This window comes from Priestia sp. TRN 1309, from assembly GCF_050846875.1.
In the GTDB taxonomy this organism is placed as follows: Bacteria; Bacillota; Bacilli; order Bacillales; family Bacillaceae_H; genus Priestia; species Priestia zanthoxyli.
This window is the reverse complement of record NZ_JBOZGM010000005.1, coordinates 57,672-115,342: the sequence shown is the minus strand read 5'-3', so window position 1 is coordinate 115,342 and position 57,671 is coordinate 57,672. Positions and strand designations below refer to the sequence as shown.

At 38.1% G+C, this 57,671-nt stretch carries 53 protein-coding genes (2 of these 53 cut by a window edge); 24 read left to right on the top strand and 29 right to left on the bottom strand.

The annotated features are described in order from the left end of the window. The 4 genes from argS to speE all read right to left on the bottom strand — a co-directional run. Positions 1-595 carry the 5' end (the start) of an arginine--tRNA ligase gene (gene argS, locus ACRPLQ_RS20095; RefSeq protein ID WP_432236254.1) on the bottom strand. 1,076 nt of this gene lie to the left of the window's left edge, so only the first 595 of its 1,671 coding nucleotides appear in the window; the start codon lies at positions 593-595; its stop codon lies off the left edge, out of view. Beyond that, on the bottom strand, positions 592-1,032 hold the full coding sequence (locus tag ACRPLQ_RS20090; RefSeq protein WP_014457736.1) for a DUF1934 domain-containing protein: 441 nt from the start codon (positions 1,030-1,032) through the stop codon (positions 592-594). Before ACRPLQ_RS20090 ends, argS begins: the two co-directional genes overlap by 4 nt. Positions 1,033-1,221: 189 nt before the next feature. Continuing rightward, entirely contained in the window at positions 1,222-2,100 is an 879-nt protein-coding gene (gene speB / locus ACRPLQ_RS20085) for an agmatinase (protein ID WP_028411962.1), read from the bottom strand. 75 nt (positions 2,101-2,175) lie between these two features. Further along, positions 2,176-3,003, bottom strand: coding sequence for a spermidine synthase (speE, locus tag ACRPLQ_RS20080; protein ID WP_013059843.1), 828 nt, complete (start codon positions 3,001-3,003; stop codon positions 2,176-2,178). A 266-nt stretch (positions 3,004-3,269) separates the two neighbouring features. Here speE and ACRPLQ_RS20075 point away from each other — a divergent pair, with 266 nt between their 5' ends. Continuing rightward, entirely contained in the window at positions 3,270-5,336 is a 2,067-nt protein-coding gene (locus tag ACRPLQ_RS20075; protein WP_028411961.1) for a transglycosylase domain-containing protein, read from the top strand. 38 nt (positions 5,337-5,374) lie between these two features. Here ACRPLQ_RS20075 and ACRPLQ_RS20070 read toward each other — a convergent pair whose 3' ends face one another. Together ACRPLQ_RS20070 and ACRPLQ_RS20065 are read right to left on the bottom strand one after the other, a co-directional pair. Continuing rightward, positions 5,375-5,887: a YwhD family protein gene (locus ACRPLQ_RS20070; RefSeq protein ID WP_013085495.1), complete on the bottom strand. Its 513-nt coding sequence runs from the start codon at positions 5,885-5,887 to the stop codon at positions 5,375-5,377. A 16-nt stretch (positions 5,888-5,903) separates the two neighbouring features. Further along, a complete protein-coding gene (locus tag ACRPLQ_RS20065; protein ID WP_028411960.1) occupies positions 5,904-6,551 on the bottom strand; it encodes a site-2 protease family protein in 648 nt (215 codons plus the stop codon). Positions 6,552-6,824: 273 nt separating this feature from the next. On the opposite strand from ACRPLQ_RS20065, the gene ACRPLQ_RS20060 reads away from it, so the two are divergent. Further along, entirely contained in the window at positions 6,825-7,010 is a 186-nt protein-coding gene (locus ACRPLQ_RS20060; protein ID WP_013059847.1) for a 2-hydroxymuconate tautomerase, read from the top strand. A 43-nt stretch (positions 7,011-7,053) separates the two neighbouring features. On the opposite strand, the gene ACRPLQ_RS20055 is transcribed toward ACRPLQ_RS20060, so the two are convergent. From ACRPLQ_RS20055 to ACRPLQ_RS20045, 3 genes are all read right to left on the bottom strand, one after another. Beyond that, a complete protein-coding gene (locus ACRPLQ_RS20055) occupies positions 7,054-7,563 on the bottom strand; it encodes a YwgA family protein (RefSeq protein ID WP_042991804.1) in 510 nt (169 codons plus the stop codon). A 23-nt stretch (positions 7,564-7,586) separates the two neighbouring features. Beyond that, on the bottom strand, positions 7,587-8,894 hold the full coding sequence (locus ACRPLQ_RS20050) for an HD domain-containing protein (RefSeq protein WP_099000249.1): 1,308 nt from the start codon (positions 8,892-8,894) through the stop codon (positions 7,587-7,589). A 193-nt stretch (positions 8,895-9,087) separates the two neighbouring features. After that, positions 9,088-9,312 carry a DUF1450 domain-containing protein gene (locus tag ACRPLQ_RS20045; RefSeq protein WP_013059850.1) on the bottom strand — a complete coding sequence of 75 codons (225 nt, stop codon included), beginning with the start codon at positions 9,310-9,312 and terminating at the stop codon, positions 9,088-9,090. A gap of 201 nt (positions 9,313-9,513) precedes the next feature. Here ACRPLQ_RS20045 and ACRPLQ_RS20040 point away from each other — a divergent pair, with 201 nt between their 5' ends. Beyond that, positions 9,514-10,188 carry an RsfA family transcriptional regulator gene (locus ACRPLQ_RS20040; protein ID WP_033580385.1) on the top strand — a complete coding sequence of 225 codons (675 nt, stop codon included), beginning with the start codon at positions 9,514-9,516 and terminating at the stop codon, positions 10,186-10,188. 128 nt (positions 10,189-10,316) lie between these two features. Then, the gene (locus ACRPLQ_RS20035; RefSeq protein WP_028411958.1) at positions 10,317-11,168 is read left to right on the top strand and encodes a lipoate--protein ligase family protein; all 852 of its coding nucleotides are present in this window, start codon (positions 10,317-10,319) and stop codon (positions 11,166-11,168) included. A 31-nt stretch (positions 11,169-11,199) separates the two neighbouring features. On the opposite strand, the gene pta is transcribed toward ACRPLQ_RS20035, so the two are convergent. Continuing rightward, complete coding sequence (gene pta, locus ACRPLQ_RS20030; protein WP_013059853.1) at positions 11,200-12,171, bottom strand: phosphate acetyltransferase; 972 nt, start codon at positions 12,169-12,171, stop codon at positions 11,200-11,202. Positions 12,172-12,447: 276 nt separating this feature from the next. On the opposite strand from pta, the gene hemQ reads away from it, so the two are divergent. From hemQ to gerQ, 3 genes are all read left to right on the top strand, one after another. Beyond that, complete coding sequence (gene hemQ / locus ACRPLQ_RS20025; protein ID WP_311265266.1) at positions 12,448-13,191, top strand: hydrogen peroxide-dependent heme synthase; 744 nt, start codon at positions 12,448-12,450, stop codon at positions 13,189-13,191. A 156-nt stretch (positions 13,192-13,347) separates the two neighbouring features. After that, positions 13,348-13,770: a cell wall hydrolase gene (locus ACRPLQ_RS20020; RefSeq protein ID WP_016765947.1), complete on the top strand. Its 423-nt coding sequence runs from the start codon at positions 13,348-13,350 to the stop codon at positions 13,768-13,770. Positions 13,771-13,796: 26 nt separating this feature from the next. Beyond that, positions 13,797-14,279 carry a spore coat protein GerQ gene (gene gerQ / locus ACRPLQ_RS20015; RefSeq protein ID WP_028411957.1) on the top strand — a complete coding sequence of 161 codons (483 nt, stop codon included), beginning with the start codon at positions 13,797-13,799 and terminating at the stop codon, positions 14,277-14,279. Between the two features lie 24 nt (positions 14,280-14,303). Here the strand turns inward: gerQ and ACRPLQ_RS20010 are convergent, their stop codons facing one another. From ACRPLQ_RS20010 to ACRPLQ_RS20000, 3 genes are all read right to left on the bottom strand, one after another. Then, positions 14,304-14,675 (bottom strand): DUF423 domain-containing protein, encoded by a 372-nt coding sequence (locus tag ACRPLQ_RS20010; RefSeq protein ID WP_013059856.1) that lies wholly within the window; start codon positions 14,673-14,675, stop codon positions 14,304-14,306. A 15-nt stretch (positions 14,676-14,690) separates the two neighbouring features. Then, complete coding sequence (locus ACRPLQ_RS20005) at positions 14,691-15,008, bottom strand: YwdI family protein (RefSeq protein ID WP_028411956.1); 318 nt, start codon at positions 15,006-15,008, stop codon at positions 14,691-14,693. 103 nt (positions 15,009-15,111) lie between these two features. Next, positions 15,112-15,786 (bottom strand): uracil-DNA glycosylase, encoded by a 675-nt coding sequence (locus ACRPLQ_RS20000; RefSeq protein ID WP_028411955.1) that lies wholly within the window; start codon positions 15,784-15,786, stop codon positions 15,112-15,114. 177 nt (positions 15,787-15,963) lie between these two features. On the opposite strand from ACRPLQ_RS20000, the gene ACRPLQ_RS19995 reads away from it, so the two are divergent. Both ACRPLQ_RS19995 and zwf read left to right on the top strand, forming a co-directional pair. After that, positions 15,964-16,410, top strand: a complete 447-nt coding sequence (locus ACRPLQ_RS19995) for a staygreen family protein (protein ID WP_013085507.1) — start codon at positions 15,964-15,966, stop codon at positions 16,408-16,410. Positions 16,411-16,715: 305 nt separating this feature from the next. Beyond that, complete coding sequence (gene zwf / locus ACRPLQ_RS19990) at positions 16,716-18,218, top strand: glucose-6-phosphate dehydrogenase (protein ID WP_013085508.1); 1,503 nt, start codon at positions 16,716-16,718, stop codon at positions 18,216-18,218. A gap of 42 nt (positions 18,219-18,260) precedes the next feature. Here zwf and gndA read toward each other — a convergent pair whose 3' ends face one another. Continuing rightward, the gene (gene gndA / locus ACRPLQ_RS19985; protein ID WP_013059861.1) at positions 18,261-19,673 is read right to left on the bottom strand and encodes an NADP-dependent phosphogluconate dehydrogenase; all 1,413 of its coding nucleotides are present in this window, start codon (positions 19,671-19,673) and stop codon (positions 18,261-18,263) included. 396 nt (positions 19,674-20,069) lie between these two features. On the opposite strand from gndA, the gene ACRPLQ_RS19980 reads away from it, so the two are divergent. Further along, positions 20,070-21,305 (top strand): PucR family transcriptional regulator, encoded by a 1,236-nt coding sequence (locus ACRPLQ_RS19980; RefSeq protein ID WP_028411954.1) that lies wholly within the window; start codon positions 20,070-20,072, stop codon positions 21,303-21,305. 251 nt (positions 21,306-21,556) lie between these two features. After that, positions 21,557-22,690 (top strand): alanine dehydrogenase, encoded by a 1,134-nt coding sequence (gene ald / locus ACRPLQ_RS19975; protein WP_013059863.1) that lies wholly within the window; start codon positions 21,557-21,559, stop codon positions 22,688-22,690. Between the two features lie 62 nt (positions 22,691-22,752). Here ald and ACRPLQ_RS19970 read toward each other — a convergent pair whose 3' ends face one another. Next, positions 22,753-23,139: a hypothetical protein gene (locus tag ACRPLQ_RS19970; RefSeq protein ID WP_224980621.1), complete on the bottom strand. Its 387-nt coding sequence runs from the start codon at positions 23,137-23,139 to the stop codon at positions 22,753-22,755. A 793-nt stretch (positions 23,140-23,932) separates the two neighbouring features. Between ACRPLQ_RS19970 and pdxK the strand changes: the two genes are divergently transcribed. Further along, positions 23,933-24,757: a pyridoxine/pyridoxal/pyridoxamine kinase gene (gene pdxK, locus ACRPLQ_RS19965; protein WP_033580382.1), complete on the top strand. Its 825-nt coding sequence runs from the start codon at positions 23,933-23,935 to the stop codon at positions 24,755-24,757. 33 nt (positions 24,758-24,790) lie between these two features. On the opposite strand, the gene ACRPLQ_RS19960 is transcribed toward pdxK, so the two are convergent. Then, positions 24,791-25,660, bottom strand: coding sequence for a Cof-type HAD-IIB family hydrolase (locus tag ACRPLQ_RS19960; RefSeq protein WP_432236253.1), 870 nt, complete (start codon positions 25,658-25,660; stop codon positions 24,791-24,793). A gap of 88 nt (positions 25,661-25,748) precedes the next feature. Beyond that, positions 25,749-26,456: a beta-phosphoglucomutase gene (gene pgmB / locus ACRPLQ_RS19955; protein WP_328172964.1), complete on the bottom strand. Its 708-nt coding sequence runs from the start codon at positions 26,454-26,456 to the stop codon at positions 25,749-25,751. A gap of 275 nt (positions 26,457-26,731) precedes the next feature. Between pgmB and ACRPLQ_RS19950 the strand changes: the two genes are divergently transcribed. From ACRPLQ_RS19950 to ACRPLQ_RS19910, 9 genes are all read left to right on the top strand, one after another. Further along, positions 26,732-28,369 carry a PTS transporter subunit IIBC gene (locus tag ACRPLQ_RS19950; RefSeq protein WP_025752447.1) on the top strand — a complete coding sequence of 546 codons (1,638 nt, stop codon included), beginning with the start codon at positions 26,732-26,734 and terminating at the stop codon, positions 28,367-28,369. Between the two features lie 4 nt (positions 28,370-28,373). Continuing rightward, positions 28,374-29,159 carry an endonuclease/exonuclease/phosphatase family protein gene (locus ACRPLQ_RS19945; RefSeq protein ID WP_014457716.1) on the top strand — a complete coding sequence of 262 codons (786 nt, stop codon included), beginning with the start codon at positions 28,374-28,376 and terminating at the stop codon, positions 29,157-29,159. A gap of 290 nt (positions 29,160-29,449) precedes the next feature. Then, a complete protein-coding gene (locus tag ACRPLQ_RS19940; RefSeq protein WP_328172963.1) occupies positions 29,450-30,550 on the top strand; it encodes a glycosyltransferase family 4 protein in 1,101 nt (366 codons plus the stop codon). Next, a complete protein-coding gene (locus ACRPLQ_RS19935; protein ID WP_013059871.1) occupies positions 30,547-31,485 on the top strand; it encodes a glycosyltransferase family 2 protein in 939 nt (312 codons plus the stop codon). Before ACRPLQ_RS19940 ends, ACRPLQ_RS19935 begins: the two co-directional genes overlap by 4 nt. 2 nt (positions 31,486-31,487) lie before the next feature. Next, the gene (locus tag ACRPLQ_RS19930) at positions 31,488-33,206 is read left to right on the top strand and encodes a DUF6020 family protein (protein WP_116739825.1); all 1,719 of its coding nucleotides are present in this window, start codon (positions 31,488-31,490) and stop codon (positions 33,204-33,206) included. Further along, positions 33,206-33,541, top strand: a complete 336-nt coding sequence (locus ACRPLQ_RS19925) for an EamA family transporter (RefSeq protein WP_013059873.1) — start codon at positions 33,206-33,208, stop codon at positions 33,539-33,541. Before ACRPLQ_RS19930 ends, ACRPLQ_RS19925 begins: the two co-directional genes overlap by 1 nt. Continuing rightward, positions 33,534-33,866: an EamA family transporter gene (locus ACRPLQ_RS19920; RefSeq protein ID WP_014457712.1), complete on the top strand. Its 333-nt coding sequence runs from the start codon at positions 33,534-33,536 to the stop codon at positions 33,864-33,866. Before ACRPLQ_RS19925 ends, ACRPLQ_RS19920 begins: the two co-directional genes overlap by 8 nt. 30 nt (positions 33,867-33,896) lie before the next feature. Then, entirely contained in the window at positions 33,897-35,399 is a 1,503-nt protein-coding gene (gene murJ / locus ACRPLQ_RS19915) for a murein biosynthesis integral membrane protein MurJ (RefSeq protein WP_013059875.1), read from the top strand. Positions 35,400-35,424: 25 nt separating this feature from the next. After that, positions 35,425-36,801, top strand: coding sequence for an O-antigen ligase family protein (locus ACRPLQ_RS19910; protein ID WP_289578600.1), 1,377 nt, complete (start codon positions 35,425-35,427; stop codon positions 36,799-36,801). Positions 36,802-36,830: 29 nt separating this feature from the next. Here the strand turns inward: ACRPLQ_RS19910 and ACRPLQ_RS19905 are convergent, their stop codons facing one another. The 9 genes from ACRPLQ_RS19905 to ACRPLQ_RS19865 form a co-directional block, all read right to left on the bottom strand. After that, complete coding sequence (locus ACRPLQ_RS19905; protein ID WP_289578602.1) at positions 36,831-38,630, bottom strand: cation:proton antiporter; 1,800 nt, start codon at positions 38,628-38,630, stop codon at positions 36,831-36,833. Positions 38,631-38,855: 225 nt separating this feature from the next. Continuing rightward, a complete protein-coding gene (gene cydC, locus ACRPLQ_RS19900; RefSeq protein ID WP_223546275.1) occupies positions 38,856-40,601 on the bottom strand; it encodes a thiol reductant ABC exporter subunit CydC in 1,746 nt (581 codons plus the stop codon). Continuing rightward, positions 40,601-42,313 (bottom strand): thiol reductant ABC exporter subunit CydD, encoded by a 1,713-nt coding sequence (cydD, locus tag ACRPLQ_RS19895; protein WP_099000257.1) that lies wholly within the window; start codon positions 42,311-42,313, stop codon positions 40,601-40,603. The genes cydC and cydD overlap by 1 nt, the downstream gene beginning before the upstream one ends. Beyond that, positions 42,313-43,329 (bottom strand): cytochrome d ubiquinol oxidase subunit II, encoded by a 1,017-nt coding sequence (cydB, locus tag ACRPLQ_RS19890; protein ID WP_432236252.1) that lies wholly within the window; start codon positions 43,327-43,329, stop codon positions 42,313-42,315. The genes cydD and cydB overlap by 1 nt, the downstream gene beginning before the upstream one ends. Beyond that, positions 43,316-44,722, bottom strand: a complete 1,407-nt coding sequence (locus ACRPLQ_RS19885) for a cytochrome ubiquinol oxidase subunit I (protein WP_028411940.1) — start codon at positions 44,720-44,722, stop codon at positions 43,316-43,318. The genes cydB and ACRPLQ_RS19885 overlap by 14 nt, the downstream gene beginning before the upstream one ends. 300 nt (positions 44,723-45,022) lie before the next feature. After that, positions 45,023-45,478 (bottom strand): threonine/serine exporter family protein, encoded by a 456-nt coding sequence (locus tag ACRPLQ_RS19880; protein ID WP_013059882.1) that lies wholly within the window; start codon positions 45,476-45,478, stop codon positions 45,023-45,025. A gap of 14 nt (positions 45,479-45,492) precedes the next feature. Then, complete coding sequence (locus ACRPLQ_RS19875; protein ID WP_013085528.1) at positions 45,493-46,254, bottom strand: threonine/serine exporter family protein; 762 nt, start codon at positions 46,252-46,254, stop codon at positions 45,493-45,495. Between the two features lie 144 nt (positions 46,255-46,398). After that, a complete protein-coding gene (locus tag ACRPLQ_RS19870) occupies positions 46,399-47,409 on the bottom strand; it encodes a LacI family DNA-binding transcriptional regulator (RefSeq protein WP_099331352.1) in 1,011 nt (336 codons plus the stop codon). 95 nt (positions 47,410-47,504) lie between these two features. Then, the gene (locus tag ACRPLQ_RS19865; protein WP_099000259.1) at positions 47,505-48,281 is read right to left on the bottom strand and encodes an alpha/beta hydrolase; all 777 of its coding nucleotides are present in this window, start codon (positions 48,279-48,281) and stop codon (positions 47,505-47,507) included. 191 nt (positions 48,282-48,472) lie between these two features. Here ACRPLQ_RS19865 and ACRPLQ_RS19860 point away from each other — a divergent pair, with 191 nt between their 5' ends. Beyond that, on the top strand, positions 48,473-49,858 hold the full coding sequence (locus tag ACRPLQ_RS19860) for a sugar porter family MFS transporter (RefSeq protein ID WP_048021674.1): 1,386 nt from the start codon (positions 48,473-48,475) through the stop codon (positions 49,856-49,858). Between the two features lie 273 nt (positions 49,859-50,131). Here the strand turns inward: ACRPLQ_RS19860 and ACRPLQ_RS19855 are convergent, their stop codons facing one another. Further along, the gene (locus ACRPLQ_RS19855) at positions 50,132-51,376 is read right to left on the bottom strand and encodes a glutamate-5-semialdehyde dehydrogenase (protein ID WP_099331354.1); all 1,245 of its coding nucleotides are present in this window, start codon (positions 51,374-51,376) and stop codon (positions 50,132-50,134) included. After that, a complete protein-coding gene (proB, locus tag ACRPLQ_RS19850) occupies positions 51,373-52,197 on the bottom strand; it encodes a glutamate 5-kinase (protein WP_165635072.1) in 825 nt (274 codons plus the stop codon). Before proB ends, ACRPLQ_RS19855 begins: the two co-directional genes overlap by 4 nt. 253 nt (positions 52,198-52,450) lie before the next feature. Between proB and cstA the strand changes: the two genes are divergently transcribed. After that, a complete protein-coding gene (gene cstA / locus ACRPLQ_RS19845; protein ID WP_014457699.1) occupies positions 52,451-54,259 on the top strand; it encodes a carbon starvation protein CstA in 1,809 nt (602 codons plus the stop codon). Positions 54,260-54,535: 276 nt separating this feature from the next. Further along, positions 54,536-55,996 carry a catalase KatA gene (gene katA / locus ACRPLQ_RS19840; RefSeq protein ID WP_328172961.1) on the top strand — a complete coding sequence of 487 codons (1,461 nt, stop codon included), beginning with the start codon at positions 54,536-54,538 and terminating at the stop codon, positions 55,994-55,996. Positions 55,997-56,321: 325 nt separating this feature from the next. On the opposite strand, the gene ACRPLQ_RS19835 is transcribed toward katA, so the two are convergent. Next, positions 56,322-57,671 carry the 3' portion of a sensor histidine kinase gene (locus ACRPLQ_RS19835; protein ID WP_432236251.1) on the bottom strand. It continues 900 nt past the right edge of the window, so the window shows 1,350 of its 2,250 coding nt (coding positions 901-2,250); the start codon falls outside the window, past its right edge; the stop codon is at positions 56,322-56,324.

Sequence of the window (57,671 nt, the reverse complement as noted above, 5' to 3'; positions counted from 1 at the left end):
CAGGCATTTCTTTCTCTAAACCAAGAGCCTGCATGTAGCGTGCTTCTACTGAATAAGCCAGGTTATTAATTTGGTTACCAGCATCATTGATATAGTATTCACGTGACACATCGTAACCTGCTTTTTCAAGAACATTACATAATGAGTCTCCAACTGCAGCACCGCGGGCATGTCCTAAATGTAAATCTCCTGTCGGATTAGCTGAAACAAACTCAACCTGTACTTTTTGTCCGTTCCCTACGTTTGTCTCACCGTATGCTTCACCAGCTTTTATAATCGTTGGAATAAGCTCTGTTAAATAAGAGTTATTCATATAAAAGTTGATGAATCCAGGGCCTGCAATGTCAATTTTTTCGATAGATGCTTTTGATTTATCGAAGTTTGCTACAAGCTCTTCAGCGATAACACGCGGTGCTTTTTTGGCAATACGAGCTAGCTGCATAGCCATATTGGTAGAATAATCACCATGTGTTTTATCTTTTGGTGTTTCTAATAGAACTTCTGGAAGTTCTGCTTTTTCAGCAAGTCCTGCTTTGACCACAGCATCTTGAATTTCAGCTTTTAATTTTTGCTGCACTTGTTCGACGATGTTCATTTTTTCTCCTCCTTGAATGTAATGGTTAACGCATATTTCCCGGTAGGCTGACCCTGTACTTCTAGATCATACGTTAAAAATAACCGACCCTTTTGAGTCATTTGTTTATATTCAATGTTATGAGCGAATGTTAGTAAATCCATACGTCCATAAGGGCTTATATAAGTTCCTTCGATCTGTACCTTTTTACGAAACGATTGCTTCATTTGAACAGCACCAGTTCGGTTAATTGATACTTCGTCTTCGCTAATTTTTACCATTGTTCTAATATCTCCGATTTCCTCTTGGCGCTCTGTGTATGTAAGATAAATTTTCGATCCTTTTTCATAATACATACCTTTTGCATTTACCGATGTTGTCTCTTTTCGGTGACCATCACGGATATCCGTCACAATTTTAACTTCAATGGGTTTTTTGACTTCTGAAGCGTTACTCACAAAAGACACTTCCTTATTAAAATGAATACGTTATAACTTAAATAGTATAAACATTCTAAAGAAAGAATTCAATAATACTTCAAAGGAAATATGATAGATAAGCCGAGAATTCCTTTTTTCACTGTGTTTGACGTACTCACATATTTCAAACAAAAAAGGCGGCCGTAGGCGGCCGCCTTTTTACTTTATTTATTTCTTTTGAACCCAGCCTAAGATCATTTCGCGAATAAGCTTGCTTGCTGTATTAGCTGTTTGTTCAGACGGATCATAAATTGGAGCTACTTCGACTAAATCTCCTCCGACAATACGAAGATCTGATTTAGCAATTGCGTGAATAGAAGCTAAAAGCTCTTTTGATGTGATACCGCCTGCATCTACTGTTCCTGTACCAGGAGCGTGCGCTGGATCTAATACATCGATATCAATTGTTACATAAACAGGACGACCTGCAAGTGTTGGTAGAATCTCTTTTAACGGCTCTAGAACTTCAAATTTTGAAATATGCATACCGTTTTCTTTTGCCCATTGAAATTCTTCTTTCATTCCTGAACGAATACCAAATGAATAAACATTCTCCGGTCCGATTAGTTCAGCAACTTTACGAATTGGAGTGGAATGAGAAAGTGGTTCTCCTTCATACTCTTCACGAAGGTCTGTGTGAGCATCCATATGGATAATGGCTAAATCCGGGTATTTTTTATACATAGCTTTCATAACAGGCCAAGAAACCAAATGCTCTCCGCCCATGCCTAATGGGAACTTGTCCGCTGCTAAAAGCTGGTCGATATACTCTTCAATTATGTTCAAGCTGCGCTGAGGATTCCCAAATGGAAGTGGAATATCTCCTGCATCAAAATATTTCACTTCTTCTAGCTCCCGATCTAAATACGGGCTGTATTCTTCTAATCCAATTGATACTTCACGAATACGAGTTGGGCCAAATCGTGAACCTGGACGATAGCTAACTGTCCAGTCCATTGGCATTCCGTAAAGAACCGCTTCACTTTCTTCAAAAACAGGGTGACTGCCAATAAATACATTACCTGAATAAGCTTCATCAAAACGCATATTTTGTTCCTCCTTCATTACTCATAGAAAAGATGCCAGCCTTAAACCTCTGGCATCTCACTTGTATGTGATAACTTATTTAATAAGATCTTGCACAAATTTAGGTAAGGCAAATGCCGCTTTGTGCAATTCTTTTGTGTAATATTTTGTATCAATATCAAAGAAACGATCTTCGCTTACTTCCAATGGATCATGTTTCTTTGAGCCCATTGTAAATGTCCATAAACCGCTTGGGTACGTTGGAATATTTGCTACGTATAGACGTGTAATCGGGAAGATTTCTCTTACATCACGCTGAACATTTGAGATAAGTTCTGGCGTGAACCAAGGGTTGTCCGATTGAGCAACAAAGATACCATCTTCTTTAAGTGCTTTTGAGATACCTGCATAGAATCCTTTTGTAAATAAATTCACAGCTGGACCTACTGGCTCTGTTGAATCCACTAAAATGACATCGTATTCGTTCTCGCTTTTAGCGATGTGCATAAATCCGTCATCTACTTGTACATCAACACGAGGATCTTCTAGTTTACCCGCAATTGAAGGTAAGAATTTTTTTGAGTACTCAATAACTTTTCCATCGATATCAACTAACGTCGCTTTTTTTACGCTTGGGTGTTTTAAGATTTCACGGATTACGCCTCCGTCTCCTCCACCTACAACTAGTACGTTTTCTGGATTTGGATGCGTAAATAACGGTACATGTGCAACCATTTCATGATAAACGAACTCATCTTTTTCTGTTGTCATAACCATACCGTCAAGTAGGAGCATGTTACCAAACTCTTCTGTTTCAACCATGTCTAATTTTTGAAACTCCGTTTGCTCTGTATGTAAAGTGCGATTAATTTTAGCTGTAATACCAAAGTTCTTTGTTTGCTTTTCTGTGAACCATAATTCCATTTCAAAATCTTCCCTTCTATTTTGAGAATTAACCTATGCATAGATTACCCTAACATAATTTATACAAACATGAAAAAAGTATAGATGAATTCAGCAAAAAAGCAAGTAAAATTTTTAGCAATGGAGGTTTAAAACCTCCTTTTCTATTTCATACTGATGATAGATACAAGCTTTAGAATCTACTTGCACCGCTCTTTTAATAGAATTTTGTTGTGTTGAAAGCAACATGTATGGTGCATAGTGACACATATTGGTGGTGAATAGAAATGGAAACGGTATTAACCGAACATTTAAAAAAGGCAAGACGCATCTTCCGAATTCTTCTCGTCCTTGGTATATTAGCGGGGGCTTTATTGTTGTTTGCCTACATAAGCATCTTTCTCTACGCCAAAATCGCTGGCCCCCCTCCGCTAAACGTTTCTCAAACAGCTGTTTTCTACTCAGCAAACGGTAAAGTTCTTGATGAAGTTCACAATGGACAAAAGCGCTACTGGGTTTCACTTAATCAAATTTCACCTTACGTAAAAGATGCGACTTTAGCCGTTGAAGATAAGCGCTTCTATGAGCATCACGGCTTTGATATGCATCGAATCGCCGGAGCAATTGTAGCTGATATAAAAGCTATGGGAAAAGTACAGGGTGCGAGTACTATTACTCAGCAGTATGCACGAAACTTGTTTTTAGAGCACGACAAAACGTGGACTCGAAAACTTCAAGAAGCTCTGTATACGATTCGGTTAGAAATGAATTATAGCAAAGACCAAATTCTAGAAGGCTACATGAATACGATTTACTACGGCCATGGAGCTTATGGAATTGAAGCGGCAGCTAGGCTGTACTTTGATAAGCACGCCAAAAATTTGACGTTAAGTGAAGCGAGTATGTTAGCCGGTATTCCAAAAGGCCCTAGCTACTACTCTCCTCTTATTCATCAGGAAAATGCAAAAAAACGACAAAATATCATTTTATCTCTCATGAAAGAGGATGGAATTATTACGTCGAAGCAAGCAACAAAAGCGCTGGTAACTCCCCTAGCATTTTCAAAGCCTGCTGAAAAAGATCCTAACAAAGAAGACGCTTCTTACTTTATGGATGCAGCGCTAGCAGAATTAAAGCAAGATTTAGGCATTGATGAAACCATGATTTATACAAATGGACTTCGCGTTTATACAACGCTGGATGAAAAGATGCAGCGAACGGCAGAAGAAAAAATGAAAGATGTTATCAGCAGCTCTTCAGACGTACAAAGTGCATTTGTTGCGATGAATCCTAAAAATGGACAAGTGAAAGCTCTTATTGGTGGAAGAGATTATGAAAAGAGCCCGTTTAACCGCGCTACTCAAGCAGTAAGACAGCCTGGCTCAACGATGAAGCCATTTTTATACTATGCGGCATTAAAAGATGGTTTTACTGAATCCACTCCAATGAAAAGTGAAGAAACGACGTTCAAATTAGAAGATGGTGTTTCGACATACACGCCTAGTAACTATCACAATTATTATGCAGATGCGCCTATTACAATGGCTCAAGCCATCGCACTTTCAGACAATATTTATGCGGTCAAAACGCATTTGTTCATTGGGGAAAATCGCTTGATCGAAACCGCTAAAACACTTGGTATATCATCACCTTTAAAGAAAGTTCCATCTTTAGCTCTTGGAACTTCACCTGTCAAAGTCATTGATATGGTTAATGCGTACGGCATCTTTGCTAATGGCGGAAAAGAAATTCGTCCAACATTTATTAAACGAATTGAAACCCATGACGGAGAAGTTGTTTATCAAGCTCCTTCTGAACGGAAACAAGTCATTGATAGACGCTATGCTTTTCTTACTACCCATTTAATGACAGGCATGTTTAATCAAAAGCTAAATGGCTATACAACCGTCACAGGAAAGCCTATTTCTAAATATGTATCTCGTCCTTACGCGGGAAAATCCGGCACAACCTCTACGGATAGCTGGATGATTGGCTACTCTCCTCAGCTCGTTTCAGGCGTTTGGGTTGGATATGATCAAGGAAGGACAATGGATGATGTAGCTGAAAAAGGATACGCCAAAAAAATGTGGGCGCTATTTATGGAAGATGCTTTAAAAGGGAAGAAAAAAGAAAAGTTTAAAGCACCAAACGGATTAATGAGCGTCAACATTAATCCTCAAAATGGAAAGTTAGCATCCAAATCATGTCCTGTTCAATATAAAGCTTATTATTTAACTGGAACACAGCCTAAAACATATTGTACTGATCACATCGATCATGCAGCAAAAACGAAGAAAAAAGAGCGTGAAACAGAAGGTAAAAAATTTCACTGGTTCCCAAAATGGTTTGATTAAAAAAAGCTTAAGGCCTTGGCCTTAAGCTTTTTTTAGCATTACGATGTTTGAAGCGCTTCTTTTAAGTCATCATTAGATAACGTCCAGATTTCTTCATTATGAGACTTCAAAAACTCACGAAGCAAAGCCTTAGACTTGTTATCCATTTCTTCTACCATAATGCGTCGTTTTAAGGATTTATCCATTTTGTTTACATGTTCAGGAAGTGACTTATAGCCGCGGCGAATTTCACGATCAACGGTCATTTCACATGCTGTCATACCTGCGTAGTAAGGTCCTTCTTGCTTGCGATCAATCGTTACCCATACAAGCCAATATAACTTGCCGTTTGGCACCTCGTCTTTATTCGGTAAGAACTTAATTCCTTTTTCTACTACACTTCTGGCATGCATCGCACCAATATCGACAAATACTTCTTCATCGCTTGGGCAAACAAAAACCGGTGAAATGTTTTCTAAACTTAACGCTCCAACCCCGTAGCCGCCGTGGCCGTCGGTTGAATCGTCTTTTATGATATTAAATCCTATACTTTTCTTTTTTGGCTGAGTCATAGTAAGCCTCCTCTATTTAGTAAATCAGTGGTGCTAATATCTGCTGAAAGATATTCATCACAAACGTTGCTGCTCCGTTTAGAAGCGGCCAGATTACAATTCGATCCAGAGGTGTAATCACAAGAATCAAAAATACAAAAATACCCCAAGACTCATACTGCGTCATTTTGGCTCGCGTAGACGGCGGAACGAGATCTTCAATCACGCGGTAGCCGTCTAAAGGCGGAAAAGGCAACAAGTTAAATACACCTAGTGTTAGGTTTATTTGAATAAATAATGTAAAAAAACGATAAAGTGCATCGTTGTCCACTGCGGCATTGTTCATCAAATAGTAAATAAGCAAGCCGATAAATGCCAACAACAAGTTGCTAAACGGTCCCGCTATCGATACTAGAATACCAGCTAAACGAGGCTTTTTAAAGAAATAGCGATTAACAGGAACCGGCTTCGCCCACCCAAAACCTGCGATAATTAACAAAAGCGTTCCAAATGGATCTAAATGTGCCAGCGGAGAAAGCGTTAGCCTTCCTTGCTTTTTAGCCGTGTGGTCTCCAAATAAATAAGCTACATACGCATGTGCAAACTCATGCAGTGTGAATGCAACAATAAGGGTCATCACCACGTAAGGAAGGTCTTGCAATGAAAAAGCTAAAAAATGTTCCACTCTTTATCTCCTTTATTTTAAAATAATTTCTACACATCATATCTACTAAATAAACCGTTTGCTTACGAAGAAGGATACAAGACTTCTTGAATATGGCCTCAAAGGTCTCAAAAACCAGACATGGGCTCCCTATGGCCCCACCTGGTTTTTAGCATCGATGTTATGATAAAAAGTATACTACAGATTATGACCTGCATCACTACCTCATACTGTCATTTTATTCAGAAAACGGGTACACTAATCATATAATGACTAAAAAGGAGTGTATACATCATGCCAGTTGTAACTGTTAAGATGCTTGAGGGTCGCACAGATGATCAAAAAAGAGCCCTTGTTGAAAAAGTAACGGATGCTGTTGTAGAAACGACAGGTGCTGCACCTGAGAAAGTATCTATTATCATTGAAGAAATGTCTAAAAATCATTACGCTGTAGCGGGCAAGCGCATGAGCGATCAATAACACCTACATATAAAAATGCCATAGGTTGACCTATGGCATTTTTTTAATGAACAGACAGCGTTGCCTGAAGTTTTTCAATGTATTTGTATGCTTCTACAATATCTTCTTCTGTATAGTTTTGCTTACGCTTTAGCGTAAACACTTTTTCTTTTACTTCTTCTTTCGGTAAATTATCGAAATATAAAATCGTAGAGACGAGCTCCAAAAATTTAGAGCTTTGTTCATTCATATCCTTCATACATTCCTGCAAGTGAGGAAGCTCTAAGTCATAGTGACTTAAAAATTCTTCCCCTGCTTCTGTTAATCCGTAGCGATACTGCATATATCCGCCTTTTTTCTCTTTAATTTCACTTAAAAAGCCCAAGTTACACAGTTCTTCAATTCGAAGCGTTAATTCCTCAGAATAAGGTCCAAAAAAGTGAAAATTATACTTTTCATAAAAAGGAAACTTCAGTTTTTTTCCGATGAATATCATCTTTTGTAACTTTTTTCTGCCAACAACTTCTCCCGCCGCGGAAAATACTTTCACAATCTTTGCGTGATCGTTTAACACAGCCCCTTCAACTCCTATACTATTTAACTCTGATCTCCTTTTAGTAAGTTTATAATCTGATCTTTAACTTTTCGCTTAGACGACAATTGATCAATGAGATCTTGTGGAAAATATAATTTATGATCGGTTCTCTTTTTCCCTGAAATTGCTTCAACAATCTCCGACTGACGTGATAATTCACGCACTTCATTATTTGGCATCAACAGATGAATCGGCAAACGTTCTTCCTCTTCACCCGGTCGATAAAAATCGTATGGTAAGTCGCTTGAAGAATCGACGACTAAATAATAATCTGGATTAATGCCCGCTTTTTTAAATAATGTTGTAAGCTCCATCCACATTTTCATTTGTGAATTTGGATTAAACTCAATGTATTTAAAAAGCTGACGATTCATAAATCTTCGGCATAGATCAGATAAAATCTCATCCTCTTCTTCTTCCCATGCTTGAAAATAAAATAAAATAACGGATTCATCTAATTTCAAATACTCTTTTAGCGATATTTCTTCTTCAAAAATCGAATAAAAATGAGTTGGCTCCTGTTTGAACTCATAGTATTGATGATGGAGTTCTTTCGCACGATGTAAAATTTTTGTCAAGATAACTTCAGCACTTCTTGTAACGGGGTGGAAATACACTTGCCAATACATTTGATAGCGGCTCATAATATAATCTTCAACCGCATGCATACCGCTGTGTTTAATTACGGCTTGGTCTTCTCGTGGACGCATGACACGAAGGATTCTTTCCATATCAAAGTGACCGTAGCTCACTCCTGTGTAATAGGCATCACGCTGCAAATAATCCATGCGATCTGCATCAATTTGGCTGGAAATTAAACTAACGACAAGCTTATTTTCATATGTTTTTGCAATTACTTCAGCCACTTTTTTAGGAAAATCCTTTCCTACTTTCGTCAACACTTGATTTACCTCTGTGTCACCTACAATAATGGCTTGCGTAAATTCTTCGTGGTCTAAGTGAAAGACCTTCTCAAACGAATGAGAAAATGGACCGTGGCCTAAATCATGTAGTAAAGCAGCACAAAGACAAAGGAGACGCTCGTCTTCATTCCATTCAGGGCGTCCTTGAAAACCGTCATCAATAATACGGCGAACAATTTCATAAACACCTAAAGAATGACTAAAACGGCTGTGCTCAGCCCCATGAAACGTTAAGTATGTCGTTCCTAGCTGTCTAATACGACGCAGCCTTTGAAATTCGGCCGTACCAATTAGCTCCCAAATAACACGATCTCTTACATGGATGTAGCGGTGAACAGGATCTTTAAATACTTTTTCTTCACTGAGTTTTTCATTAGGATATGTCATTTACATACCTCTCTATCTTCACTTTGTTGTTGCTATAATTTTTCGACACTCACTTCCTATTTTCCTATTCAGAATAAAAAATCACCTTGTCAAGCAACCAAGGTGATTTACCTAACAAACAAGGCGATTCTGTTTGTAAGAAGCTCGTTCGACAAATAAGTAGCAGAAAAGCAGCTATTTATTGTTTCACTATCTATTTTTTTACTTTTTTTTCAATCTTCTCGATTAATTCGTCCTCTGTTGGCGCTGCTACAGGACGGTTATTTACAAATGCAAATGACTTTTTACGTCCGGGCCCACAGTAAGACTGGCAACCGATTTGTACTTCAGCTTGTTCATCTATTTTTTTAAGTCGAGGTAACAACGTTTTGACGTTTGTTGCCTGACAATCATCACAAATTCTAAATTCATTTGCCATGTTGACACAATCCTTTCAAAATTGGTTCATCATTTTGTCTAAGGGGTATTTTACCCCTATTTGAAGTCCGATGCAAGTTAAAGAAGGAAGCAAAATCTATCATACTCCTAGAAGAAATGGTATAAAGTATGGATTTTTTGTACATGATGATACTACAAAACATGATTACTATGAGTCATGGAAAATAGAGGAGTGAACAAAGTGAAAGATAGACAAGATGCTTGGACAGAAGAAAACGACTTATTATTAGCTGAAACAGTATTGCGCCATGTCCGCGAAGGAAGTACGCAGTTGAATGCGTTTGAAGAAGTTGGAGATGAATTAAATCGAACTTCAGCAGCATGTGGATTCAGATGGAATGCTGTTGTACGCCATCAGTATGAAAAAGCACTGCAGCTAGCTAAAAAACAGCGAAAACAGCGTATGCGTGCACTTGGACAAGAGCAAGGCAAAAAGAAATTATTATATACGCCACCAGCATCTGTAGAGCATGTGGAACAAATGATGTCTGCGCCTACAGCAACATATAGCTTACCTGAAACACACGTAGAAAGAAGCAGCAGTGAGGAGCTTTCAATGGCTGATGTTATTCGCTTCTTGCAAACAATGCCAAATCAAGCGAGCAATTTACAAGCATTGCAAAGCGAAAACAAACGCTTGATGCAAGAAAATGCAGAGTTAGCTAAGAAAAACACAGAGTTGGAAAAACAAATTAAACATCTCGAAGCTAATGCTACTACTATTCAAGAAGACTATGAAACATTAATGCAAATCATGAACCGTGCGCGAAAGTTAGCTCTATTTGATGAAGAAGAGCGTTCTTCTACTACGTTTAAAATGGATCGTAACGGAAATCTTGAGAAAATGGCTGAATAAGCTACACGAACGAAGAAAGAGGGATGTCAAACTTGGCTCTGCTTTCTTCTTTTTCTATTTTACAGACAATGACCTGACGCCTTTATGCTATAATATGTTCGTTTACTGTTTATAAAGGGGTTTGAGATATGCAGCAGAATAGTTTGAAACTTTTAGCACAGCCCGCTTGGCGTATTATTGATCAATCCAGTCTAGGTCCTCATTTTGATGCCCGTCATTCTTTTGCCATCGATGACACGCTTTGTACAACCGTCGGAAGAGGTGAATCTCCAGCTGTCATGCGCTCATGGGTGCATCACGATACGATTGTATTAGGCATTCAAGATACAAAGCTCCCTCACCTGGCTGAAGGTGCAGCTTATTTACATGAACAAGGGTATAAAACAATCGTCCGCAATTCAGGCGGCCTCGCTGTCGTACTTGATCAAGATGTTCTAAACATTTCTTTAATTTTTCCAGATGCAGAAAAAGGAATTGATATTGATCGTGGCTATGAAGCCATGTTTGATTTGATTAAGGCCATGTTTGCATCTTACGGTACCGCAATTGAAGCGAAGGAAATCGTAGGATCCTATTGTCCCGGCAGCTTTGATTTGAGCATTCGCAATCAAAAATTTGCAGGCATTTCACAGCGACGCGTTCGCGGCGGTGTGGCCGTACAAATTTACTTATGCGTTAACGGAAGCGGCTCTAAACGCGCTTCTCTCATTCAAGAGTTTTACAAAAAAGGGCTCCAAAACACAGAAACTAAATTTTCATACCCAGATATCGAGCCTCATACAATGGCTTCTCTATCTGAACTATTACAGATTGATTTAACCGTTTCTGATGTCATGCTGCTTTTATTGCAAACACTGAATAGCATGAGCTCTTCTCTTGTAAATATGCCTTTAAATGCTACCGAACAAATGCTGTTTGAGACGCAGCTGCAGCGCATGTATGACCGCAATGAAAAAGCGTTGGGTTCATTAGCCGAATAAAAAAACTCCGCCCTAGGACGGAGTTTTTTTATTAAAGTGCTTGAGCAGCTGTGATTAAAGCAAGCTTGTACACATCTTCTTCGTTACAACCGCGAGATAGATCGTTTACCGGTTTGTTTAGACCTTGTAAGATTGGACCTACTGCTTCGAAGTTTCCTAAGCGCTGTGCAATTTTGTAACCAATGTTACCTGCTTCAAGGCTTGGGAATACAAATACGTTTGCATCTCCTTTGATCACTGAACCTGGTGCTTTCTTTTCAGCTACAGAGGGAACAAATGCTGCGTCGAATTGGAATTCGCCGTCTAATGTTACGCTTGGTGCTAATTCTTTTGCAATTTCTACTGCGTTTGCTACCTTTTCTGTTTCCGGAGATTTTGCTGATCCTTTTGTTGAGAAGCTTAGCATAGCAACACGAGGATCGATATCGAACATTTCAGCTGTACGAGCACTTTCGATAGCAATTTCAGCTAAATCTTGGCTGTCAGGTGAAATATTAATTGCACAGTCAGCAAATACGTATTTTTGATCGCCGCGAACCATGATAAATACGCCAGATGTTTTCTTAACACCTTGTCTTGTTTTGATAATTTGTAGAGCAGGTCGCACCGTGTCTGCTGTAGAATGAGCAGCTCCGCTTACAAGACCGTCAGCTTTGTTCATATGAACAAGCATTGTGCCAAAATAATTTTCATCTAATAAAATTTTGCGAGCATCTTCTTCTGTTGCTTTGCCTTTACGACGCTCAACAAATGCTGCCACCATTTCATCAAATTCAGAGTAGCTTTGAGGATCTAAAACCTCAACACCGTCTAATTTTACGTTTAATTCTGCTGCTTTTGATGCTACCGCGTCTTTATTTCCAACAACGATAGGCTTTAAGATATTGTCGGCAGCTAAACGAGAAACAGCACCTAATACGCGCTCATCTAATCCCTCTGGGAATACGATTGATACATCGCTAGCTGATACTTTTTGTTTTAAACCTGTAAATAAATCACTCAAAGTAAATCCTCCTCGATATGTAAAAAACTTTTCTCATAATAGGATACTCCACTTTTTTTAAAAATCAAAGGCATGTCCTTCAAGAATCCATGATTACGAAAAAGTCTTTTAATTCTTAATTTTCCGCTAACACTCAAAATAAAACCTGTTTTTACTTTGCAACAATTGTTTAAAGTTTAGTCACAAAATCACAGGTTTTTCATTCCAGTTCTTCGGACAAACTATGATATAGTAGAATTGGAATTTATCATAATCGGACAATAGGAGTGAAACGCAATGGCAGAAGCAGCACAAACATTAGACGGTTGGTATGCACTTCATGATTTCCGTTCAATCGATTGGGGCGCTTGGAAGCAGTTATCAAGCGACGATCGCCAAGCGGCCATCCATGAATTTTTAGGTTTGATTGAGAAATGGAAAGGAACTGAAGCTGAAAAGCAAGGCAGTCATGCTTTATATACCATTGTCGGCCAAAAAGCAGATTTTATGCTAATGCTTGTTCGTCCTACTATGGAAGAACTAAATAAAATTGAAACAGAATTTAACAAAACAAAGCTTGCTGAGTTTACCATTCCTACTTATTCATATGTATCAGTAGTTGAATTAAGCAACTACTTACCTGCTGGGGAGGATCCTTATGAAAATCCTCAAATCCAAGCTAGACTATATCCAACTTTACCAAAAGCTAGTCACGTTTGCTTTTATCCAATGGATAAACGTCGTCAAGGAAATGACAATTGGTACATGCTTCCTATGGAAGAACGACGCAGCTTAATGCGCAGCCACGGAATGATTGGACGTCAATACGCTGGAAAAGTAAAGCAAATCATTACGGGTTCTGTTGGGTTTGATGATTATGAGTGGGGCGTTACTCTTTTTGCAGATGACGTTCTTCAATTTAAAAAATTAGTATACGAAATGCGTTTTGACGAAGTAAGTGCTCGCTACGGGGAATTTGGCAGCTTCTTTGTCGGAAATTTATTAAAAGAAGAAGCTATTGCACGCTTTTTACACGTTTAAACTAAGCTGCAAAAGCGTTCATCTCTTTTATAAAATTTAGTATATAAAAAACCTGTTTCCACTTGGAAACAGGTTTTTTTATTTTCTACCCATGGCATATTCGCATCTACAGGACCATATATATACAACAGTGTCACAAGTAAGCGAGGTGGGATAATGGCAGTCGTTGCACACAACGAAGAAGATGTTAAGCTCCTAGCCAGACTCATTCGAGCTGAAGCTGAAAGTGAAGGAAAACAAGGGATGTTACTGGTAGGAAATGTAGGCGTGAACCGCGCTAAAGCTCCCTGTTTGGATTTTAGAAATATAAGAACCATTCGTCAGATGGTATTTCAAAACCCAGGCGGATTTGAAGCAACTCAAAAAGGCTACTTTTATCAGCGTGCCCGCCAGTCTGAAATTACACTTGCACGACGTGTATTAAGAGGGGAACGTTTTAACCCCGCGGAAAACTCACTGTGGTTTTTCAAGCCCAGCGGCGACTGTCCTGCTCAATGGTATAACCAAAATAACACAGGACGATTTAAATCTCACTGTTTCTTTGCACCAACTCAAGCTGATTGTCCAGGAGTTTACTAATTTCTTTTTGTTTGAAGGAGGTTCCTATGAAAAAACCAAAGTCTAATCAACCGCAACAGCAATATATGCAAAATCCTTATATGAGTCCAAACTACCCTTATTATATGCCTCAGCCGCAGCAGCCCCAGCCAGGCGGCCAGCCGCAGGTTCAAGGGCAAAGCCAAGGAGGGCCACCCCCTACCTCTTCTGGAGGCAGTGGTGCCCCGCAAGACCCAAATCAACTGCCTATTGAAGAATCATATATTGAAAATATTTTACGTTTAAATCGAGGAAAAATAGCGACTGTATATATGACGTTTGAAAATAATACGCAGTGGAACGCGAAGGTCTTTAGAGGTATTATTGAAGCGGCCGGACGCGATCATATCATTTTAAGCGATCCACAGACTGGAACGCGCTATGTACTGCTTATGGTTTATCTTGATTACATTACCTTCGATGAAGAAATTAAATACAATTATCCATTTGGCGGTGGAGGCCAACAGTTGAGCAATTATTCTCCGCGTTAAAAAAACCCCTTTTCAGGGGTTTTTTTATAGCCATTTTACAGCTGCAACAACAATTAAAATCCAGGCTACAATAAAAGCAACTCCACCTAGGGGAGTAATCGCGCCAAGAACTTTAATACCGGACGTACTTAATACATAGAGACTGCCTGAAAACAGCACAATCCCTGCAAACATAATCCAGCCCGAAGCTGTTAACAAAGAAGACTGAGGAAATTTGCTTAATAAAAACGCAATAACGAACAGCCCCATTGCATGGAACATTTGGTACTGCACTCCTGTTTTCCATACCTCTAAATACTTCTCTGAGATTTTCCCTTCTAACCCGTGTGCTCCAAAGGCACCAAGAGCAACCGCTAACATCGCATTGATTGCACCGATTATTAAAAATAGTTTCATGTTTTTCTCCTCACTTTAGAAATCAAACAAACTATCGCCGTTTGCATCATCTGATTTCAATTTCGTTCCTTCAAAATTAGGTTTGGATGACTGAATAATCTGTTGCTGCATAATCTCAGGCGATTGCATAATTTCCGGTGAAGACATGACAACAGGTTTTGAAACCGAGACAGGTTTCGATGCTGAAACCTCTTCATTTTGATCTAATGCAAGCTCACACAGTGCTTTGATAGCAACCAATTGATCTCGAACGTTCCCACTATTCGAATGGTGCTTCGCTTTTTGTACTTCTGCACTAATTTTATCAAGGAGCTGCGCCATTTTTATATCCATGTAGACACCTCATCTTACATTCAATATGACTTTATACAGCTATTTTATCAAAAGATGAAATAGGAGGCTATGTCTGAAGCTAATCTTCATGAAATGCTCACTTTTACACATCATCAATTTGCCAATCGATGGATTGACGTCCGTGTTGGAGCAAAAACTCATTTGCTCGTTGAAAATGATTATTGCCAAAAAAGCCTCGATTAGCTGAAAATGGGCTAGGATGCGGGCTTTCCAAAATTAAATGGTGTGAATGATGAATGAGCTCTTTTTTAGCTTGTGCATGTTTGCCCCACAGCAAAAACACGACCGGCTCCTCTTTTTGTGCCACTAATTCAATAATGCGGTCCGTCAGCTGTTCCCATCCTTTTCCTTTGTGAGAATTCGCTTCCCCTCTTCTAACCGTCAAAACAGTGTTAAGCAAAAGAACACCTTGTTCTGCCCATTTGACTAAATAACCGTTATTCGGAATGTGATAGTCCATTTCATTTTTCAGCTCTTTGTAAATATTCACTAAAGAAGGCGGTGTTTTGACTCCTGGTTGAACAGAGAAGCTCAGTCCATGCGCTTGATTTGGTCCATGATAAGGATCTTGTCCCAATATGACAACTTTTACATTTTTATAATCCGTATAGTGTAAAGCGTTAAAAATATCATATTTATCAGGATAAATGGTGTGGTGATTATATTCATCCACTAAAAATTCTCGAAGCTGTATGTAATAGTCTTTTTGAAATTCTTCTTCTAATAAAGGAGCCCAGTCATTTTTTAAAATACTCATTGCTTATCACCTCATAATAATCTTTTTTGTTATTTTATCGTAAACTCTGCCGCCTGCTCAAACGTTGCCTGCTTTAAATACGCTGAGAGCCTGGGCATATTTTAATATTGTCATGTTCAATGAAACTTTGTATACACTTATAAAGAGTGTATTTTTATATTAAAGGAGGGATTCCATATGATCATCAGCAATCCCCACCAAATAGACGTAACCTACAGCCTGGGTGTTACACCCGTTGAACCAATGATACCAAGAAAATACACCGTTTTCCCAGGTCAACACACTTCTGTTCCTTCCATTCAAATCGGCATTGAATTTGCCTACGATCATATGCAAAAAGAGCGGAACGAATATTTAGCATCCTTCGTCTTCGATAAAGGTTTTTATTCCCTTACTGTGTATTATTACATCGGTGCGCATACATCAACAGATGAAACCATTACACGCTACCTTCACTTTTTAGAACAGCTCCCTGTTATTCTATCGTCTATCTATCACGCTGATGCTTCCTTTTTCGAAAAACATCCACTTTTAATGCACTGTCCTATTTTTATCATTGCCGATAGCCCTGAGCTGCCATTTTCAACAAAAAAATCTATCGGTTCCCTGTATCAATATAAATAAATGAGAAAAGCTACTGTTAAAATAACGGTAGCTTTTTCTCCGTATTCGAAACAAAATACTTTTAAACTTGTTAAAAACATGGAATAATAACTACAAATTGTTTTAATCTATTTGCGTTAACCCTTTAAAATCGTTACAATTTATTAGTAGTTCTATACATAAAGGAAAAGGTAAACAAGCAATCATTCGTTTGTTTATAAAGGCCGAGTTTAACGGGCAATGAATCCCCAGATTTCATTTAAGTGTTGTCTGTTAAAGCGGAAAAAAATTGAACGTAACTACGACAAAGTGAGGTCCTAGAAGTAATGACAAATGTACAACCAAAATCCATTATCGTAATTTTTGGCGCTACAGGTGATTTAGCAAAACGTAAGTTATTCCCCTCTATTTTCCGCTTATATAAAGCGAACAAACTATCGGAAGATTTCGCTGTTGTTGGTGTCGCAAGAAGACCTTGGACTAATGACGAATTACGCGAAAATGTAAAAAAATCAGTGAGCAGTTTCAAAAACAGTGACGCTGACATTGAAAAGTTTGCTTCACATTTTTATTACCAACCGTTTGACGTAACAGATGTCGCTTCTTATCAAGAATTAAAAAGCCTAACAGAAAGCCTTGATGAGCAATACAACGTGCCTGGAAATCGTATTTTCTATCTAGCAATGGCACCTGAATTTTTCGGAACGATTGCTTCGAATTTAAAAAATGAAGGTTTAACACAAACAGAAGGCTGGAGCCGCCTAGTCATTGAAAAGCCGTTTGGCCATGATTATCCTTCTGCTAAAGAATTAAATGAACAAATTCGCCATGCATTTAAGGAAGATCAAATTTATCGTATCGACCACTATCTCGGTAAAGAAATGGTGCAAAATATCGAAGTTATCCGTTTTGCAAATGCTCTATTTGAACCGATGTGGAACAACCAATACATTTCAAACATCCAAATTACGTCTAGTGAGACGCTTGGTGTAGAAGACCGTGGCCGTTACTATGAATCTTCAGGTGCCCTTCGAGATATGGTACAAAACCATATGCTTCAAATGGTGGCCCTACTTGCAATGGAACCGCCGATTAAATTAACACCGGAAGAAATTCGCAGTGAAAAAGTAAAAGTATTGCGTGCTCTTCGCTCTTTATCAGTGGATGAAGTAGATGATTATTTTGTACGAGGTCAATACGGCAAAGGTGTACTTGAAGGAGAAGAAGTTATCGGCTATCGCGAAGGAAACTCGGTTGATCCTGAGTCTAATACCGCTACATTTGTATCTGGTAAGCTTATGATTGATAACTTCAGATGGGCTGGCGTACCGATTTATATCCGTACAGGTAAACGCATGAAAGAAAAAGCAACGACAATTGTTGTACAGTTCAAAGACTTACCAATGAACCTGTACTTCAATAAAGATAAAGAAATTCATCCAAACTTGCTTGTCATTCATATCCAACCGGAAGAAGGCATTACGCTTCACTTGAACGCGCGTAAAACGCCAGGTGCCACATCATCCACACCGATTAACTTGAACTATTGCAATAACTGTGGAGATAAAATGAATACACCGGAAGCTTATGAACGCCTTATTTATGATTGCATGCTTGGAGATGCAACGAACTTTACTCACTGGGATGAAGTAGCCCTTTCTTGGAAATTTGTTGATACTATCTCAGAAGCATGGGAAAGCACAAAAGCACAAAACTTCCCGAACTACGAATCAGGTTCAATGGGACCAAAAGAATCAGACGCATTGCTTGCTGAAGACGGTTTCCACTGGTGGCCAGTCGGAGAAGACAACTTCTCACCTAAAGAGTAAATAAAAAAAGCAGCTGTAGTATACAGCTGCTTTTCTTGTTTTTTATTTTAACCACTCAGTATGGAATACGCCCTCTTTATCAACACGTTGATATGTGTGAGCTCCGAAGTAGTCACGTTGCGCTTGTAAAAGGTTCGCTGGTAGCGTTTCTGTACGGTAGCTGTCATAGTAAGCTAATGCACTTGAGAAACTTGGTACAGGAATACCTTGTTTAACCGCAATTGAAATAACTTCACGAAGAGCCGACTGATAGCCTTCTACGATATCCTTGAAGTATGGGTCTAACAATAAGTTTGTTAGATCTGCATCGCGATCGTAAGCTTCTTTAATTTTTTGTAAGAATTGTGCACGGATGATACAACCACCGCGGAAGATCATCGCAATATCACCGTACTGTAAATTCCAGTCATATTCTTCAGAAGCTGCTTTCATTTGAGCAAACCCTTGCGCATATGAACAAATTTTACTCATGTACAATGCTTTACGAATTGCTTCTACTAATTCGGTTTTATCGCCTTCAAATGCAGCTGCATTTGGACCGCTCAATACTTTGCTTGCTTTTACACGTTCTTCTTTCATAGCTGAAATAAAGCGTGCAAATACAGATTCCGTAATGATTGGTAGTGGTACACCTAAATCAAGCGCACTTTGGCTTGTCCATTTACCTGTACCTTTTTGACCTGCAGTATCTAAAATAACGTCTACAAGTGCTTTACCTGTTTCTTCATCTTTTTTCGTAAAGATATCAGCTGTGATTTCAATTAAGTAGCTATCTAGCTCGCCTTTATTCCATTCAGCAAATACTTCATGTAATTCATCTGTTTCTAAGCCTAATACGTTTTTCATGATGAAGTATGCTTCACAAATTAACTGCATATCGCCATACTCGATGCCGTTATGAACCATTTTTACGTAGTGACCTGCACCATTTGGTCCAATGTATGTGCAGCAATCATCGCCTTCAACTTTCGCTGAAATAGCTGTTAAGATTGGTTTTACAAGTTCATATGCTTCTTTTTGTCCGCCAGGCATGATTGAAGGTCCTTTTAATGCGCCTTCTTCTCCGCCGGATACGCCTGTACCGATGAAATGGATACCTAATTCTTCTAGCTCTTTGTTACGACGAATTGTATCCTGGAAGAATGTATTTCCGCCATCGATTAAAATGTCGCCTTTTTCTAAGTATGGTTTTAACGAATCAATTGTTGCATCTGTAGCAGCACCAGCTTTAACCATTAATAAAATTTTACGCGGTTTTTCAAGAGAATTAATAAACTCTTCCACACTGTATGTACCTGCAAAATTTTTACCTTCTGCTTCTGTTTTTAGGAACTCTTCTGTCTTTTCAGGAGAGCGGTTATAAACTGAAACAGAATAGCCTCTGCTCTCAATGTTTAGCGCCAAGTTTTTCCCCATAACCGCTAAACCGATAACACCGATTTGTTGTTTTGCCATGTTAAATTCTTCCCTTCATGTGTAATATGAATTGGTCAACCTAATCGTAACTGAACATATCATAAAGAAAGTTACAGATTCAAGTTTGATATAACCATAATCATACGTTTTATTATACACATTTGAAAAGAATCATGCTCACCGAACATTGATTATTTTGAAGAAAATTTCGATAAAATAAGTGAAATGAACGCAGTTACTAATCATCCGTACATTCTTAACTACCTTTAGACGCATTTTAACATTTTCTTAAACAATTACTTTTGTTAAAATATTAAGCAGTTAATCATTTCAATGAATTGATGATCAACACGGTTGTTACCGTTTTACTATATTTACTGCAGCTAAAAAAGCTGCACTAGTACTTATTTTGTTTTATGAAGAGGGATTTTATATATGACAAAACCAATCAAAGATCCGTTCAAAGAAAATTTTGATACGCTTGAAGAATTTGCTGATCGCATTAGCGAGGTATTGAACTGCCCTATTACGATTGAAGATGCTAATCATCGCTTACTAGCTTACAGCACCCATGATGAAAGAACGGACCAAGCGCGTATTGCTACGATTATTGGAAGAAGAGTTCCGGAAAAAGTCATTAACAACTTATGGAAAGAAGGCATTATTCCGAAACTGCTTGAGACAAATGAACCTGTGCGTGTGAAAAATATAAATGAAATCGGGCTTGGAGATCGTATAGCCATTTCTATCTGGAAAAATGAAGAAGTTCTAGGATTCATTTGGGCTGTGGAAATTGAGAAAGCCTTAGGCGATGAAGAAGTGGAGCTATTAAAAAAAGCTGCGAATGTATTAAAAAACAAATTGCTGCAGCTTCAAATTCGAAAATACAAACGAGAGGAGCGCTCACAGGAATTTTTCTGGAAATTATTAACTGGCCACATTAAGTCTCGCCAAGAAATTTCAGAAGCGTTTTATGAAGCTCAAATTACGGCTCCATCAGCGTTTTCCATTGCTATCTTCCGCTTCCAAGAAGATATTACGCCTGAAGCTGAACGCCAAATTTCGTATATGTTGAAAACAATGCACCGCTTAAAAATCGTTCTTTATACGATTGATTGCAATGATTTAATCTTACTGCTTTCTTTGGATGCGGTTGAAAATCCTCTTGATGAACAGCGAGATTTTGTAGACTATTTTAGAGGAAACATGCATGAACGCTTTGATGTTACTCAAATTAAAGCCAGCTGCAGCAGTATTTATTCATCGCACGATCATATCGAAAAAAGCTATAAAGAAGCTTTGAACGTATTAGATATGAAAAGTAAGTTTCCAGAAGAAACAAAAGAGATTATTAACTATCAAGAATTAGGTATTTATCAATTTCTAGATGTTATTTTAGACAAGCGCGTTCAAGATCAATTTGAAAACCATTCTTTAAAGAAGCTAACTGATTATGACCTTCGTCATAACAGTAACTTGGTGGAGACTCTTGAAGTATTTTTAAATAATGATAACAATATTAATGAAGCAGCCAAAGAATTAAATGTGCATATGAATACACTTAGCTATCGATTAAAGCGAATTTCAGAGATTGGTGATATCAACTTAAAGGATGTTAATCAAAAAATGACTCTTTATATTGATATTAAGTTAATGAAATATAAAAAATAACAGATAATGTTATATTTTTTAACAGAAAGCTATTTATTTATTTTCCGATAAATAAATAGCTCTTTTTTTATGTTTTCTTCCCTTAGCAATGTTAGATAACCTGACACAAAATTAAAAATTCTGATAAGTAAGCGGTTACATTTGTGTGTTTAAACAAAAACCGCTTCTTCAATTCTTCTTTCTAGACAAAGAAATTTCACAAAACTTTCTTTATACTAAAGATACACAAACGACCAAGGGGGAAATTAATCATGATTATTGGCGTACCAAAAGAAATCAAAAACAACGAAAACCGAGTAGCGATTACACCAGCAGGCGTAGCATCATTTGTTGGTACAGGTCATCGTGTATTAATTGAAAATGAAGCGGGTATTGGAAGTAACTTCACAAACGAAGATTATGTAAAAGCCGGAGCTGAAATTGTTGAGACAGCAGCTGACGTGTGGGCACAAGCTGAAATGGTCATGAAAGTAAAAGAACCATTAGCAAGTGAATACGGCTATTTTAGACCAGGTCTTATCTTATTCACTTACCTTCACTTAGCAGCTGAACCAGCACTGGCAAAAGCATTAAAAGATAGCGGTGTAACGGCTATTGCTTATGAAACAGTGGCAGTCAATCGTACATTGCCTCTATTAACACCTATGAGCGAAGTAGCAGGACGTATGGCTGCTCAAATTGGTGCACAATTCCTTCAAAAATCAAACGGCGGAAAAGGAATTTTATTAGCGGGTGTTCCTGGAGTTAGCCGCGGAAAAGTAACGATTATTGGAGGCGGCGGTGTTGGTACAAATGCTGCAAAAATCGCAATCGGCCTCGGTGCTGATGTAACAATTATTGATTTAAGTCCTGAACGCCTACGTCAATTAGACGATATCTTTGGCAACCAAATCAATACGCTAGTGTCAAATCCCTATAACATTGCGGATGCAGTAGCAGAGTCAGATTTAGTGATTGGTGCAGTATTAATCCCAGGTGCAAAAGCTCCAAAACTCGTAACAGAAGAAATGGTGAAAACCATGAAGCCAGGTTCTGTTATTGTTGACGTAGCAATCGACCAAGGTGGTATCGTTGAAACAATTGACCACATTACAACACACGATCAGCCTACTTATGAAAAGCACGGTGTTGTACACTATGCAGTTGCGAACATGCCAGGAGCAGTTCCACGCACATCAACGATTGCTTTAACAAATGTAACGGTACCTTACGCACTTCAAATTGCTTCTAAAGGTGTTCACAAAGCAATCGCTCAAAACGAAGCGTTAAAATTAGGAGTGAACGTTGCAAACGGAGCTATTACGTACGAAGCAGTTGCACATGATTTAGGTTATGATTATGTATCAGTAGACGTAGCTCTTGAAAAAGAATTAGCTTCTATTTAATAGATAGTAAAAAACGTCCTTAACCCTCTGTTAAGGGCGTTTTTATTTTAAATAAACAGCAATTAGCTGTAAAAAACACGACTATTTAAAGCTTTGTGTATCTGTTCACCGGTAATCTCCGGTACCATTGGCCAGAACTCAGGAGTAGGAAACATAAGGTTGCTAGGCGTTCTATTATGATTACCATCTAATTCATGAAATGGTTCAGGATCATCTGTCTCGTTAAACCGATTCGTAATAAACATAAAGTGACCTAATTCATGTGCAAGAAGATACTCATCTGTACTTGCATTTGTCATAATCACAAGTGGAAAAGAGTTATAAGTTACAGCAAGAGTCGATGAATAGTCAAAATTAACAGGCCCAAATCTATTTCCATTCATATAAAATACGTATACATCAGCGTCTTGACAAACTTTTCGGCCAGTTTCAAGCATTGCTTGTACCATTGTAAGATGACTAGCTCCTCTAATTGGAAAATTTTCCGCATTACTTACAATGCCACTGATGTTTTCCAAAAAAACAAATGAACGTGTAATAGTAAATGTAACCCCCTGGATTAATTGGTTTTTCTCATATTGTTTCCATATCCTATTAGCAGCCGCTATGTCTCTTTTTACACGGTTGGGAACTGTAGACGGATTATCTTTAGAGTTTCGATCAACTTTAGCTCCTGGTAATACGATTATACAAACATTTAAAGTACCTGTCTTAACAGTTTTGAAGTTATCGCTCATTAAATTCGATTTCATATAACAGTCTTTGTGATTTCTCTTTTGAAGTTGTGATTGATTAGAAGAATCCGGGGCATCTTTATAACTGTCATGATTATAATGTTTTTTTATGTGAATCACCCTTTCTTAAGTTTCTATTCATTTTATTCATTAAGAAAAAGAGTGCTTGTACAATAAGGTAAAAAGCCTTTTAATAAGAGGTTTTTTAGCATGCGATTACTTGTGAAGGTGGTTACTCTTAAGTTTATGTAAAGTAAATGTTCAAACCACCTTATATCTCATTCGCTAACGTTCATTTAACTCATGCTTCACAGTCAGTCATGATAATTCTAAATTACACGTAGGATTCATACAGTTTTTAGAAATTGAATATCTACATTAAAAGCGATAAAATAGAAGAAAAAGTGAATGGAAGAAATTTATCTAAAACACATTGGGCAACTAAAAGCCGCCCGGTAGAAATTTTACTCTATTTTCTCTATGAACTTAAAATACGGGAGGATTTTTTATGACAATGAATAAAGCATTAACCATTGCTGGTTCTGATAGCAGCGGCGGAGCTGGCATTCAAGCGGATTTAAAAACATTCCAAGAACTTGGTGTTTACGGAATGACAGCTTTAACAACAATTGTAACAATGGATCCCGATAACAGCTGGTCTCATAACGTATTTCCACAACAACCTTCCACTGTTGAACAGCAGCTGAAAACAATTGTAAAAGGCGTAGGCGTACAAGCTCTAAAAACGGGTATGCTTGGCTCAGTGGAAATTATTGAACTAGCGGCAAAAACAATTGAAGAATACGATTTAAAAAATGTTGTAGTAGATCCTGTGATGGTATGTAAAGGAGAAGACGAAGCGCTTCATCCGGAAACAACTGTCAGCTTGCGTGATGTACTAGTTCCAAAAGCAACAGTCGTAACGCCTAACTTATTTGAAGCTAGTCAATTAAGCGGACTTGGCCCTATCAAAACGGTTGATCAAATGAAAGAAGCAGCCGTGAAAATTTCTGAACTTGGTGCCAAATATGTATTGATTAAAGGTGGAAGTAAATTAGCACACGAAAAAGCAATCGATTTGCTTTATGATGGAAAGACATTTGAGATCTTAGAGTCTGAACGTATTGAAACGACATTTACACATGGTGCTGGATGCACATACTCAGCTGCGATTGCTGCTGAATTGGCAAAAGGCAGTGACGTCAAACAAGCTATTTATACAGCAAAAGAGTTTATTACAGAAGCAATTCGCCATTCATTTGCTTTAAATCAATATGTCGGACCAACAAATCACGGTGCATACCGTCGTAACAAAGAAAAAGTAACAAACTAAAAGCATGCCTAAAGGCATGCTTTTCTATTTTGCTTATTGTTTGACTGTTTCAAGCGCATTTAAGATAGCTTGAGCTACGCCGTGCTCGTCATTTGTTCCTGTTACGATATGGGCAAACTCTTTAATTTCTTGAGGGGCATTTCCCATCGCTACGGCACGTCCAACTCGCTGAAACATCGATACGTCGTTATAATTGTCTCCAATAGCCATCGTTTCTTCTAAAGAAATATGGCGTTCTTGAACAAATGATGTAACCGCAATTCCTTTTTGAGCATTTTCATCATTTATTTCAATATTTTCTTTACCAGATGCACTGACTGCAATAGAATCTAACTTCACAAGTTCTACTTTTGCCTGCTCTAACTTTTCTTCATCAAAAGAGAAAGCAAGCAGCTTATAAATGTCCTTGTTTGGATCTTGAAACAGCGCTTCATACTCTTCAATAAGCTTTACTCTGCCGCTATTGAAACGCTCTTTTGCCGCTTCTAACGATTTTTCATAATTATCTTTTAAGCTAGCACTTAAATAAATATCCATTAATACGGACAAAGCTTTTTTATAGTCATTTGAATACGTACCTTCACTTGTATAGACTTCAAAGTACAGCTGAAACTCCTTAAAAATATCTTCTACTTCACGAATAGCTTCCATCGTCATGCCTACTGAATATTGTTTTTCCCCTTGTGGATTGCGAAGCTCTGCTCCGTTTGCACAAATTAAATATGTATGAAGTCCTGCTTCTTCTAAAACATAACGCGCTTCTTCATAAGAACGTCCCGTAGCAACAACAACTTCCACCCCTGCCTTTTGAGCTGTCTTAATCGCTTGGGCATTTTCCTTACTTACAACTTGTTCACTATTTACTAGCGTTCCATCCATATCGATCGCAATACATTTAATCATGATGTACCCCTTCCTATGTATCTTTGCTCTCTTATTTTATTCTAGCATATGTTTTTTAGCGCTTTGCTACTTGCATGTAAAAGATTTACTAATTTTTTGTATACGCGCTGTTATAATCTGTTCCTTTTCTTGCTTTTTCGAAAACCTCTTTGATCGTCTTTACATGCAAATCAGCTGTTGAATATACGCGAAAATTCACATCCTCTTCCCTCAGATGCTTACCAACGCCGATTGAAACCATATCTGTTTGATTAATAGCTTTTATACCTGCCTCTCCATCTTCTATTGCCACACATGCATCGGGTTTTACTTTTAATTGATCGGCAGCTGTCAAAAATATTTCTGGATCTGGTTTTCCCTTCTTGATTTTCCTCACATCCACAATACAATCAAAAAAAGAGCGTATTCCTAGCGCATCTATTACAGTATTTGCATTCGAACTAGAAGAAGCAATTCCCATTTTAATGCCTTGTTTTTTACAATCTTCTAACAACATTTTAATGCCTGGAAGTAAATGATCTTCTGTCATTTCTCTTATTAAAGCCTGATAATGCTTATTCTTTTCATAAGCAAGCTCTTCTTTTTGTTCCACTGTCAGGTGTACATTGCCTTGCGCAGCAATGACCTCTACAGTTCTCATCCGGCTGATTCCCTGCAGCCGTTGATTTAGTTCTTCAGAAAACGAAACGTTAAGTTGATCTGCTACTTTTTTATTTGCTCTATAATATAAATGTATTGTATCTGCAATAACACCGTCTAAATCAAAAATAATCGCTTGTAGCTCTTCTTTTTTCATATTATCCTCCTCTGTACCTATCTTTATGCCATTACTTAAATGCTTTTATTACATCCCACCATGTTAAAATACCGTTGATATTGTTCACTTTATCATAAAAATTTTTTCATCATTTATAATTTATGAATAAATTTTTCAAAAAAAGAGAAATTACAGTATTGCATTATGAAAGCCCTTTTATTACAATAGGTTTATGCAAACGGTTGCACTGTCTTAAAAATATAGTTTATCAAAAAATAAAATGAAAACCCATACATAGGGGAAGGGGAAAAACTATGAAGAAGTTCTTTTCATTTGATTTTTGGCAGAAGTTTGGTAAGGCTTTATTAGTAGTAGTAGCGGTTATGCCCGCAGCTGGTATTATGATTTCACTTGGAAAACTAGTTGCAATGACTGGGGGAGACATCACTGCTGTACAAACAATTGCACGAGTGATGGAAGATATAGGATGGGGTATCATTACAAATCTTCACATCTTGTTCGCTGTTGCCATCGGGGGATCTTGGGCAAAGGAACGTGCTGGCGGTGCATTTGCTGCACTCATTGCATTCATTCTTATTAATCGAATTACAGGAGCCATTTTTGGAGTTAAAGCAGAAATGCTCTCAGATTCAAAAGCAACGGTTCAATCACTGTTTGGACAAGAATTAGTTGTAAAAGACTACTTCACATCTATTTTAGGATCTCCCGCTCTTAACATGGGAGTATTCGTAGGAATTATCGCTGGTTTCTTAGGCGCAAATTTATTCAACAAATATTACAATTATGATAAATTGCCTGAAGCCCTTTCGTTTTTTAACGGCAAGCGCTTCGTACCGTTTGTAGTCATCGGTGGTTCAGTTGTAACGGCACTGCTTTTATCCATTGTGTGGCCGTTCATCCAAGGTTCCCTAAACAGCTTCGGACAGTGGATTGCAACATCTAGAGATACAGCTCCTATTCTGGCACCATTTATTTTCGGAGCATTAGAGCGTCTCCTTCTTCCGTTTGGTCTTCATCATATGCTGACAGTTCCTATGAACTATACGGAGCTAGGCGGTACGTACAAAATTTTAACGGGTTCTGGAGCAGGTTCCACTGTTGCCGGTCAAGATCCTTTGTGGCTTGCTTGGATTGCAGACTTAAATAACTTCCGTGCTGCAGGAGATATGGACAGCTACAAGCAGCTCTTACATGACGTTACACCTGCACGATTTAAAGTAGGACAGATGATTTTATCTTGTGCGTCATTAATTGGAATCGCTTTAGCAATGTATCGCAACGTAGATCCTGACAAACGTTCGAAATATCGTTCAATGTTCTTTTCAGCTGGACTAGCTGTTTTCTTAACAGGCGTAACAGAACCGATTGAATTTATGTTCATGTTCGCGGCACCTCTTCTATACGTCGTATACGCCATTATGACGGGACTGGCTTTTGCCATTGTTGATATTGTTCATGTTCGCGTACACTCATTTGGCGTAATTGAACTATTAACACGTACACCAATGATTATCAAAGCCGGACTATGGGCTGACTTAATGAACTTTGTCATCGCCTGCCTTGTATTCTTTGGCTTAAATTTTGGAGTGGCAAACTTCTTAATCAAACGTTTTAACTTCCCAACGCCGGGACGTAACGGAAACTATATCGATGAAGAAACAACTGCAACAAGCAGCAAGCAGGTGAAAAATGATTCGCTTGCCCCAGTCATTATTGGACTGCTTGGTGGAGAAAACAATATTGAAGACGTTGATGCTTGTATGACTCGCTTACGTGTAACGGTAAAAGATATACATGCCGTTGCAGGAGAAAGTGAATGGAAACAAAACGGAGCCCTTGGTTTAATCTTGAAAGATAAAGGGGTACAAGCTATTTATGGACCTAAAGCGGATGTTTTGAAATCCGACATTCAAGATTTGTTAGGAGCTTAACATAATGAAGCTATTAACGTTAAATTGCCACTCTTGGCAAGAGGAAAATCAGCTAGACAAGTTATCTTGTCTAGCTGAAGTAATTAAAAAAGAAAAATATGATGTCATTGCTTTACAGGAAGTAAGCCAAAAAATAGACGCACCTTATGTATATGACTACATTCGCAGCGATAATTACGCTTGGCTTTTAGCAAAAGAACTGGGTAAGCAAGGTGAAGACTATCAATTGGTATGGGATTTATCTCATATAGGCTATGAAGTGTATGAAGAAGGAATTGCCATTTTAACGAAACACCCGATTATTGAAGAGCATTCATTTTTTGTTTCGCAAACGTCAAATATTGACTATTGGAAAACGAGAAGAATTGTTGGAGCAACAATCGAATATGAAAAAGAACTCCTTACTTTTTATTCTTGTCATCTTGGCTGGTGGGATGACGAGGAAGAGCCATTCAAGCAGCAAGTTGATACGCTGCTAGCTCATGTACACAAAGATAACCCATTTTTCTTACTTGGAGACTTTAATAATGACGCTCATAGACAAAATGAAGGTTACGACTACCTGATGAGCCAAGGCCTCTATGATACGTATACTCTATCAAATAAAAAAGACAGCGGTATTACAGTTCAAGGTAATATTGCTGGATGGGATGATAATGAACGTGCGCTGCGCCTTGATCTAATTCTGTCGAGTCATGCGCAGGATATTCAGTCGTCAACTGTGGTTTTTAACGGCATACATTATCCCGTTGTTTCCGACCATTTTGGGGTAAGCGTTGAAGTGAAATAAGTGACATAAAGCGAACGAATAGCGTTCGCTTTTTTCGTGTGATTATGATGATGTGAAAATCATCTTCTTTACTGCTTTATCTATCGTTTTAGAAGTGTCCGATAAACTTTCGCATTTTAAAAAGTAGGTGTGCTATAATATTGTGATGTTGACGATATGCAACCCATTTTTGCATGTTTATCAATGAAATCGCTCAACTTAATAGTAAGATGATACATGTAAGCTCTATTTAAATGAACACCCGTTGTCATTATCATAAACTAATAAAGAAAAATAGGTGTGAAACAATCATGAAAATTTTGTTGATTTCAAATATGTATCCTTCTGAACAATTCCCGAGCTATGGTGTATTTGTTCAAAACACTGAAAAAATTTTAGTTCAACATGGTATTCAAGTTGATAAAATTGTCATGCAAAAAAAGACAAGCAAATTGAGCAAGCTTTTTAGCTATGCTTCTCATTATGCTAATGTCATTGTGACGGGCTTAACAAAAAACTACGACTATCTTTACGTACATTATGCATCTCATAATGCTCTTCCGCTGCTGATTCTCAAAAAGCTAAAGAAGAATGTGAAGATTGTGACAAACGTGCATGGTTCAGATGTTGTACCTGAAGTAGCTTCACAGGAAAAATATCAGCCTAGAGTAAATGACTTATTGCACCATTCCACTAAAATTATTACTCCTTCTCCCTACTATAAAGGGCTCGTTGAAGAGAAATATAAGGTGCATAACCCAATCTATATTTTTCCAAGCGGAGGAGTGAATAAAGATCTGTTTCATCCTTATGCAGATAAAAGCAAAGCTTATCAAGAACTAAATTTGGACCCTACTATCCGTTATATTGGATGTGTAAGCCGCATTGATGTGGGTAAAGGATGGGAATACTACCTTCAAGCAATTGCAAAAGCTGAACAACAAACGCCCACTTCTTACAAATACCTATACGTTGGAAGCGGAAAAGACGAAGCTGCATTTAAGGAAATGATCCAGACTCTAGGTCTAGAGGAAAAAGTCATCCATTTCCCTCTGCTTCCTCAGTCCTCTCTTGCTTACGTATATAATGCGATTGAAGCATTCGTGTTTCCGACCGTAAGAAAAGGAGAAAGTTTGGGCTTAGTCGGCCTCGAAGCTATGGCTTGCGGAGCACCCGTAATTGGGAGTCAGATTGGTGGTCTAAAAGATTACATTATAGACGGAAAGAATGGTCTATTCTTTGAGCCTAAAAATGTAGACGAACTAGCTTCACAGCTACAGGCTTTTATTAATCTTCCTGAAGATGTGAAACAGCAAATGTCTCAACAGGCGTTACAAACAGCAAACCGCTACACAGTAGATGTAATTGCTGAACAGCTCCCAACAATTTTTTTTGATGAGGTGGAAAAATGAAAGTCGCAGTTTTAATTCCTTGTTATAACGAGGAAGTAACAATTGGAAAAGTAATTGACGATTTCAAACGCGAACTGCCTAGTGCAGATATTTATGTATACGACAACAATTCAAAAGATCGTACAAGTGAAATTGCACTTGAACACGGCGCAATCGTCAAAAAAGAATTCAAGCAAGGAAAAGGAAACGTTGTACGCTCAATGTTCCAAGAAATTGATGCAGATTGCTATGTCATGGTAGATGGGGATGATACGTATCCTGCAGAATTTGTTCATCAGTTAATTGAGCCTATCAGAAATCGAGAAGCTAACATGGTCATTGGAGATCGTTTATCAAACGGAACGTATCTCGAAGAAAACAAACGTGCTTTCCATAATTTTGGTAACAACTTAGTACGTTCTTTAATTAACGGCCTGTACAAAAGTAACATTAAAGATATCATGACAGGTTATCGTGCGTACGATAAATTATTTGTAAAATCAATTCCTGTGATGAGCCCAGGATTTGAGATTGAAACAGAAATGAGTCTTCACGCGTTAGATAAACGATTCCGCCTAAAAGAAATCGCGATCGATTATCGCGATCGACCTGAAGGCAGCGAATCGAAACTTAATACGTTCTCTGATGGATTTAAAGTGTTACGAATGATTTTTACGTTATTTAAAGAGTACAAGCCGCTTCAGTTCTTCTCCATTTGGACAGTGTTGTTTATTGTCGCAGGATTAGCTGTTGGTGCTCCGGTACTTTATGAATTTTTTGATACAGGCTTTATTACCAAAGTACCTTCATCTATCTTAGCAACTGGATTGATGGTGTTAGGTGTTTTATCTTTCGTCTGTGGATTAATTCTAGATACAATCGCTTCATTAAATCGCAAGCAATATGAATTAGAACTAAATAAAAAAATTGAACAGATTGAACAAGTAGGAGAATAACAATGATGAAGAATAAAAAAAGTATTTTACTGCTTACAGTAACAGCTTTAATTATTCTTATCGGTTTAAGTATTGGTAATCCAGACGGTGTTCACTATCTTTCCCTTTTTGCTGCACTTGTATTTACCATCATAAGCTCTATTTTTATTTATAAAAATAGAGCTTATGCTTCATTTAAACCGCTAGAATGGCTATTGCTGATTGTTTTTTCGTTTATCGTACAGTTTTCACTTTTAGATAACTTACATATGACGAGCTCAACTATTTTTTCACTCGTTTTGTATGCCATCAGCCGTACTTTATTGGCAATGCTGCTGACGGCCGCTGTACTCAGCGCTATCAAACAGATAAACGATTTTCACTACACATTTGCACACCCAAAGCGTTATCTAGGAATTGTTACGATTCTTATTTTAGCTGTTAGTCTATATTACTGGTTCGCCTTTTTCCCAGCGGCCATGACTCCTGATTCATTAGCACAGTGGAGACAGGCACATAACGGAGAATTTAACGATTGGCACCCTATTATGATTACGTGGCTCATTATGCTGCTGACAAAAATATGGGATAACCCAGGAATTGTAGCGTTCACGCAAATTGTTGTTGTAGTGAGCATATACGCCTATACATTTGACTTTTTCATTAAACGCAAAGCACATCCTGTTATGATTGGACTTTTAACAGCTATTATTGTCATTATTCCAAGCTTCTTAATCTTTTCAATTATTATTTGGAAAGACATTTTATACAGTGCTTTTCTGCTGTTTTTTACGGTTAACATTGCAAAAATTTATCTGTCAAAAGGTGCTTGGGTTAAAAGTAAAGCGAGCTTTTTCTTACTTTTACTTTCCGCATTTGGAGTAGCTTTCTTTAGACATAATGGTTTTCCTGTATTTGTTTTGACTTTCCTTTTAATGATTGTCTTATTCAGAAAAAATTGGAAACCTCTTGTCACGATTTTCTTAGTCGTCTTTATTTTACAAAAGATTGTTACAGGCCCTGTGTTCACGTGGCTTGATGTAAAACCTTCAGATCCAAATGAAGCTTTGTCTATTCCAACTCAACAAATTGCAAACATCATTTCAAATGATGGAGAGATGTCAAAAGAAGAGCGCGAATATTTTAATAAAGTGCTCCCTATTGAATTGTGGAAAGAAAAGTATAATCCATACAAAAGCGATCCAATTAAATTCACGTGGAAATACTACGACCGCGAGTTTATTTTTAATGATTTAGGCCTTTACTTTAAGAACTATGCTAGCATTGTCATCAAAAATCCTTATCTAGCAACGGAAGGCTTTCTCAAACAAACAGCTTTAGTATGGCAAATCAATCCTTTTAAAGATGGCTACACGGATACGTACGTAACCAACATTTATTACGGCAATGATTTAGGTCTTAAAAATAAAGTAATCGAGCCGTTTATTACACATACTGCCAATGCTTACTTAGCTATTTTTAAGCACCCTGTTTTTACATTCTTATGGAAACCAGCTTTTTATCACTGTGTCATTTTATTATTTTCATTAATGCTAGTGATTCGAAGAGGAATTACGTCCCTTATTATTGTCATTCCTTGGGCACTTAACACGCTTTCTGTTCTTGCGGCACTGCCGGCTCAAGATTTTCGATATTTATTAGCAAGCGTATTTGTGTCTTTCTTCTTTATTGGTCTTCCTTTTATCCGATTTGATCAGAAAGAAAAGGATGTGACCTCCTGATGGAGAGCAATTATAACAAAAAGCTAGGAATCACACTCATTATCGTGGCTTCCCTGTTTACAGCTGTTGGACAACTTTTTTGGAAGTTGTCCGAAGCTTCATTTAACTTAAATTTAATTATTGGTTTTTTCCTTTATGGATTAGGAGCGGTGTTTATGATTGCCGCTTTTAAATTTGAAAGAGTTTCCTTGCTTCATCCATTTTTAAGCCTAGGATATGTCATCAGCATCGCTCTTGGTTTCTTTCTATTAAATGAAACCATTAGCCCTATGAAGCTGGTCGGTACTCTTATTATTATCGTAGGTGTAATTTTAGTAGGTGGCCAAGATGAATAGTATCCCACTTTTAATTATTATGACTCTTTTAGGTTCAGTTGGAGCTGTCTTTTTCAAGTATATTTCTACGTATTTAAATGAAAAAAAGATAAAGCTAGCGCTTATTTGTTTTGTGGGTGGCGGCCTTTTTTACGGGGCGGCAGCTCTGCTTAATGTGTATGTTTTAACGCTGTTACCTTATTCTATTGTATTTCCGCTCACGTCTATTACGTACATTTGGACATTAACATTCGGTTACTTTTTAATTAAAGAAAAAGTTACAACAAAACAAGTTATCGGCTGTATTCTTCTAATTGTCGGATGCTTCTTTATTGCTAATAGTTGATGAGATAACTTGAAAAGGTAGGAGTTTCGCATGAAAAACTTAAAATTCGCGAGCATTTTACTGCTCATATCAACATTATTTTTGAAATTTTCTAGTATGATTCGTGATTTAGTTATTGCTAACTATTTCGGTACAAGTTATATTGTCGATTCATACAACGCAGCAATGATTATTCCAAATGCTTTTATTTTATTTATGTTAACGGGGATGAAGGATGCGTTTATTCCTAGTTATTTACGTTATGAAAAAGAAAATAAAGGAAAGGTTCATTTGACTAATATTGTTAAATCAACCTTTCTTATTTGTTTCATTATTTCGGTTCTCGGATCAATTGCGGCTTTCTTTTACTTTCCCGCTTCGTATTCTAATTTTTCTAAAGCAGCAATTGAACTAGGAATTTATACGGGCGTTATGTACTTTTTATCTCTTTCACTAGTTGGAGTGAATGCCGTATACGAAGGTGTATTTGATGCACGAAGTCAATATTCTTTCTCTGTGTTTTCTCAAACGGTTGTTGTATTATTTACAATTTTAAGTACAATCCTATTACATTCAATTATGGGCGGCTATGCAATTGCTCTTGGCTATTTTATAGGAACTATTGCTTCTTTCTTAATTAAAGTTGTCTATTTTAAACCGCAGCATCTGCTGTTATGGAAGCAAAAAATTGACCGTGATGAAGTGGTGGCTTTTTATAAAGTATTCATCCCTGTTGGTGTAACCATTATGGTCGGTCAAATTAATTTAACTGTCAACTTCTTCTTTGCCGGTTCCTTTGGTGAAGGCGTTATTTCATACTTGAATTATGCTTTCAGACTTGTAAGTATTCCCCAGGCAATATTCGGGGTTACGGTCGCAACCATTATTTATCCGCTGATTGCAAGAGCCATTTCTGAAAAAGATGAAGAGCGCTTTAAATCAGGAATTGAAAAAGGGATTACGTTTATGCTGATGCTGCTGATTCCGACGATTGTTATCATGATCTTTTATATGAAAGACATTGTAATGATTGCTTACCAGCGCGGTGCATTTGACGCACATTCGACGTTAAAAACAACAGATGTATCTTATTATTACCTAGGTTCGGTGTTTTTCTATTCCCTGCAAGCTGTTCTTGCAAAAGGATTTTATTCTCTTCAAAAAGGTTATCTTATTATGAGAGCAGGCTTATTATCCATTGTGTTAAATATCATCTTTAACATGATTTTCACTAAATTTATGGGATACCAAGGATTAGCACTTTCCATGTCAGTAGTTGCCTTTTTCTATACGGCTATCGTATTCGTTATGCTGGCAAAACAAATCAATCACTTCCATTACGGATATCTAGTAAAAGAAACAGGAAAAATTCTTTTAGCTTCCGTACCTGTTGCGATCGTCATGTTCTTCTTAAAGGACATCGCATTTTTGAATTCATTACATGTTATCTTACGATTTGGTATTGTCTGTATTGCAGGTGGTTTAGTATACTTAATGTCGACGCTATTATGCAGAGTAGAAGGTGTTATGCTTTTAGTTAAAAGAAAACGTTAATTCACGTAAAACAGGAGAGTACTATATGAAGAACACATACTGGTTATTTTTTCTGTTCGTTGGTTTTATTTCAATTCAGCCGATTATTGATATGCTAACGACGTACATGGTTTTGAACATGGATAGTGGTCTCTCAATTGGGGTTGTTATTCGCTTTCTATATATGATTTTTGCAGGTGTCCTACTTTTAGTGTTTGCCAAACAATCAAAATGGGCTAGATATTCGATTATCTACCTTATTGTTTTTGCACTCTTTCTTGGACTCAACATCTACTTAAATCATCAATGGAAAGATCCTTATTATATTGGGCAAGAAATTAAATTTTTCAATAAAGTTGTTTATATGAACGTTACGCTGCTTGGAATGATTGTGATATTTTCACATTATCGATCATCTGTGGATGTAAAAAGAATACTGAGCAAAAACTTATTAACTGCTTCACTCATCATCAGTATTGTTTTTATCGGTACAATGCTAACGGGTACAGCACTAGAGAGTTATCAGTATAATAAAATTGGGTTTAAAGGCTGGTTTTATGCAGCGAATGAGCTAGGCGCAACCATTGCTATTTTGCTTCCTCTCACACTGCTTTTAGCTTTAGATAAAGTACGTTCGTTTTCAAAAGCTTATTACTGGATTCCTTTTATCTTGTTAGCCGTTTCGTCCATCATGCTTGGAACGAAAGTAGGCTTAGGTGCCGTTATTCTTTCTTTAGTTGTAGCAACAGTTGTCTTATTTGCAAAATTATTTACGAATAAACGCAGCTTAATTAAAGCCAACTTAGTAATCTCAATTCTGCTTTTAATTGTAACCGGAGCAACTACTCCGATTTCTCCAGCTTATAAAAACACTTATACGCACATCGATATGTTAGAGGCTAAAAAAGAGAAAACAGAGAAAGAAAAGCCAGAAAAGAAAGAAAAAGAAAAGCCGGCTAAAAAGAAAAAACAAAAGGAATCAAATTTAGATGACAAAGATATTCAAAATCTGATTCTAAGCAGCCGTGAGCAATTCTTAGCTCATCATAAGGAAGAGTATGCAAAAGCACCTATTGCACGAAAAATGATAGGTATGGGCTTTTCTGGAGACTATACAAAGCAGCTTCCGCCAAAGATGATTGAAATGGATTTTTATGATTTGTTTTTCTCTTTAGGTATCATCGGATTTTTACTATGGGTTCTTCCACTTCTAGTAGTTGGTTTAACCGTGTTGGTTCGATTATTTAAAGACCCATCACAGCTTCTTGATGAAAGCTTTATGATGTATAGTACAGCAATTGTATTAGCTCTTGGAATTGCTTTTGTAGCTGGGCATGTCTTCACCGCACCAGCCGTTACTATCTATTTTGCAGCAGCTGCTGCTTATCTGTTCGTCATTCATTTTAAACAAAGACAAGCATAAAAAAAACAGGTCATTAACGGCCTGTTTTTTTATCTTTTTAATGGCTGAAGGCTTAACACCGTGTCACCCGCATTAACGTTTATTTCTTGATCATGAGCAAAAAAACTCAATGCCTTTCCTTGCTTGCTCACTGCTAGTAAAAGAGAATCATCGCTTTTCTCCTCAAGATATGTTTCAAACGTATATTCATCCGTAATTTTTGTATTGTAAATCGTATATCCGTGCTCCATTTTATGATGCAGAAACTCCCACGTAATTCCTTTCTTAAAGAGCATACGTCCTCTTACTGTGTGCATAATTTCATCAACATCTTCTCTTGAATCTTCTTGGTCACGAATGCTCAATTGAAAAACATTGTTCCGCCCCATATCTTGAAGAAAAGCAGTACAAACAAGCGCATTATATGCATCTAACTCAGTTGCAGCAATCACATATTCATAAGGAGTTAAGTCTAGATGATATTCCGTTTGCTCAGCTAGTACTTCTCCGTGATAAACATTTACCTCCGCTCTGCGCGCAACTCTTAACCGCTCCCACGAAGAATCAGCAACTAATACTGGATAGCCTAGCTGTTTTAACTTCGTTGCAAAGGCAACCGTAAAATCATTGCTTCCTACAAGCAAAATACCAGGTTCTTCTCCAATTGATAAATCAAGCTTCTTAGCTAGCCATGAAAGAGAAAAACCGTGTGCACAAACCGTAGCAAACACTAAAGCAAATGTCAGCGTTGTTAGGATGGAAGCATCTTTAAATCCTTCATCAATTAGTACTTTCGCAAAGTAGCTCGAGACCGTTAACGCCACAATTCCGCGCGGGGCAATCCAGCCAATCAGTATTTTTTCTTTTATAGATAAATCTGTGCCTACCGTTGATAAAAAGATGGAGACCGGTCTGACAATAAACAGCATAAGTAAAACAAACAAAATAATATTCCAATGAAAAATTTCAGTAATGGTCTTCATCGTCAGTCCAGCCGTTAACATAATAAAAATAGTAGAAGTTAATAGAACCGAAATATTCTCTTTAAAGTGTCGCATATCACTAATAGACGAAATATGCATATTAGCAAGGGTAATCCCCATCGCTGTTACTGCTAGAAGACCTGTTTCATGCTTAATTTCATCAGCTACTGTAAAGCAGGCAATAACGACAATAAATACGACCGGAGATTTTAAATACTCTGGAATATGCCCCTTTTGAAACATCCATCCTATTCCGCGGCCAAGAATCCATCCTATTAAAACGGCAATAATAGAGGCTACGAAGAAAAAGAGAATTGTTTTTCCACTCACTTCTCTCAGCACTAAAAATTGAACAATTTCAAACGAAAAAACGGCCAACAGTGCACCAAATGGATCGACAATAATACCTTCCCATTTTAAAATCGCTGCTGGTTTTGGTTTTAATTTAGCTTGTCGTAAAAGAGGTAAAATTACGGTTGGACCCGTCACAATAAAAAGCCCTCCGATAACAATTGCCACCGCCCAGGATAAATCCGCTATATAATGAGCAGCTAAAGAGCCTAACATCCAAGCTAGCATGGCTCCCAGTGTCACAATGCGAAACACGGGCTTTTCGATTCCTCTTACCTCTCTCATGTCTAAGTTCAAGCTGCCTTCAAATAAAATAACAGCTACAGCAATCGATACAAAAGGATCAAAAAGCTGAGCAAACTGTGCTTTAGGATCAATTAAACCTAAAATAGGGCCTGTTAGCAGTCCGATAATCGACATCACGACAATTGCTGGTAGCTTAAATCTCCAAGCCAGCCACTGAGATAGAACTCCTAGTCCCACTACAAGTGTGATATGTACAAGCATAGGTTCCATTGTATCTTCCTTCTCTCGTTCGCATAATGTGTATATATTTTCCCTAAAATAAACCGATGTTATACAGGAAGAAACAAACACTACCTTGTTTTACCACTTTTTCAAAAATGCTAAACGCCTCTCCCCTCTTTGAATCCAAGCTATTTTCCTTCGTTCGACACATATCTTACTCATGTTTGTCGAATTTCACTTTAGTATAAAATAGTAAAAAGCCTTTAGCTGCTGCTAAAGGCTTTTTGCCGGATGATCCAATTCATATAGCTTTTGATAGTGACTGTTCGTAGCAAGTAATTCCTCATGCGTTCCGCGAATGGCTATCTTTCCATCTTGTAGGAATAAGATTTCATCCATCTTTTCCATCCCAACTAAATTATGTGTAACCCAAATTAAAGTTTTGTCGTGAAGAGTTTCAAAGATAGTGGATAACAAACTCTTTTCAGTCACGGTATCCAACCCTGCAGTTGGCTCATCCAGCATAACAATTGGCGTACGCTGAAGTAGAACACGTGCTAACGCAATCCGCTGACGTTCTCCTCCTGAAAAGCGCTGACCTGTTTCGAGCATGGACGTTTGATATCCTTGATGCAAACCTTCCACAAGGGAGTGCATATTGACTTGCTTCATTGCCTCAATTACCTCTTCTTTTGTAGCCTCTTCATTAGCTAGTAATAAATTGTTTGCTACGCTTGTATTAAATAAATAAGGATTTTGATTTAATACAGAGATGAGTTTTGGTACATCTTCACGAACTTCAGCAACAGACTGACCGTTTAGTTGAACTGTACCTTCTGTAGGCAATAAGGAGCCTTGCAGCAGCTTTAACAGAGTCGACTTTCCAGCTCCGCTCTTGCCAAGAATCGCAATTTTTTTCCCTTGCTCGACTTGAAATGAAAGATCATGAATGACTGACTCTTCCTCATTGCTATAGCGAAAGCTTACATGCTCGACTTTTAAGCTAACCGAGTCCCATGAACCTTTGTAAGGTAGGGAAAGAGTATGTTTTTTCTTTTCATTCACAGATTCCCAGTTCTTTTCCATTTCCTGCACTCTATTTAATGACTCTTCAAATTGAGGAATTTTTTCTACTGCATTAGATACCGGCAGCAGTGCTTCAGATAAAGGAAATACTACTAAAATAAAAGCAGCAATAAAAACACCTGCAAGCTCTTTGTCTGCAAAAAGAGAAGCCCCAAACCAAATCATTGTGACAATTAAACCTGCTACAATAACTTGGCCAATCAATTCTCGGTAATACGTCCATAGTTTAAGCTTACGATCCATGCGGTCTAGCTCATCTTCTGTTTTGTTATACGAATGAAAAAATGACTGCTGCTGACCGCTTAACACCCAATCAGCAACTCCTAAAAACCCGTCTGTGACCTTAGCATATAACTGTGCTTTGCTTGATTTATATCGCTGATTGGCCGCTTTCATATGCCAAAGGGAAAAAAGCGGCATCACTACTACTAATAAAAATAAATAGATGGCAATCAAACATGCAAACTTTAGGCTAAAGAATCCTAAAGCTACAATCGAAATAACGTATAAAATAACAGCTGAGATTGTTGGAAGAATGGTACGCAAGAACAAGTCTTGTAAACTTTCAATATCTTCAGCGAGAACCGCTAAAACATCTCCCGTTCGATAGCGGGATGTAGCAACTAACGGTTCAATCAAATGATAAAGACGTGTACGCATCTTAGCTAAAATGCGAAGAATAAAATCGTGACTAACAAGACGCTCCGCATAACGAAAGGCGGCTCGACTTAAACCAAATGTACGCACAAGCACAATGGGAACGTACACCAGTAAGATTGTTTCTGGACGTAAGGAAGAAGCTGAAATCAAGTAACCTGATGTGAACATTAGCGCACAAGCAGAACCAATCGTTAACAAGCTTAGTAATAAGATAGAAAAGATACGATATTTATACGTTTTAAAGTAGGGCCATATCCAACTTTTATATTTCATCATATCTCCTCCTCTTCATGTAAAAATTGATAGTAAGCTCCTTTTTTTCGAATCAGTTCTTGATGATTGCCGACTTCTGCAACCTTTCCGTTCTCTATTACAACAATGAGGTCCATATCTTTCATCCAATGCAGACGGTGCGTAGCTAAAATAAATAACTTGTCTTGAAACATCGTTAAAATATCTTGCTTTAATTCATATTCCGTTTCAATATCTACTTGCGCCGTTGGTTCATCAAGCATAATAATAGGGCGATCGCTCAGAAACGCCCTAGCTAGGGCAATCCTTTGAGCTTGGCCGCCGCTAAGCTGCCGTCCTCCATCTCCTATCACTTCATTTTCCTTCTTAGGCATCTGTTGAATCGTAGATAAAAGTCCTGCTTTCGTTAAGGCATCTTCATAATCATAAGAACCGCCTCTATCCTGATAAAATTCAATATTTTCTTTCACTGTTCCATTAAAAATAAATGGGTGCTGAGGGATATACGTAATCTGCTTTTGCCAAGCATCTGAGCGTAAATCAACCGGCACGCCGTTTACTTCAGCAGACCCTTCTGTAAATTGTACAAAGCCGCTCAGTATATCAATAAGCGTCGATTTTCCAGCTCCGCTTTTTCCTATAATCCCAATTTTTTTACTTCCTTTAACATGAAGTGACACATCTTCAAGAGAAGGCGGCTGCTCTTCGTCATATTTTACGGTGATATGACGCAATTGAATTTCACTGTTTTCCGTCCAATCAGGAACATCTTCTTCTTTAGCCGACGGTTTTTCAGCCTGCTTTACAATCTTAATTAATGCATCTCCGGATTCTTTTCCGTCTAATGTTGCATGATAATCGTTTCCGACTTCCCGTATCGGCAGGAAGTATTCAGGCGCCAGCAATAAAATCATAAGTGCAGGCTCTAACGTCATCGAACCGTTCACTAGCCGCAAACCGAGCATAACAGCCACGATGGCTACAGATAACATCGTAAAGAAATCTAAAGCAAACGTAGATAAAAAAGCAATTCGGAGCGTTCCCATTGTCGCTTTTCGATAGCGGTCACTGACTCTTCCAATCGTTTCAGCATGCTCCTTACTTTTCCCGAGAAATGTTAACGTTTCTAATCCTCGAAGCGAATCTACAAAGTGATTGGACAGCACATGATACGTCTCCCATTGGCTATCTATTTTTTTCTGGGCAGCCAGTCCAAGTAAAATCATAAATAAAATTAAAATTGGCATAGTTACAAGCAAAATAATGCCTGAAAGCCGATCTTGATACCAAACGAAAGCGAGCACTAGCCAAGGTGTAACGCTGATGGCGGCCAGTTTAGGCAAAAACAGCTCAAGATAAGCGCGAAGCTTCTGTAGGCCTGTGGTGATGAGCGTCACCAAGTTTCCTGTCCCTTCATTTTTGGTAAAGCGCGGTCCGAGTGCAAAAATGCTTTTCATGACCGTCAAACGAAGTTCCTGAGTCGTTTTGACTCCAAATTGATATGCTGTTTTTTTCACTATAAAACTTACGATCTGACGAATCATAAAGGCAGACAAAAACAATCCGATTGCTTTTGTCTGCGAAGTTAAACTTTCACCATGAAAAAGAGCAGTAATTACTTCGGCAAGCCACTTAGCTTGAAAAATAATGGCTACACTTTGAATAGTAATAAGCCCTATTAACACGGCAAGAACCATTTTTATTCCGTTGTAAACCATTAAATTTCTACCCATTAGTACTCCATATGCTCCTTATGATCTACACGTTTTCTAAAAACGTAGTAGCTCCAAATTTGATAACCTAACACAAAAGGCAGTAACGCAATAGCAGCGTAAGACATAATTTTCAAGGAATAATTCCCTGATGCTGCATTATGAATCGTTAAACTATAGCTTTCATTGACTGAACTAACCAAAACGGTTGGAAACAATCCTGCAAATATAGAGGAAATTGATAAAATTAAAATTAAGCCAGACATAGCAAAGGCCCATCCGTCTTTTTTCCGTGTAAGGAAAAATCCTGCTAGTAAATACACGAAAATACCGATAAAAAATGTGTATAGCATCAAGCGGCTATGATTGCTGAATAAATTTGTTTCAAAAAACGTCATGCCTGAAAAAATAAGAAGCAGCAAGGCATTAACAGGCAAAAGCTTCATGGCAACTTTTCGTGAACGATCTCTAATGTCATCCATCGTACGGATCGTCGCAAAAATAAGTCCGTGCCATAAGCAAAGCATCGTTAGCGTCACGCCGCCCGTTATGGTATATAGATTCACAATATCCGAAAAGCCGGCATTCATTTGCATGTTGCGCTCAACAGGCAATCCTTTCATTAGTGCTGAAAATAAGATGCCGAAAATGAGCGGTGGAAAAAGACTTCCAAAGAAGATAACCCAATCCCACGCATTTTTCCACGCTTGTTTTTCAACTTTTCCTCGAAATTCAAATGCTACACCGCGTCCGATAAGCGAAAGCAACAGAAGAACAAAAAGAACATATGACCCGCTTAATAGCGTTGCATACCAGTTTGGAAAAGCGGCAAACATAGCACCGATTGCTGAAATTAACCAAACTTCATTTGCATCCCAAAAAGGACCGATTGTATTAATAAAAGCTCGTCGCTCTAAGTCGTTTCTTCCTAAAAAGTGAGACACCATTCCAATCCCAAAATCAAAGCCTTCTAAAAAGATAAAACCAACAAACAGAATGGATACTAGCAAATACCAGAATTCATTAAGAGAAAACATTGTATCCCTCCTTTGTAAACGGATCAGTTGATGTTACTTTTGTATGTGCTTCGTGATCGTGATCTGGACCTTTTTTAATTTCTTTAACGAACAAGAACACCATAATCACAGCTAAAATTAAGTAAAAGAACGAAAACGAGATAATAGAAAATAGCAATTCACCTGCTGTTACACCAGGAGACACGGCATCTTCGGTTTTCATATAGCCAAATACAACCCAAGGCTGACGGCCAATCTCTGTCATAATCCAACCTGCTGAGCTTCCAAGGAACGGAAAGGCGATGGCAATCGTCATAATACGTAAAAATAGTTTGCTTTCTTGAAGTTTTTTACGAGAAAGCAAGTACGTACCCCAAATGCCTAATGCACATAATACGCCACCTAGACCAGCCATAATGCGGAAACTCCAAAACGTTGTTCGAACGGGTGGAATATAATTTCCTTCTCCATATTTCGCCGTATACTGCTGCTGCAGCTCATTCATTCCAGGAACGGAGCCTGAAAACTTACCGTATGATAAGAAGCTTAATAAGTAAGGTATTTTGATTTCACTCGTATTTTTCTTTTCATCAGGGTGAATATTTGCTGTTACTGTCCAAGCACCTGGACTTCCGCTGTTTTCCCATAATCCTTCACTTGCGGCCATTTTCATCGGCTGTGTTTTAACTAAATATCCGGCCTGTTCATGCCCAGATAGTGCAATTCCTACACCTGAAACTAGCCCTACAAGGATAGCAACTTGAAATGATTTTTTAGCAAAAGCCACATGTTTTTTCTTCAAGAGCATAACAGCGCTGACACCCGTGATAAAAAAGGCGCCTGTTGCAAACGAACCTAAAATTGTATGAGGGAATTCGACCCACAGCTGACCGTTCGTTAACAATTTAAAGAAGTCATTCATTTCTAAACGGCCATTATTTAGCTCCATTCCGACCGGATGCTGCATAAAAGAATTAGCCGTTAAAATAAAGAACGCTGAAAAGATAGTACCTAGACTAACAAGCCAAATACATAGACAGTGCAGCCATTTAGGCAAACGATCCCACCCGAAAATCCACAGTCCAAGGAAAGTGGACTCCATAAAAAACGCGAGCAGTGCTTCAATAGCGAGCGGCGCACCGAATACATCTCCTACAAATCTTGAGTACTCTGACCAGTTCATGCCAAACTGAAATTCTTGTAAAATACCTGTTACGACTCCGACAGCAAAGTTAATCAGGAATAAGTGCCCCCAAAACTTTGCCATCTTTTTATACTGTTCATCTTTTTTTACTACGTACATCGTTTCCATGATCGCTACTAAAAAGACAAGGCCGATAGACAGCGGTACAAAGATAAAATGAAACAGCGTCGTTGATGCAAATTGAATACGTGATAGTATGACTGTATCCATCTTCTTTCTCCTTTCATATATAAGAACATTCATCATTTCCATAGATACTTTGCTCATTTCTGAGCATCTTTTACTTATATTGTGAAACATTGAGCATAACAATTCGAGAAATATGCTCAACATTTCACAAACATGTGTAATGTCTCTCTTTCTATTTACATAGTATAGTCTATTTTTTTAGCTGTGCACGTACATTTTTTGAACGTTTTTAGACTAAAACGTGACTTTCTTGTGACAAAAAAGGGAAGGATCTCTTTATTTTTTCATAAAAAAAGCACGCTCTGATTTGAGCTTGCTTCTCTACGGTCGATATTTTGCTTTCGCATTTAATTTAGATTGACGAATGATTTGGTTAATGACTTCAGAAAATACAATACCAATGGCAATTGAACCTGAAATCATAAAGGCTTTTGCTGCAAGACTAATCGCTTCATTATAATTATTTTCTACAAAGTTACGCATGGCATCGTATGCTGTTCCCCCTGGAACGAGCGGAATAATACCTGCTACGGTGAAAATAATGATCGGCGTACGATAAATTTTTGCGTAAATTTGACTAATAATAGCAATAAAAAAGGCCGATGCTACAGTGCTTGGAATTTCATCTACACCATAGAACGTTAGCAAATAGTAAATGAGCCAGCCAATCATTCCGACAAAGCCACTTTTTAATAATGATTCACGTGGAACATTAAAAATGATCCCAAACGCTGCTGAAGCAATAAAACTTGTAATTATCTGCTCTACGATATGCATATGATGCCTCCCTTCTATAGAAGCGTAAATACAATGGCAATACCTGCACCAATAGCAAATGCCGTCAGAAACGCTTCTGCTCCTTTTGATAATCCAGACAGTAAATGTCCCGCCATTAAATCTCGCACTGCATTGGTAATCGATAACCCAGGAACGAGAGGCATAACGGATCCAATAATAATTTTATCAATTTGCGTTCCTAGTCCTGAAGCGACTAAAAGAGCTGATAAAAGTCCAATAACTAACGAAGCGGTAAACTCAGCAAAAAAGCGAATCGGAATAAGACGGTGGAAATACACCACGGTTAAAAATCCGAGACCTCCTGAAAACATCGCTGGAATAAAGTCCGTCCATAAACCTTGAAACATGATTAAAAAGCATCCGCTAGAAATGGATGCAGCTGCAAGTTGAACCCATAGTGGAAAAGCTACGTTCGTTGCTTCAATTTCTTGTAGCATTTCATACGCTTCCTCCAAGGAGATGTTTCCTTGACTGATGGTTCTTGAGACGCTATTTACCATAGTTACTTTTTTTAAATCGGTCGTTCGTTCGGAAATACGAATTAACTTCGTTTTCGTCGGTTCTTTCGTTTCAAGTGAAAACATAATCCCTGTTGGCGTCACATAGCTGTGGGATTTTTTTATACCGTAAGACGCTGCAATCCGCATCATTGTGTCTTCTACTCGATACGTTTCTGCTCCGCTTTCTAACATAATTTTACCTGCTAGTAAGCTAACGTCCATAATTTCATATTTATCTAATTTTTGTTGTGTCATCAAATCGCTCCAAACATATTAAAGCTTGGTTTTTTCCCCTACAGCATACAGTGTATAAGAAAGAGGGAAGTGGACGCAATGGTTAATGCAAAAAAGTGTGGACTTTTTGTCTCACACTTTCAGGAATAGTATATACATTCCTTATCAATTCATACGTTTTGTGGTCTCACGCTCTACTAATACAGGTGCCATTTTATACTGTACCTGATCTATTTCTTGCTGACCCTGAATTTGCTGAAGTAAGAGGTTTACTGCTTTTTCAGCCATTTTTTCCATCGGTTGACGGATGGTTGTTAGCGGAGGTTGCGCTTCACTAGCTTCTGTAATATCATCAAACCCTATAACAGACAAATCCGCTGGAACGTGAAGTCCGTTTTGCCACGCACAGTGTATCACTTTCAGAGCAATGTAATCCGTAGCACAAATAAGCGCAGTTGGGGGCTCTGGATGATGAGCTAGCTCATTTATAAACTGATATAGTTCATCTGAGTTATTCATATCTTCTTTCACAAACTTTGCGTTTGCTGACGGTACATACTGATAAAACAGAGACAGACGGTGCTCGACTCCGCTTACAGCTTTTCCAACGAACCCGATATTCTTATGGCCAAGGTCCGTTAAGTGAGCAACAGCTAATTGTATTCCCACCGCATCATCTACATGTACAATTGGCCAAAGTGCAGAAGAGCCGTCTCCTGTAAGAGAAACGTAAGGCGTTTGATATTGTTTTAATACGTCTACAAACGGATGCGGAGCGGCTACATAATCTAATAAAATGACTCCATCAAACCAATGATTCATCATCACATTTAATTGACGCTCAGCCGTTGTTTCTTGGTAATCCGTATGTCCAATAAGAACGTCCATCCCTCGACTTTGAACTTGCTGCTGTACCTTTTTTAACAGCTCGATTAAAAATGGGTCTTTTAAATCTCTAATTAATATCCCGATAATCCCTGTTTTTTGGGCCCGCAGAGCTGCCGCAAATGGATTTGTCTGATACCCTAAATGAGCTGCTGCTTTTAGTACTTTTTGTTTTGTTTTTTCACTGATTTTAATTTTACCGTCTTTATTATTGAAGATTCTTGATACCGTAGCTAATGAAACACCCGCTTCTTTTGCTACTTCTGTAATCGTGACTTTTTTTCTCCCCATTCGTACCGACTCCTATTTCCTTTTAGTCTATCGACCAAGTAAACATTTTTCTTTATTATACTACTAGAAGTCGGAACCACCCAAAACTACCTTCCCTACTTTTCACTAAACAGCCACTTTAACACATCTTGAATTTTTTGATCCCAATATGCCCAGTCGTGACTTCCTTTTCCTTCTTCATATGTAAAACAAATAGGCTCTTGCTTACATCGCTCGGAAAAACGTTTATTTTCCTGATATAAAAAATCTTCCGTTCCACAGCATTGATAAATACGCGGAGTCACTTCTCCATAGCGCCGGCGATTTTCAAGCAGCCAGAAAAGATCATCCTCAGGTCTAATAACAGGCGGGATGCCAAAAATCAAAGGATAATCTAGGAACTGAACTTCCCCTCGCTCTCCAAGCCCTTCAATGTCCATCACTCCTGATAAACTGGCAGCTGCAGAAAATTGATGTGGTTTGCGAAACGCCCATTTTAAAGCGCCGTACCCTCCCATAGAAAGACCAGCCACAAAATTATCTTCTCTTTTTTCCGATAACGGAAAGAATGACCTAGCCAATTGAGGAAGTTCTTCTGTTACAAACGTCCAATACTTCTTTCCATAAGCCATATCTCTATAAAAGCTACGATCTACATTTGGCATTACAACTGCAAGTCCTAATTCTGATGCGTAGCGTTCAATCGAAGTTCTTCTCATCCATATCGTATGATCATCAGAAAGACCGTGTAATAAATAGAGCGTAGGGTGTTTCTCACTTCTTGTATTGGTTTGTAAACCAATCTGAGATTTTGTTTGCTGCGGTATCAAAACGTTCATTGAAGTACTTATTTGCAATACTTCTGAAAAAAAATCACATTGAATAAACGCCATATTTCTCTTCCCCCTTACTTTTTCTTCCCTATTGATTGATAACAAAACGTACATAATTCATATAAAAGTTAAAAAATAGTTTGATTATTTACAATTTTTAGTTTAACATAAAAACATCTTTTATGAAAACGTTTTACGTATAACGTTTTTTTAAATTAAAATAGTGAACGCGATTCAAAGGAGGAATTTATATGGGGATAGTAAAAGTAACTTCTGACGAGTATAAGGAGCAAAAAGGAAATCTATTTTTTGTTATTTTCATTTCATGTGCAGCTGCTTTTGGAGGGTTACTTTACGGCTATGACACAGCCGTCATTTCAGGGGCTATTGGGTTGATGGAAGTGCATTTTAATCTCAGTCCAACGATGGTAGGTTTTGTTGTATCCAGTTTGCTGCTCGGGGGTGCCGTTGGGGTACTTTCTTCAGGAAAACTGAGTGATCGATTCGGTAGAAAAGGTATCTTGCTTTTAGCAGCTTCTTTATTTATCGTATCCGCAATTATGCAAGCGCTATCTTCAACCATCTCTTTTGTGATTATTTCTCGAATTATTGGAGGGCTAGGCATTGGTATGGCCTCCGTTCTTTCTATTACCTATATTTCTGAAATAGCCCCTCCGCACATGCGCGGCCGCTTAGGCTCTCTTTATCAATTTGCTGTTGCCGTTGGGATTGTTTCTGTCTATTTTGTAAATGACTACATTTTATCTATTGGGGAAGACGCATGGCAGAATTCCACAGGATGGCGCTACATTATCGGTGCTTCTGGGATTCCAGCTCTTTTATTTCTTCTTATCCTTTCTCCTGTTCCTGAAAGTCCGAGGTGGCTAGTAAAAGCAAACCGCACTGTAGAAGCTATGGACATTTTAATTAAAATCAATGGTACACACATTGCACGCCAAGAGCTGTATCATATTGAGCAATCGTTAAAAGAAAATCAACCGGCTTCTCTTTCGCTTTTTAAAGAGGCAGGCCTTCGAAAAGCGTTGCTTATTGGTATTCTACTTGCAGCCTTTCAACAGCTTGTCGGAATCAATGCCATTATTTATTACGCCCCGCAAGTTTTTGAAGCAGCTGGAGCTAGAGGAGATTTATCGCTCCTTGTTACGTCTATGATTGGTGTAGCTGCCTTTTTAGGCGTTCTTTGTTCCATGTGGCTTATCGACCGGATTGGCCGCAAAGCTTTATTACTTATTGGCACAGCCGGTATGGCCGTTACGCAGCTTCTCGTTTCTTTTGGATTTCATTCACAGGGTACTGAAGGCTTGACTACTAGTTTACTTATTGTTTTTTATTTATTTCTTTTTAATATTTCTATGGGACCTGTTGTATGGGTTGTGATTTCTGAAATTTTTCCTAATCATGCGAGAGGCTATGCAATGTCTATTTCTACCTTTTTCTTGTGGATAGCTAATTGGTTTGTGTCTCAGTTTTTTCCTATTCTTTGGAACAAAGCTGGAGGATCTTTTACCTTTTTATCTTTTATGATTATGTGTATCGCTTCATTTTTGTTTATATGGAAGTGGGTGCCAGAAACAAAAGGAAAGTCACTTGAAGAAATTGAACATATATGGAAGTAAGGGAAGAGGTTGGGGTATAACTAAATGAATCCAATCTAAAGAAAAACAAATGGGATACATGAGCTAAACGGCTTATGACACCGTAGTTGATTTCCGTGCAAGACTTCGCTTTCCGCGGGAGTCTTCATCTCGCCCTCCAATCAACTACTAGAAGAATTTAAACAGATGAAAACTATGTTCACCCTAACAAAAAAACCGAACCACTAATCAAAAATTTTGATCAATGGTTCGGTTTTACTTTGTCTAAAATACTTTCGTCCCAGCCTCTTCTTTTTATCGAATTTGTCCATCTCCGTAAATAATATATTTTAATGTTGTTAATTCCTTTAATCCCATTGGTCCACGCGCATGAAGCTTTTGTGTACTAATTCCGATTTCTGCCCCGAAACCAAACTCTTCTCCGTCCGTAAACCTCGTCGAAGCATTCACATAAACAGCAGCTGAATTAACGCGCTGTAAAAAACGCTGAGCATGAGCATAATTTGTTGTTACAATCGCTTCAGAATGATGTGAACTATGAACATTAATATGGGAAATCGCTTCATCGATGTCATCTACGATTTTAACTGCCATGATGAAATCCAAATATTCTTTCTTCCAATCCTCATCCCCTGCTGGAACAAGATCTGGAACGATTGTGAGCGCACGTTCATCACCGCGTACTTCTACATCTTTCTCTCGTAGCGCTTGAACAATAATCGGCAAAAATTCATGAGCCGCCCGTTCATGAATAATCAGCTTTTCGGCTGAGTTGCACACCGCTGGACGAGATGTTTTTGCATTAATGACAATACTGGCTGCCATGTCACGGTCATATTCTTCATCAACATAAATGTGGCAGTTCCCGGTTCCTGTCTCAATAACAGGAACCGTTGCATTTTTTACCACCGCTTCAATTAAACCAGCACCGCCTCGAGGAATTAATACATCGATATATTCATTTAGCTTCATTAACTCCAGTGCTGTTTCTCTCGACGTATCTTCAATAAGCTGTACGCTATGCTCAGGAAATCCTGCACTTGCCGCAGCTTGGGATAATACAGAAACAATCGCTTGATTCGAATGAAATGCCTCACTGCCTCCGCGCAAAATAACCGCATTTCCTGCTTTTAAGCATAAGCCTGCTGCATCACATGTAACGTTTGGACGCGCTTCATAAATAATTCCTATGACACCAATAGGTACACGCTGCTGCCCAATTTGTAAGCCATTTGGTCGTTTGGCCATAGACAGCACTTCTCCTACCGGATCTGCAAGCGCAGCTACTTGGCGCAGGCCGTCTGCCATTCCATGAATCCGCTCTTCATTTAAAGATAGGCGATCCAACATCGCTTTTGACGTGCCTTTTTGAACGGCTTTTTCTACGTCTAATTTATTTGCTTTTAAAATCGTTTCTTGTTGATCCAATAAAGCAGCCGCCATTTTATAAAGTGCCTGCTGTTTTTGTTCGCTCGTTACATTTCCTAAGAAATAAGAGGCTTCTTTTGCCTGCTTTCCTTTAAGCTGCAATTCACTCATTTCATTACTCCTTCAGCTTGTTTTAAGAATAACGTTCCAATTTCTTGGCCTTCAATAATATCTCGCAAAATACTTGGTTCTTTCCCATTTGCTAGGATTAAGCTCACGCCTGCACTTGTAGCTGTTTTAGCAGCAGTCAGCTTTGTGACCATTCCGCCTGTTCCAACGTCAGTTCCACTATCTCCAGCAAAATTCTCAAGCTCCGGCGTGATGCCATCTATTACTTTCATTAATTTAGAGTTAGGGTTTTTTGTGGGATCTGAATCAAAGAAACCGTCAATATCAGATAAAATAACAAGTAAATCTGCGTGAATCAAAACTGAAACAATGGCGGATAAATTATCGTTATCTCCAAAACGCACGATGTTTTCAATCTCATCGATGGCAACTGTATCGTTTTCATTCACAATAGGAATCACTTTGTCTTCAATTAATTTTTCAAACGTGTTCACAACGTTATTGCGCACATGTTCATCTTCGATTACATCTTTTGTTAACAGTACTTGACCAACAATGTGACTATACTCACCAAAGAATTTACTATAGATATGCATAAGCTCACACTGCCCGACAGAGGCTGCTGCTTGTTTTTCTCGAATAGAAGTTGCCTTTTCTTTTAACTTTAGTTTTTTTACTCCCACTTGAACGGCACCTGATGTAACAAGCACAACTTCTTTTCCTGCATTCATTAAATCAGATAACACACGCGCTAGTTTTTCAATGCGTGCTAAGTTAATATCTCCGTTATCATAGGTCAACGTAGATGTCCCTACTTTGACTACGATACGCTTGCTATTTTGTAACTCTTGACGATGGTTCACTCATTTCATCTCCCTAACTAAAAACACCTAAATGCGTACTAATTTTTTTAAAAATTATAGCAGAGATTATGTGAAAAGTCTTATAGTTTTTCAAAGGGAATTTGAACTTTCTAATTTTTTAAATAATTAAGGGAAAAACTGGTGATAAAAGCGCTTTCTTCTTTTATAATGAAAGTTGTAAGGGGAACACACAATTACATAACGTTGTGTAGTAGTACAAACATCAGACAACTAAGGGATAGGGGGATTTGTAATGAATGCGGTTACGATTGTTATTGGATCTATCTGTATTTTAATGATTGCGTATCGGCTTTATGGAACATTCATGGCTGTTAAGGTCTTGAAACTAAACGATGCGCAAAAAACGCCGGCACATGAGCTTGAAGATGGAAAAGATTACGTGCCAACCAATCGATGGGTAACATTTGGTCATCACTTTGCAGCTATTGCAGCTGCGGGTCCGCTTGTTGGACCTATTTTAGCAGCTCAGTTTGGCTATTTGCCCGGACTGCTCTGGCTTTTAATCGGAGCTGTAATCGGAGGAGCCGTTCACGATGCAGTTGTGTTATTTGCATCTATGCGCCAAAAAGGCCAGTCGCTTTCAGAAGTGGCTAAAAAAGAGCTAGGACCCGTCGCTGGTTTTTGTACAGGTTTAGCTATGCTTTTTATCATTACCATTACAATGGCCGGTTTATCTATGGTCGTGTTACACGCCCTTGAGAAAAATCCTTGGGGTACATTCGCTGTTGGAATTACCATTCCGATCGCAATGGGGGTAGGTATTTACCACAAAAAAACAGGTAATTTAAAAGCGGCTTCTACCGTCGGCTTCATTTTAATTTTAATCGCCGTATTTAGCGGTCCTTATATTCAAGGAACAGCTTTAGGAGATTTTTTAACGCTAGATATTAAAACACTTTCAATTATTCTTCCCGTTTATGCATTTTTTGCAGCGGCCTTGCCCGTTTGGCTGCTTTTAGCACCTCGAGATTACTTAAGCAGCTTTATGAAAATTGGTGTCTTTATCGCGCTGATTGTAGGCGTGTTTTTCGTAAATCCAGCAATTCCATTTCCTGCAGTTACTGAATTTATTCACGGAGGCGGCCCTATTTTAGCAGGACCTGTGTGGCCGTTTATTTCCATTACGATCGCCTGCGGTGCTATTTCTGGCTTCCATGCATTTGTTGGTTCAGGAACAACCCCTAAGATGCTCGATCGTTGGAGTGACATTAAAGTTGTAGGCTTCGGCGCGATGTTAGTCGAATGCTTAGTAGGAATTATGGCATTAATTGCCGCAACTGCTTTACATCCTGGAGACTATTTTGCAATCAACTCTACACCTGAAGTATTCAAAACGCTTGGCATGAACGTAACGGCTCTTCCTCAGCTTAGCCAAGAAATTGGCCTAAACTTAGAAGGCCGTACAGGCGGCGCTGTTACACTGGCTGTAGGAATGACGTATATTTTCACGGAAATTCCTTGGTTCAGCCACCTGTCTTCTTACTTTTTTCAATTCGTTATTATGTTTGAAGCAGTGTTTATTTTGACTGCTATCGACGCGGGTACACGCGTTTCCCGCTATTTAATTCAAGACTTTTTCGGTGAATTTTATAAGCCATTGAAGCGAGTAGACTGGCTTCCTGGGTCCATTTTTGCAAGTGCCCTAGCCTGTTTTATGTGGGGATACTTATTGTTCTCAGGAGATATTGGCTCAGTTTGGGCGCTGTTCGGCGTATCGAATCAGTTAATGGCATCCATTGGTTTAATTATTGGTGCAACCGTTATTCTTAGAATTGCAGATAAGCGCTCCTATATGCTTACTTGTCTTATTCCACTAGCCTACCTTTACGTAACGGTTAACTACGCGGGTTATTGGATGGTTAAGAATGTGTATTTAAATGAAGCTGCGGCAGGTTACAGCATATTAAATGCGACTCTTTCAATCATCATGCTTATACTCGGTCTCATTATTATGATTGCCGCGATTCAAAAATGGACGCAGCTCTGGCGCACGCCTCAGGCTGAACTAGCGGCGAAAGCAAACTTATCACAAAATATATAAAACGAACACGCTTGCTTATATAAGCAAGCGTGTTTTTGATATGGTAATAGCCGGTCAAAATAATTGCACACCAGGCATTTTTATTATTAAACTAAATATACTATACAGAAAATTTTTAAAATAGTTCGTACACTTCACATGCTTATAACCCCCACTGATTACATCTCAAAATTAACACTTTAAATTATAATAATTATAATTTAGTATTGATTTTTTATTTAAAAATGTTATTATTATTTCTAACATAATAAAATTCAAATAAGAGGTGGTTCTAAGATGACAACAAACAAGAATAACTTAACGACTAGTTGGGGATCTCCGGTTGGAGATAATCAAAATTCGATGACCGCTGGTTCACGCGGACCTACTTTAATTCAAGATGTTCACCTTTTAGAGAAATTAGCCCATTTTAACCGAGAGCGTGTTCCTGAACGCGTCGTACACGCAAAAGGCGCCGGTGCCCACGGTTATTTTGAAGTGACAAACAATGTTTCAGCCTATACAAAAGCAGCTTTCCTTTCTGAAGTAGGAAAACGAACACCTCTATTTGTTCGCTTTTCAACAGTAGCTGGTGAAAACGGCTCAGCAGATACCGTTCGCGACCCTCGCGGATTTGCTGTTAAATTTTATACAGAAGAAGGCAACTACGACTTAGTCGGAAATAATACACCTGTATTTTTCATCCGAGATGCGATTAAATTTCCCGATTTTATTCATACACAAAAACGCGATCCACGCACGCATTTGAAAAACCCGACGGCCGTGTGGGATTTCTGGTCTTTATCTCCTGAATCTTTGCATCAAGTTTCTATTTTAATGTCTGATCGCGGTATCCCGGCAACGTTACGCCATATGCATGGATTTGGCAGCCATACATTTAAATGGGTTAATGCCGAAGGAGATGGCGTTTGGGTAAAATATCACTTTAAAACAGAGCAAAGCGTGAAAAATCTGTCTCCAGACGTAGCCGCAAAGCTAGCTGGTGAAAATCCAGATTATCATACTGAAGATCTATTTAATGCCATTGAAAAAGGCGATTTCCCTTCATGGAAGCTGTACGTTCAAATTATGCCATTAGAAGACGCTGATACGTACCGCTTTGATCCGTTTGACGTAACAAAGGTTTGGTCACAAAAAGACTATCCGTTAATTGAAGTAGGTCGCATGGTCTTGGACCGAAATCCAGAAAATTATTTTGCCGAAGTGGAGCAAGCTACATTCTCACCTGGAACGCTTGTACCGGGAATTGACGTATCACCTGATAAAATGCTGCAAGGTCGACTATTCGCATACAGCGATGCACATCGCTACCGCGTGGGTGCTAACCATCAAGCGCTACCTATTAACCGTCCGCGCAATGAAGTAAATAACTATCAGCGTGATGGTCAAATGCGCTTTGACGATAACGGCGGCCGTTCTGTTTACTATGAGCCAAACAGCTTTGGCGGTCCGACAGAATCTCATGAAAATAAACAAGCGGCATACCCTGTTTCAGGCGTTGCCGATAGTGTTGCATATGATCATAACGACCATTACACGCAAGCAGGTGACTTATACCGCCTCCTAAGCAAAGACGAGCGTACACGACTAGTTGCAAACATCGTTGAAGCTATGAAGCCTGTAGAAAAAGAAGAGATTAAACTGCGTCAAATTCAGCACTTCTACAAAGCGGATCCAGAGTATGGAACACGCGTTGCAGACGGTTTAGGATTGTCTGTTCCGCAGCAAGTAAAATAAAGATATCAGTTTTCCCAATGAGAAAATAAAGGTATTTTTCTCATTTTAGATTTTCGTTTTTTCTCAATTAGTTTAACATTTTATCACTAAATAAGTATCCATATTTTATGGATACTTATTTAAATTCTTGTAAAAAGAGGAAGGGATGAAGAAATGGTTGGACAAGAAATAAGATGTAATCAGTGTCATAGAGAAATAAAAGTACTAAAGCACAGTACACTTTGCGGTTGCGGAATAAAATTACGAACGCTAAAAAAAGAGAAGCAACCAGCATAATGAGGTTGCTTCTCTTTTTTACTAGATATGCTGTTTATATTCACTCACATTAAAGAGTAATCGTTACTTTAAATAAATCTCCGTCAATTTCAATATTCAATTCTCCTCCGTGCAAATCAATAATTGACTTAGCAATAGCTAAACCAAGTCCAGAGCCATCGGTTTGTCTTGAGGCGTCCCCTCTTTTAAATCGTTCAAACAGCTCGTCTGCCTGCTCATTTAACTCATATTTACTTACATTTTTAAACGTTAGTTTCACTTGTTCGTTTATTTCTTGAACAGAAATATAGACACGCGTTTGTTCAAGTGAATATTTCAATATGTTCTCTATCAAATTGTCAAATACTCTCCAGAATTTTTGACCATCTACAGTAGCAAATATCGGCTTTTGGATAGATTGAATACGAAATTGCAGAGTTGAATCTTTAATTGCTTCATCATATTCAGCTAAAGCCTGATGAAGAAGCTGATTAATATCAATTGTGTCTTTATGCAATTCTACATTTCCACTTGCCATTTTTGATACTTCAAACAAATCATCAATAAGTGTCTGTAAACGTTTTGATTTACGGTCAATAATTTCAACGTAAGCATGTTGTTCGTCCCAAGTAAGATCTTGGGACTTTAGCAACGCTGTATATGTCATAATAGAAGTCAAGGGTGTTCTTAAATCGTGACTGACGTTGGTAATTAACTCTGTTTTCAAGCGTTCACTTTTAACTTGAACATGCTGAGATGTTTGAATTTGCTGCTGAATATGATTTATATCTATCGCTGCTTGAGTTAAAGCTGATTTTCCTTTGATAGGTAACGGCTCTTTCCACTCAGCTGTGGCGATTTGATTAATGGAAATAATAATTTTATTTAAATAATTAATTCGTAGCATAAGCAGTATCAAAGTAACCACTCCTATAACACTGCCGACAGCTAAGTATAGTATAGACACTTGTTCTACAAACATAGATCCACTGGTCAATAAAGCTGCAACAGCAAATACCGCAAAAACTAAAAGCAGTACTACAACCATTATATACATGCCAATATGTCTGATAATAAAAATAGATTGAAGAAAATAAATGACTTGATAAACACACGTTCTGTTATATTCTTCTTTTATATCATCTAGTGTGCGCATACGCTGAAACAGTAAAAATACTTGAAGTACCCACAGGCAAATAGCTATGGATATAGCTATCATATAAAAGAAAAATGTAGCAACATGCTTATATGATTCTAATAAAGAAGTTGGATAGCCGTTCAGAACTAGACTTAATGTAAAAAATGAGTACAAAAGAAAAACAATTATACACATATCTAAAGGTACTTTTTTATCAATCCTCTGTACGGCGGTTTGTCTTGTTATTTCTTTTAAACGTCCGGTTATTGTTTTTTTATAAAT

Excerpts from the sequence above, each read along its gene's own strand:
- ACRPLQ_RS19860 (WP_048021674.1), top strand. The coding sequence starts at position 48,473 with ATGGGGATAGTAAAAGTAACTTCTGACGAGTATAAGGAGCAAAAAGGA.
- ACRPLQ_RS19870 (WP_099331352.1), bottom strand. The coding sequence starts at position 47,409 with ATGGGGAGAAAAAAAGTCACGATTACAGAAGTAGCAAAAGAAGCGGGT.
- ACRPLQ_RS19940 (WP_328172963.1), top strand. The coding sequence starts at position 29,450 with ATGAAAATTTTGTTGATTTCAAATATGTATCCTTCTGAACAATTCCCG.
- ACRPLQ_RS19980 (WP_028411954.1), top strand. The coding sequence starts at position 20,070 with ATGACAAAACCAATCAAAGATCCGTTCAAAGAAAATTTTGATACGCTT.
- hemQ (WP_311265266.1), top strand. The coding sequence starts at position 12,448 with ATGGCAGAAGCAGCACAAACATTAGACGGTTGGTATGCACTTCATGAT.
- ACRPLQ_RS20035 (WP_028411958.1), top strand. The coding sequence starts at position 10,317 with ATGCAGCAGAATAGTTTGAAACTTTTAGCACAGCCCGCTTGGCGTATT.
- speE (WP_013059843.1), bottom strand. The coding sequence starts at position 3,003 with ATGGAATTATGGTTCACAGAAAAGCAAACAAAGAACTTTGGTATTACA.
- ACRPLQ_RS19935 (WP_013059871.1), top strand. The coding sequence starts at position 30,547 with ATGAAAGTCGCAGTTTTAATTCCTTGTTATAACGAGGAAGTAACAATT.
- pdxK (WP_033580382.1), top strand. The coding sequence starts at position 23,933 with ATGACAATGAATAAAGCATTAACCATTGCTGGTTCTGATAGCAGCGGC.
- ACRPLQ_RS20075 (WP_028411961.1), top strand. The coding sequence starts at position 3,270 with ATGGAAACGGTATTAACCGAACATTTAAAAAAGGCAAGACGCATCTTC.
- ACRPLQ_RS19875 (WP_013085528.1), bottom strand. The coding sequence starts at position 46,254 with ATGACACAACAAAAATTAGATAAATATGAAATTATGGACGTTAGCTTA.
- gerQ (WP_028411957.1), top strand. The coding sequence starts at position 13,797 with ATGAAAAAACCAAAGTCTAATCAACCGCAACAGCAATATATGCAAAAT.
- cstA (WP_014457699.1), top strand. The coding sequence starts at position 52,451 with ATGAATGCGGTTACGATTGTTATTGGATCTATCTGTATTTTAATGATT.
- ACRPLQ_RS20010 (WP_013059856.1), bottom strand. The coding sequence starts at position 14,675 with ATGAAACTATTTTTAATAATCGGTGCAATCAATGCGATGTTAGCGGTT.
- ACRPLQ_RS20045 (WP_013059850.1), bottom strand. The coding sequence starts at position 9,312 with ATGGCAAATGAATTTAGAATTTGTGATGATTGTCAGGCAACAAACGTC.
- ACRPLQ_RS19960 (WP_432236253.1), bottom strand. The coding sequence starts at position 25,660 with ATGATTAAATGTATTGCGATCGATATGGATGGAACGCTAGTAAATAGT.
- ACRPLQ_RS20000 (WP_028411955.1), bottom strand. The coding sequence starts at position 15,786 with ATGAGTATTTTAAAAAATGACTGGGCTCCTTTATTAGAAGAAGAATTT.
- ACRPLQ_RS20050 (WP_099000249.1), bottom strand. The coding sequence starts at position 8,894 with ATGACATATCCTAATGAAAAACTCAGTGAAGAAAAAGTATTTAAAGAT.
- murJ (WP_013059875.1), top strand. The coding sequence starts at position 33,897 with ATGAAAAACTTAAAATTCGCGAGCATTTTACTGCTCATATCAACATTA.
- ACRPLQ_RS19885 (WP_028411940.1), bottom strand. The coding sequence starts at position 44,722 with ATGGATACAGTCATACTATCACGTATTCAATTTGCATCAACGACGCTG.
- ACRPLQ_RS19945 (WP_014457716.1), top strand. The coding sequence starts at position 28,374 with ATGAAGCTATTAACGTTAAATTGCCACTCTTGGCAAGAGGAAAATCAG.
- ACRPLQ_RS20060 (WP_013059847.1), top strand. The coding sequence starts at position 6,825 with ATGCCAGTTGTAACTGTTAAGATGCTTGAGGGTCGCACAGATGATCAA.
- cydC (WP_223546275.1), bottom strand. The coding sequence starts at position 40,601 with ATGAAATATAAAAGTTGGATATGGCCCTACTTTAAAACGTATAAATAT.
- ACRPLQ_RS19930 (WP_116739825.1), top strand. The coding sequence starts at position 31,488 with ATGATGAAGAATAAAAAAAGTATTTTACTGCTTACAGTAACAGCTTTA.
- ACRPLQ_RS19910 (WP_289578600.1), top strand. The coding sequence starts at position 35,425 with ATGAAGAACACATACTGGTTATTTTTTCTGTTCGTTGGTTTTATTTCA.
- pgmB (WP_328172964.1), bottom strand. The coding sequence starts at position 26,456 with ATGAAAAAAGAAGAGCTACAAGCGATTATTTTTGATTTAGACGGTGTT.
- ACRPLQ_RS19925 (WP_013059873.1), top strand. The coding sequence starts at position 33,206 with ATGGAGAGCAATTATAACAAAAAGCTAGGAATCACACTCATTATCGTG.
- ACRPLQ_RS19995 (WP_013085507.1), top strand. The coding sequence starts at position 15,964 with ATGATCATCAGCAATCCCCACCAAATAGACGTAACCTACAGCCTGGGT.
- ACRPLQ_RS20020 (WP_016765947.1), top strand. The coding sequence starts at position 13,348 with ATGGCAGTCGTTGCACACAACGAAGAAGATGTTAAGCTCCTAGCCAGA.
- zwf (WP_013085508.1), top strand. The coding sequence starts at position 16,716 with ATGACAAATGTACAACCAAAATCCATTATCGTAATTTTTGGCGCTACA.
- ACRPLQ_RS20070 (WP_013085495.1), bottom strand. The coding sequence starts at position 5,887 with ATGACTCAGCCAAAAAAGAAAAGTATAGGATTTAATATCATAAAAGAC.
- cydB (WP_432236252.1), bottom strand. The coding sequence starts at position 43,329 with ATGTTTTCTCTTAATGAATTCTGGTATTTGCTAGTATCCATTCTGTTT.
- ACRPLQ_RS19970 (WP_224980621.1), bottom strand. The coding sequence starts at position 23,139 with ATGGTACAAGCAATGCTTGAAACTGGCCGAAAAGTTTGTCAAGACGCT.
- gndA (WP_013059861.1), bottom strand. The coding sequence starts at position 19,673 with ATGGCAAAACAACAAATCGGTGTTATCGGTTTAGCGGTTATGGGGAAA.
- ACRPLQ_RS19905 (WP_289578602.1), bottom strand. The coding sequence starts at position 38,630 with ATGGAACCTATGCTTGTACATATCACACTTGTAGTGGGACTAGGAGTT.
- ACRPLQ_RS19865 (WP_099000259.1), bottom strand. The coding sequence starts at position 48,281 with ATGGCGTTTATTCAATGTGATTTTTTTTCAGAAGTATTGCAAATAAGT.
- speB (WP_028411962.1), bottom strand. The coding sequence starts at position 2,100 with ATGCGTTTTGATGAAGCTTATTCAGGTAATGTATTTATTGGCAGTCAC.
- ald (WP_013059863.1), top strand. The coding sequence starts at position 21,557 with ATGATTATTGGCGTACCAAAAGAAATCAAAAACAACGAAAACCGAGTA.
- ACRPLQ_RS19920 (WP_014457712.1), top strand. The coding sequence starts at position 33,534 with ATGAATAGTATCCCACTTTTAATTATTATGACTCTTTTAGGTTCAGTT.
- ACRPLQ_RS19855 (WP_099331354.1), bottom strand. The coding sequence starts at position 51,376 with ATGAGTGAATTGCAGCTTAAAGGAAAGCAGGCAAAAGAAGCCTCTTAT.
- ACRPLQ_RS20005 (WP_028411956.1), bottom strand. The coding sequence starts at position 15,008 with ATGGATATAAAAATGGCGCAGCTCCTTGATAAAATTAGTGCAGAAGTA.
- katA (WP_328172961.1), top strand. The coding sequence starts at position 54,536 with ATGACAACAAACAAGAATAACTTAACGACTAGTTGGGGATCTCCGGTT.
- cydD (WP_099000257.1), bottom strand. The coding sequence starts at position 42,313 with ATGGGTAGAAATTTAATGGTTTACAACGGAATAAAAATGGTTCTTGCC.
- ACRPLQ_RS19880 (WP_013059882.1), bottom strand. The coding sequence starts at position 45,478 with ATGCATATCGTAGAGCAGATAATTACAAGTTTTATTGCTTCAGCAGCG.
- ACRPLQ_RS19950 (WP_025752447.1), top strand. The coding sequence starts at position 26,732 with ATGAAGAAGTTCTTTTCATTTGATTTTTGGCAGAAGTTTGGTAAGGCT.